Genomic DNA, 55358 nt, shown 5'->3' with positions numbered 1-55358 from the left:
CAGGCTGCTGACATCACCGGCGCGGGTAGCACCTTCGCAGCACCGATCTATACGAAATGGGCGGATGCCTATCAAAAGTCGGGCGGCGGCAAGGTCAACTACCAGGGCATTGGCTCGTCGGGCGGCATCAAGCAGATTCAAGCCAAGACGGTGGACTTCGCGGGCTCGGACGCTCCGCTGAAGGACGAGGATCTGGCCAAGGAAGGCCTGTTCCAGTTTCCGACGGTGGTCGGCGGCGTCGTGCCGGCGATCAACGTGCCGGGCGTGAAGCCGGGCGAGATCACCCTGTCGGGCCCGGTGCTCGGCGACATCTACCTCGGCAAGATCAAGAAGTGGAACGATCCGGCCATCGTCGCGCTGAACCCGAAGGTCAAGCTGCCTGATCTCGACATCGCCGTGGTCCGCCGCGCCGACGGCTCGGGCACCAGCTTCATCTGGACGAACTACCTCTCGAAGGTCAACCCCGAGTGGAAGAGCAAGGTCGGCGAAGGCACGACCGTGAGCTGGCCGACGGGCACGGGCGGCAAGGGCAACGACGGCGTGGCCGCCTTCGTGCAGCGTCTGCCGGGCGCGATCGGCTACGTCGAGTGGGCGTACGCCAAGCANAANCANATGGTCTACNCNGCNATGAAGAACGANNCGGGCGCNGTGGTTCAGCCGNNCACCGAAACGTTCAAGGCNGCGGCCGCNGGCGCGGACTGGAAGAAGTCGTTCTACCAGATCCTCACGAACGAGCCGGGCAAAGACGCATGGCCGGTGGTCGGCGCGACCTTCGTGCTGCTGCACACGGCACAGGACAAGCCGGACCAGGGCAAGGAAACGCTCAAGTTCTTCGACTGGGCGTTCAAGAATGGCACGCCGGCTGCTGACAGCCTCGATTACATCTCGCTGCCGCAGTCGGTCGTGAGCGAAATCAAGTCGCAGTGGAAGGAGAAGGTCAAGGACGCGAGCGGCAAGCCGATCGCTGAGTAAGCAAGGCGTCAGGCAAGCGTAAAAGAGGCCGCCGCGTGACGCGCGCGGCCTGTTCGCTTGTGGCTTGCCTGAATCCGCGCTGTCCATGAGGTGCCGCCCGCCTCCCGGCTGTCAGTGTTCACGGCCGGAAGCCGGGCGATCTGCAGTCCCACGGCTGCATCAACGTCGTGAGCCCCGCGCTTGCGGCAACTGGAACCCAGGTCACCATGTCCGACGTCCCGCTCGTGTCGAACCCGCCCGGCAACGCCGCGCAGCAAAAAGCGCCCAGCCCGGCAGGGGACATCATTTTTGGCGGCCTCGCACGCCTCGCCGCCATCGTCACGTTGTTGCTGCTCGGCGGCATCATCGTGTCACTGATCGTCGCCTCGTTGCCGACGATCCAGAAATTCGGTTTCGCATTCCTCTGGACTGCCGACTGGGATCCACCCAGCGAGCAGTTCGGCGCGCTCGTGCCCATCTACGGCACGATCGCCACCTCGATCATCGCGCTCGTCATCGCCGTGCCTGTGAGCTTCGGCATCGCGCTGTTCCTCACCGAGCTTTCGCCCGCGTGGCTGCGCCGCCCGCTCGGCATCGCCATCGAACTGCTCGCCGCGATCCCGTCGATCGTCTACGGTATGTGGGGTCTGCTCGTATTCGCGCCGATCTTCGCGCAGTGGTTCGAAAAGCCGCTCGGTTCGCTGCTGGGCGGCATGCCGATCGTCGGCGCGCTGTTCCAGGGCGCGCCCATCGGCATCGGCATTCTGTGCGCTGGCGTGATTCTCGCGATCATGATCATTCCGTACATCGCCTCGGTCATGCGCGACGTGTTCGAAGTCACGCCCGTGCTGCTCAAGGAGTCGGCCTACGGTATTGGCTGCACGACCTGGGAAGTGATGTGGAAGATCGTGCTGCCGTTCACCAAGACCGGCGTGATCGGCGGCGTGATGCTGGGGCTCGGCCGCGCGCTCGGCGAGACGATGGCCGTCACGTTCGTGATCGGTAATACGAACCTGCTCGACAACGTGTCGCTCTTTTCGCCGGGTAACAGCATCACCTCGGCCCTCGCCAACGAGTTCGCGGAAGCGAGCCCGGGCCTGCACACCGCCGCGCTGATGGAACTCGGCCTGATCCTGTTCGTGATCACGTTCATCGTGCTGTCGATCTCGAAGCTCATGTTGCTGCGCCTTGAAAAATCGGAGGGTGCGCGATGAGCGAACCGATGATGAAAATTCCAGGTGCGATTTACGGCACCGAACTGGATCGCATGCGCGACAGGCTGCAGCGCCGCCGCCGCGTGACCAACGCGATCGCGCTCACGCTCTCGCTCGCCGCCATGGCGTTCGGCCTTCTTTGGCTCGTGTGGATTCTCTACACGACGATTTCGCTCGGCATCGGCGGTCTTTCGCTGGATCTGTTCACGCAGTCGACGCCGCCGCCGAACACCGATGGCGGCGGTCTTGCCAACGCCATTGTCGGCAGCCTGCTGCTCGTCGTGATTGCAACGTTCGTCGGCACGCCGATCGGCATTCTCGCGGGTATTTATCTCGCGGAATATGGCCAGAAGGGCTGGCTCGCGAGCGTCACGCGCTTCATCAACGACATTCTGCTGTCGGCGCCTTCGATCGTCGTGGGCCTGTTCGTCTACGCGCTCGTCGTGGCGAAGATGGGCCACTTCAGCGGCTGGGCCGGCGCGATTGCGCTCGCACTGCTGCAGGTTCCGATCGTGATCCGCACGACCGAGAACATGCTCAAGCTCGTGCCGAACGCGCTGCGCGAAGCGGCCTTCGCACTCGGCACGCCGAAGTGGAAGATGGTGCTCTCCATCACGCTCAAGGCGTCGATCGCGGGCATCGTGACGGGCGTGCTGCTCGCAATCGCCCGTATCGCTGGCGAGACCGCGCCGCTGCTCTTCACCGCGCTGTCGAACCAGTTCTTCAGCGCCGACATGAATCAACCGATCGCGAACCTGCCGGTCACGATCTTCAAGTTTGCGATGAGCCCGTTTGCGCAGTGGCAGTCGCTTGCGTGGGCCGGCGTTTTCCTGATCACGCTGGGCGTGCTGGGTCTGAATATCCTCGCGCGCACGGTATTTTCGAAGAAATAAGGGCGGAGTTCCCGATGAACATGGCTGAGAGTCACCTCAACACCGCTGCGCACGGCAATGCGCCCTCCGCTGGGTTTGAACCTGCGGATCCCGCCCAGAACGCACGCCTGCCGGCGCTGGGCAAGCCGAAGATCGAAGTGAAGGACCTGAACTTCTTCTACAACAAGTATCACGCGCTGAAGAACATCAACCTGCAGATTCCCGAAGGCAAGGTGACGGCGTTCATCGGCCCGTCGGGCTGCGGCAAGTCCACGCTGCTGCGCACGTTCAACAAGATGTACGCGCTCTATCCGGAGCAGCGTGCCGAGGGCGAGATCCTCATGGACGGCGAAAACCTGCTCACCACGAAGCGCGACATCTCGCTCTTGCGTGCGCGTATCGGCATGGTGTTCCAGAAGCCGACCCCGTTCCCGATGTCGATTTACGACAACATCGCGTTCGGCGTGAAGATGTTCGAGAAGCTCTCGCGCCCGGAAATGGATGACCGCGTGGAATGGGCGCTCACCAAGGCCGCGCTCTGGAACGAAGTGAAGGACAAGCTCGGCCAGAGCGGCTACGGCCTCTCGGGCGGCCAGCAGCAGCGCCTGTGTATCGCGCGCGGCATTGCGATCCGCCCCGAAGTGCTGCTGCTCGACGAGCCATGCTCGGCGCTCGACCCGATTTCCACGGGCCGTATTGAAGAGCTGATCGCGGAACTCAAGAGCGATTACACGGTGGTGATCGTCACCCATAACATGCAGCAGGCCGCGCGTTGCTCGGACTACACTGCATATATGTACCTTGGTGAACTGATCGAGTTCGGCGACACCGAAAAGATCTTCATCAAGCCGGTCCGCAAGGAAACGGAAGACTACATCACCGGCCGCTTCGGCTAATCGGAGCAGGGAGCAAATCATGTCCGACAAACACTTGTCCAGCCAGTTCGACGCCGATTTGAACCTCATTTCGTCGAAGGTGCTCGAAATGGGCGGCCTCGTCGAATCGCAGATCATCACGGCAATGCAGGCGCTCAACGACTTCGACAGCGAGGCCGCCGCACGCGTGATCGCCGCCGAAGACCGCCTCAACACGATGGAAGTCGAGATCGACGAGGAGTGCAGCAATATCATCGCGCGCCGCCAGCCGGCCGCGCGTGACTTGCGCCTCGTGCTCGCCATTTCGAAGACCATCACGAATCTCGAGCGCGCCGGCGACGAAGCCGAGAAGATCGCCAAGCGCACCAAGCGCCTGATGGAAGACGGCGCTTCGCGCACCGTCAACATCGCCGAAATCAAGGTCTCGGGCGAAATGGCCGTGTCGATCCTGCGCCGCGCGCTCGACGCGTTCGCGCGCCTCGACACCGTGGCCGCCGCGCAGATCGTGCGCGACGACAAGGCGATCGACGAGGAATTCCGCGCGTTCGTGCGCAAGCTCGTGAGCTACATGATGGAAGATCCGCGCACGATTTCGGTGGGCCTCGATTATCTGTTCATCGCCAAGGCGATCGAGCGGATCGGCGACCACGCGAAGAACATCGCGGAATTCATCATCTACATCGTGAAGGGTACCGACGTGCGCCACAAGTCGCGCGACGCCCTCGAACGCGAAGCACTCAGCTAATTCAACAGGTAACAAGGTCAAGAGGTGCCGATGCCTAGCAGCATTCTCGTCATCGAAGACGAGCCCGCCATTTCCGAGCTGATTTCGGTGAACCTGCAGCACGCAGGCCACTGCCCGATCCGCGCCTACAACGCGGAGCAGGCGCAGAACCTGATCAGCGACGTGCTGCCCGATCTCATCCTGCTCGACTGGATGTTGCCGGGCAAGTCGGGTGTGAACTTCGCGCGCGACCTGCGCACCAACGAGCGCACGAAGCATATTCCGATCATCATGCTGACCGCGCGAGGCGACGAGCAGGACAAGGTGCTCGGCCTCGAAATCGGCGCTGACGACTACGTGACGAAGCCGTTCTCGCCCAAGGAGCTGATGGCGCGCATCAAGGCGGTGCTGCGCCGCCGCGCGCCGCAGCTCACGGAAGACGTGGTGGCGATCAACGGTCTGAAGCTCGATCCGGCCACGCACCGCGTGGCGGCCGCCGCCGAAGGCTCGGAAATCAAGCTCGATCTCGGCCCGACCGAGTTCCGCCTGCTGCACTTCTTCATGACGCATCCCGAGCGCGTGCACAGCCGCACGCAGCTACTCGACCAGGTGTGGGGCGATCACGTGTTCGTGGAAGAGCGCACGGTGGACGTGCATATCAAGCGTCTGCGCGCCGCGCTCAAGCCCGCTGGGTGCGATGCTATGATCGAAACGGTGCGCGGCAGCGGCTACCGTCTCGCCAAGAGCGCCTGAGCTGGATCCATGGCCGCGCCGCAGGGTGAATCACCGGGCGGCGCGGCCGTTTCACTGCCGCCGGTACTCGCGCGGTAGTCACTAGATGTCGCGTGCCCGCATCCGACCGTATTTATCTTCGATCGCAGGAACATGAACATCATCTGGGCGCGCTCCCTCGTATCGATCGTGTTGCTCGCGCTCATTTGCGCGGGTGTTGGCGCGATTTTCGGCGTCAAGATCGCGCTGAGCATCGCCGTGCTGGCGCTGCTCGCGCAAATGCTCTTCAGCACGTTTCACAAGCAGCGCCTCTGGCGCCTGCTCGACGCGCCGGTCTACGGCGAAGTGCCGAGCGCTCCCGGCATCTGGGGCGAAATCTACTACCGTCTGCACAAGCTCGCGAAGCGCTGGCACGCTCAGGTGCGCCAGGTGGAGCAGCAGCACTCGCGTTTCATCCAGGCGATCCAGGCTTCGCCCAACGGCGTCGCCATGCTCGACGACCACGACCAGATCGAGTGGTGCAACGCGATCTCGGAAGTCCACTTCGGCCTCGACGCCAAGCGCGACCTGCGCCAGCACATCACGCATCTCGTGCGTCAGCCCGACTTCGTGCGCTACCTCAATTCGCACGATTACAAGGACATGCTGATCATGCGCGGCATGGGCGCGAAGCGTCAGAACGTGATCTCGGTGCAGGTGTTTCCGTACGGCGAGAACCGCAAGCTCATCCTGTCGCAGGACATCACGGAACTCGAGCGCACCGACGCCATGCGGCGCGACTTCGTGGCCAACGTCTCGCACGAGCTGAAAACGCCGATCACGGTGCTCTCGGGCTTCCTCGAGACGATGCGCGAACTGCCGCTTGGCGAAGCCGAGCGCAACCGCTACCTGGAGCTGATGGAGCAACAGGCCTCGCGCATGCGCCACATCGTCACCGATTTGCTCGTGCTCGCCAAGCTCGAAGGCGAGGGGCGTCAGCCCGGCGACCATATGGTCGATATGCGCGCGGTGCTCGGGCACGTGCGCGAGGACGCCGAAAGCCTCTCGGGCGGGCATCACCGCATCACGGCCGATTTCGACGATGGATTGAGCGTCACCGGTTCCGAAACCGAGATCATGAGCGCGCTCGGCAATCTGGCGACCAACGCGGTGCGCTACACGCCGGACGGCGGCACGGTGCATCTGTCCTGGCGCGCGGAACACGGCAACGCGATATTTGCGGTCACCGACAGCGGCCTTGGCATTCCAGCCGCCGATATTCCGCGCCTGACCGAGCGCTTCTATCGCGTGGATCGCAGCCGCTCGCGCGACACGGGCGGCACGGGACTGGGCCTTGCGATCGTCAAGCACGTGCTGCAGCGTCACGACGCGGCGCTCGAAGTGAAGAGCGAGGAAGGGCGGGGCAGCACGTTCACGGTGCGCTTCCCGACCGCGCGCACGACGAGAAGGCAGCCGGCGCCGGTGTAACGAAACGCCCCCGCAATCGAAAAAGCCGCTTCATTCGAAGCGGCTTTTTTTTGCGTTCAGCGTGATCGATCCGTCAAGGCATCACGGACAGAACTTCGCCAGCAAGCTCAACTGTGCATTGCGCACGGCCTTGCCCGCCCGGCGGCGGCGATAGTGGCCGTCGCTTTGCATGAGCCACGCCGATTGATTGTCGCCGAGGAAGGTGGAAAGCCCTTCGGCGATCACGCGGCGCTTGAGCCTGCGGTCGTGAATCGGGAACGCCACTTCGACGCGGCGGAACAGGTTGCGATCCATCCAGTCCGCGCTCGACAGGTAGACGTCTTCCTTGCCGCCCGCATAGAAGTAATAGATGCGGTGGTGCTCGAGGAAGCGCCCGACGATCGAGCGCACCGTGATGTTCTCGGAGAGCCCGGGCACGCCCGGCTGCAGCGAGCACACGCCACGAATGATCAGGTCGATCTTCACGCCGGCCTGCGATGCTTCGTACAACTCGTCGATCACGGTCGGCTCGAGCAGCGCGTTCATCTTCGCGACGATGCGTGCCTTCTTGCCCGCGCGCGCGGCATCGGCTTCGTTGCGGATCGCCTCGATCATCTTCGGATGTAGCGTGAACGGCGACTGCCACAGATCGTGCAGCTGCAGCTCGCCGCCGATGCCCGTGAGCTGCTGGAAGACGTGGTGCACGTCCTCGCACATCTTCGGCTCCGAGGTCATGAGGCCGAAGTCGGTGTAGAGGCGCGCCGTGCGCGGATGGTAGTTGCCCGTGCCCAGGTGGACGTAGCGGCGCAGCACCATGCGCCCGTTCACGGGCACGCGGCGCACGATCAGCATCATCTTGGCGTGGCACTTGTGGCCCACCACGCCGTACACCACGTGCGCGCCCACGGCTTCGAGCTGGGCGGCCCAGTTGATGTTGGTCTCTTCGTCGAAGCGCGCGAGCAGCTCCACCACCACCGTCACTTCCTTGCCGTTGCGCGCGGCCTGCATGAGCGCGTCCATGAGCGGCGAGTCGGTGCCGGTGCGGTAGATCGTCTGCTTGATCGCGAGGACGTTCGGATCGTTGGCGGCCTGCAGCAGCAGTTCGAGCACGGGCTGGAAGCTCTCGTACGGATGATGCAGGAGCACGTCGCCCTGATCGATCACGTCGAACATGTTGCTGTTCGCGGCGATGCGCCGCGGAATGGCGGGCACGTGCGGCACGAACTTGAGGTCGGGGCGATCGACCATCTCGGGCAGCTGCATGAGCCGCACGAGATTCACGGGGCCATCGACGAAATAGCAGTCCTTTTCGTCGAGACCGCTTTCGTCGAGCAGGCGCTTCACGAGATGCGGGGGCGTTTCCGCCGACACTTCGAGCCGCACCGCATTGCCCAGGTGCCGCGCGGGCAGTTCGCCCTGCAGCGCCACGCGCAGGTTGGTGATTTCGTCTTCGTCGACGAAGAGTTCACTGTTGCGCGTGATGCGGAACTGGTTGCAGCTGCGCACGACGAGGCTCGGAAACAGCTCGCCCACGAAGCGCTGCAGGAGCGAGCCGAGCAGCACGAAGCCGTGCTGGAAGCCGGAAAGTTCCTGTGGCATGCGCACGAGGCGCGGCAGTGCGCGGGGCGCCTGCACGATGCCCATGACGGCCTGACGGCCAAAGGCGTCCTTGCCTTCGAGTTCGACCACGAAGTTCAGGCTCTTGTTGAGCACGCGCGGGAACGGGTGCGCGGGATCGAGCCCGATGGGCGTGAGAACGGGCAGCAGTTCGTCGAGGAAGTAGTTGCGCGCCCATGCGGTTTGCGCTTCGTTCCAGGCGTCGGTGCCGTGGAAGTAAATGCCTTCCTGTTCGAGCGCGGGTAGCACGGTGTCGTGCAGCATGCGGTACTGGCGATGCACGAGACGCTGCGCGCGCTCGACCACGAGGTCGTACACGTGCTGCAGCGACATGCCGTCGGGCGAGAGCACGCCCGGGTTGTCGCGCATCTGCTCCTGAAGCCCGGCCATACGGACTTCGAAGAATTCGTCGAGGTTGCTGCTGGTGATACAGATGAAGCGCAAGCGCTCCAGCAAAGGAACAGCGGGATCGGACGCCTGTGCGAGCACACGCTCATTGAATCCCAGAATGCCCAGTTCGCGATTGAGTAGGGGATAGCGGATGGACATCGGCAATGAAAACGGAATGTCAGGAATAGATTCGAACGGACGCTCGGAAATTCTCACAGTAATATGACTTTATTGTGACATTCGAAGTGTCATAAATTTTACGCCGCATTTTCACGAAATCGACAAGACGCGTTGCGAACATGCACCCTGGGTAAAAGTACCCATGGTCATGACCAATGCGAGGAGCGACATGGTGAAGTCGGCTACGCTTAAAATGACGCATTTGGACAGCGCGGCGGCGGAGCAACAAGCCCGCATGGCCGCGCGTTCGTCTCTGTATGCACGCATGGAGCCTGCCCCTTCGATGGTCACCAACCCCCAACTGCTTGCCGCCGTCGATCTCGGTTCGAACAGCTTTCGTCTGATCGTAGGCCGCGTCGAGGAAACCGACGCCGGCAGCCAGATCTACCCGGTGGACGCGCTGCGCGAACCGGTGCGCCTCGCGGCCGGCCTCTCGAGGGACAAACTGCTCGACCGCGCCTCGCAGGTGCGCGGCTGGGATGCGCTCAAGCGCTTCGGCGAGCGCCTGCGCGACTTCCATCCCGATCAGGTGCGCGCGGTGGCGACCAATACGTTGCGTGTCGCCAAGAACTCGCGCGAGTTCCTCACCGAAGCGGAAGCCGCGCTCGGCTTCCCGATCGAAGTGATCGCGGGGCGCGAAGAAGCGCGTCTCATCTATGCGGGCGCCGCGCACTCGGTACCGGCGAGCGCGGGCAAGCGCTTCGTGGTGGACATCGGCGGCGGCTCGACCGAGTTCATCATCGGTGCGCACTACACGCCGATCCGCATGGAAAGCCTCTATATCGGCTGCGTGAGCCATAGCCGGCAGTTCTTCCCCTCGGGCAACGTCGACGAGTACACCATGCGCCAGGCCGAACTCGCGGCCACGCGCGAAATCCAGATCATTTCCGCCGACTACCGCAAGACCGGCTGGGACCAGGCGATCGGCTCGTCGGGCACGGCGCGCGCGCTCGCGGAACTCGTCGAGGCGAACGGCTTCAACGATCCCGGCATCACGCACGGCATTTCGCGCGGCGGCCTCGAGCGCCTGAAGCGCGCGCTCATCAAGGCCGAGAACGTCAACCGGCTCAAGCTCGTCGCGCTCAAGCCCGACCGCATCCCAGTGCTGGCGGGCGGCCTCTCGATCATGATCGCGGTGTTCGAGGAGCTCGGCATCGACTATGTCGATACCACGGACGGCGCGCTGCGCCTGGGCGTGCTCTACGACCTGCTGGGCCGCTCGCAGCACGAGGACATGCGTACGGTCACGGTGGAGGGCTTCATGCGCCGCTACGGCGTGGATCGCGCGCAGGCGGGGCGCATTGGCGAGCTCGCCGTGAAGTTCTACGACCAGTTCGAGGAGCCCGACGAGGAGCGCCGCGAAGAGAACCGCATGTTCCTCACGTGGGCGGCGTCGCTGCACGAAATCGGGCTTTCCATCTCGCACAGTGCGTACCACAAGCATTCGGCCTACATCGCCAGCAACGCGGACATGCCCGGCTTCTCGCGCACCGACCAGGCGCGTCTCGCCGCGCTCGTGCTCGGCCACGTGGGCAAGCTCGGCAAGCTCTCGCAAACGCGCGATGTGGAATGGACGCTGCTGTTCTGTCTGCGCCTCGCCGCGCTGCTGACGCGCCGCCGCGCCGATGTCGGCCTGCCGCACATCACGGTCGAGGAGGAGGGGAACGGCTACGAAGTGCTGTTGCCCAATGCGTGGGTCCAGAACAATCCGCTCACCGATTACAACCTCGTTCAGGAGGCGGCGGAATGGGGCAAGATCGGCATTCCGTATCGCGTGGTCTATACGGAGGAGTGAGCGCCGCGTGCTGCGCGTCTCGCCGATAAAAAAGCCCGGCTCGTTTGTGAGCCGGGCTTTTTTTGTCCGCTGATTTTGCCCACCGATTTTTGCCGACTGAAGGGCGGGCGAGGCCTTAACGCGTGACGGCTTCGCCGAGGAAGTGGCGCGCGTAACGTTCGTTGATTTCCGAGAGCCGGAAGAGGGTGAGGAAGTCGGCGGTGTTGAAGTCGGGGTCCCAGGCGGGCGCACCGCAGATCTTCGCGCCAAGGCGCAGATAGCCCTTGATGAGCGGCGGCGGCACGGCGGGCGTCCCGGTGCGCAGTTCCTCGACGGGCAGCGGCGTGTGCGGGAACGCGCGGTATTCGGGCGCGGTCAGCGCGTCCGCGCCGATCGCGCAGTACAGGTTCGCTGCGTAGTGGCCACCGTCGGCCATGGCGACGCTCGCGCAGCCGAGCATCGTCTCGTAGCCGTTGTGCTGCATATAGCCGCCCAGACCGCCCCACAGCGACATGATGACCGAGCCGCTGCGGTAGTCGGGGTGCACGCACGAGCGGCCCACCTCGACCATTTTCGGGCGCAGATGTGCGAGGCGCGAGACGTCGAATTCGCTTTCGGCATAGAGGCGGCCGATGCGCGCCGCCTGGTGCGGCGGCAGCACGCGGTAGGTGCCGACGACCTTGAGCGTGTCGAGGTCGCGCACGAGCAGGTGGTCGCAGTAGGCGTCGAAGGCGTCGACGTCGAGGCCGGCGGGGCCCGTGAGGCGTGCGCCCATCTCTTCGGCGAAAACGCGGTAGCGCAGGCGCTGGGCTTCGCGCAGCTCCTCGTCGGTGCGAGCCCAGGCCACCTGCAGCCGATGCTGCGCGGTGACCGTTTCTTCGGCACGCGGCAAGCGTCGGTTCGACTCGAACAGCGTCGAGGCGAACGGCAGGGTGGGCGTCGGCATATCTCGCATGGGGCGTCCTGGTCGGAAGTAAGAGAACTTTTCCGGCAATGTAGTAATACGCGGTTACGTTTCCATGAAAACGCAATGACGATTCGATGACGTGGTGTAAGGCAGACGGACGCGCGGCCGAAAGGCCGGGGGCGGCGGGAGCGTTTGAAGCGCGCTTGAAGTGCGCTTGAATCGCGCTTGAATCGCGCTTGAATCGTTGTAGGGGCCGCATGCAGGCGGCCCGGTGAGGCAGGCGTAGGCGGGGGGAAGGCTAGACGAGATCGGGCGTGATGGCCGCGTGCAGGACGGCCTGGTCGCCGCCGTCGCGCTCGCGGCTCGCGAGCCAGAGCACGCCGGCCTTCTTCACGGCCCAGCTGCGCGAATCGGCGCCGCCCGAGAGCAGCCGCGCCGCGACTTCGCCGAGCGTGGGCTGATGGCCGACCACCACGACCGTGGACGCGAGGCCCTCGGGCCAGCCGACGGCGGTCAGCACCTCCTCGACGCTCGCATCGGGCGCGAGTTCGCGCACGACGCGATACTGGTCGGTCAGTGCCTCCGCGGTCTGGATGGTACGTGCGGCGGGGCTGGCGAGGATCACGGCGTCCTCGGGCAGGCGCGCGCGTAGCCAGCGTGCGACGTTCTGCGCCTGCTTGCGCCCGCGCGTGGTGAGCTGGCGGGAGAGGTCGCTGGCGGCGATGTCTTCGGCTTCGGCGTGGCGCCAGAGGATGAGGTGCATGGCGTCTCCTTTTTTTGGGGTATGGGTGCACGTGCTGTGTGTGCTGTCATGGTGCACGCCTCGCTGGTGTGCGGCAAGCACGTGCTGCGGATCTCTTTTTGTCGCTATCGTTCGCGCAGATTTGACGGCATGGCATCAGTGCCGATACAATCGATGATTCGTCGGAGCGTAGCGCAGCCTGGTAGCGCATCTGATTTGGGATCAGAGGGTCGTAGGTTCGAATCCTATCGCTCCGACCAGCAATACCGAGGGGTTACACGCCATTGGCCTGTAGCCCCTTTTTCTTTTTCTCCCATGTTGGCTCATACGCGCTCGCGTTTCGTCGTACGGCTTGCGTTCCATTTGACAAGCCGCCGAGCCTATAAAATACGGATCGGCCACCATTCCCGTGGCGATCGCACCCTGGCAGCCATGTTACGTTTATCCGAAGTCAAACTCCCCCTCGACCACGCCGAAAGCGAACTTGAAGCCGCGATTCGGGGACGCCTCGCGGATCTCGGCGTAGCGGCGGACGCGCTCGAGCGTTACACCGTATTCCGCCGTGCGCACGATGCACGCAAGCGCTCGGATATCAAGCTGACCTATATCGTCGACGTCGAAGTCAAGGACGAAGCGGCCGTGCTCAAGCGGATCGCCGGCCAGCCGCATTGCGGGGTGACGCCGGACATGACCTACCGCTTTGTTGCGAAGGCGCCCGAGCATTCGACGCGTCCGCGTCCGGTGGTGATCGGCATGGGACCGTGCGGCCTGTTCGCGGGACTGATCCTCGCGCAGATGGGCTTTCGTCCCATCATCCTCGAGCGCGGCAAGGCCGTGCGCGAGCGCACCAAGGACACCTTCGGGCTGTGGCGCAAGTCCGTGCTCAACCCCGAATCCAACGTGCAGTTCGGCGAAGGCGGGGCCGGGACGTTTTCCGACGGCAAGCTGTACAGCCAGATCAAGGATCCGCACCACTACGGCCGCAAAGTGCTCGAGGAGTTCGTCAAGGCGGGCGCGCCGGAAGACATCCTGTATCTGAGCCGGCCGCACATCGGCACGTTCCGTCTCGTCAGCATGGTGGAAAAAATGCGCGCCACCATCCACGAGCTGGGCGGTGAAGTGCGCTTCGAAACCCGCGTCGAAGACATCGAAATCGAACAGGGCAAGGTGCGCGCGCTCAAGCTTTCGAACGGCGAGACGCTGCCGTGCGACCACGTCGTGCTGGCCGTCGGCCATAGCGCCCGCGATACCTTCCAGATGCTGCACGAGCGCGGCGTGTTCATGGAAGCCAAGCCGTTTTCGCTGGGCTTTCGCATCGAGCATCCGCAGGGGCTGATCGATCGCAGCCGTTTCGGCAAGTTCGCGGGCCACAAGCAACTCGGCGCGGCCGACTACAAGGTGGTGCATCACGCCAACAATGGACGGGCGGTCTATAGCTTCTGCATGTGCCCGGGCGGCACGGTGGTCGCGGCGACTTCCGAACCCGGCCGCGTGGTCACCAATGGCATGAGCCAGTATTCGCGGGCCGAGCGCAACGCGAACGCGGGCATCGTCGTCGGCATCACGCCGGAGGACTATCCGGGCGGCCCGCTCGCGGGCATCGCCTTCCAGCGCAAGTGGGAAGAACGGGCGTTCGAACTCGGCGGCGGCAATTACCAGGCGCCGGGCCAGCTGGTCGGCGACTTTATCGCCGGCCGTCCGTCGACGTCGCTCGGCTCCGTGGTGCCGTCTTACAAGCCGGGTGTGCACCCGACCGATCTCAGCACCGCGCTGCCCGACTACGTGATTGAAGCCATCCGTGAAGCCCTGCCTCAGATCGACAAGAAGCTCGCAGGCTTCGCGATGCACGATGCGGTCCTCACCGGCGTGGAGACGCGCACCTCTTCGCCGCTGCGGATTCGGCGCAAAGACAATTACCAGAGCATGAACGTCGAAGGTCTGTATCCGGCCGGCGAGGGCGCCGGGTATGCCGGTGGTATCTACTCGGCGGCCATCGACGGCATCGAAGTGGCGCAAGCCGTGGCGCTCGATCTGACGTCAGCGCACGCGTCCTGATAGCAACAAGATCCGCGCCCTTTATCGCCGTCACCCGCATCGGGCTGGCGGTGAGTATCAAGCGGCGTTTGCCCCGGACGTAAGCACGACGTCCGGCGGCCGGTCCATCGCGCAAGAGTATGGATCAGCATTTTGCATTGGATCGCAAAATGACCCATCCCCAATTTCCGCCTCCTCCAATCTCTCAAAATACTGTATAAATATACAGGTGGAGGCGCGCCGCCTCCTTCCTGCCGATGCCCCATTTCTTGCCGGGCAGGGCGGAGCGTTCCCATCAATCAGGCCACGAACCATGGCAGCAGCCGCCCACATCACTGCGCAGACCACCGCGCAACTCGCCGCGCACTTGCCCCCCCGGCTGCAAAGCCGCGTGTGGCAAGGCGATCAGCTCGCGCGCGCCAGCGAGCGCACGGTGCCGAGCGGCCACGCCACGCTCGACGCCCAGCTCCCCGGCGCCGGCTGGCCCGCGGGCAGCCTGACCGAGCTGCTCGTCGAGCAGGGCGGCGTGGGCGAGATGCGGCTCGTCGCGCCGGCGTTGCGCGCGCTCACCGCGCAGGCGGGCCGGCACGTGCTGCTCGTCGCGCCGCCGTGGCGCCCCTACGCCTGCGCGCTCAAGGCATGGGGGGTCGCGCTCGAGCGCGTGATCTGGGTGCGCGCGGCCGAAGACGAATCCGCCTGGGTGGCCGAGCAGGCGCTCAAGCAGGAAGGCATGGGCGCCGTGCTGCTCTGGCAGACGAAGGCGCGCGCCGACGCCGTGCGCCGTCTGCAGGTCGCCGCCCAGGATTCGCAGGCGCTCGCGTTTCTCGTCCGGCCGCTCGCGGCGCGCAACCAGTCGTCGCCGGCGCCGCTGCGCATGACCTGCGCGCCGGTGCCGCCGCCCGACGACACGAACCTGAACCGCCGGCAATGGATGCAGCTCGCCGCGCTCTCCGTCGATATCTTCAAGCGCCGCGGGCCGCCGCCCGCCCAGCCACTTGTCATTACATTGCCGCTGCAGGACGCGGTGCTGCCCCAGCCGGACGCAGCCTCCGTCGTCATGCCGTGGCCCGGGGTCAATCATGCTGTGGATCGCCGTCACCTTGCCGTTGTTGCCGCTGGAGGCCGTCAGACCTCTGATGCCGCCGGCGCCATCAACGCCGCTCCTGCCTGAAAGCGTCGATGCCGATGTCGCCAGTGCGCCGCGCTGCTACGCGCTCGCCGACCACACGCGCATCCTGATCGCCGATCTCGACGCGCTGCGCTCAGGCGTCGAGCCCGGCAACACGCGCTCGCACGCGCTCGCGCTCGCGCCGGGGCTCGTGCTGCTCGAAGCCGATCCGGCGCGCGAGACCCGCGCGTTCGAGGCGCTCGCGCTCGCGTTGCTCGCCTATACGCCCAAGGTGTCGTTCGCGCCGTCGCACACGTTGTTGCTCGAGGTCGGCTCGGGCTTGCGTCTTTTCGGCGGCGTGCGTGCGCTGCTCGCCAGGGTCGCGGCGACAGTGGCCGGCTGCGGGCACGCCGCGCGCATGGCGTGTGCGCCCACGGCGTGGGGGGCGTGGACGCTCGCGCAGGCGCACGTCACGCGCTCGTCGCGCCGCTGGCACGTGCTCAAGGCAACGACGCTCGCGCGCGTGCTCGATTCGCTGCCGGTCACGCTTGCGCCGTTCGCCGCGCAGCACGACCACGCGCTCACGCAGATCGGCTGCGCGACGCTCGGTGACTTGCGGAGGTTGCCGCGCGACGGCATCGTGCGGCGTTTCGGCGACGGCGTGCTCGGCTGGCTCGCGCAGGCGCGCGGCGAGGCGCCCGATCCGCGCGTCTGGTTTGTCGCGCCGCCGTCCTTTCACGCGTCGCTCGAATTGCAGGCGCGCGTGGAGAGCGCCGAGGCGCTGCTCTTTGCCGCGCGCCGGCTCGTGATGCAGCTGGCCGGCTGGCTGGCCGCGCAGCACGCGGCGTTGAGCGGCTTCGAGCTGCGTCTGGAGCACGAGCTGGCTTCGCGTCACGCGCCGCGCACGTCTAGCCTCACGATCGCCTGGGCGTCGCCTTCGCGCGACGCCGAGCATCTGCTATGGCTGCTTCGCGAGCGCCTGAATCAGACCGAGCTTGCCGCGCCCGTGATCGGCCTTGCGCTCGTCGCCTCGCAGGTGAGCGAATACTCGGCGCCCACCGACACGCTCTTTCCGATGGCCGAGGCCGCCGAGGCGTCGCTCGGGCAGCTCTTCGAGCGCATCGGCGCGCGGCTTGGCGAGCAGAACGTGCTGCAGCTTTTCGTCGAGGACGATCATCGGCCCGAACTGGCGATGTCGGCGCGGCCTTACCGCGAGAGCGGCGCGAAGCGTACGCGCAAGCCGCGCAAGGCCGGCAAGCCGCAGCAGGAAGCCCGCGCGAGCGCACCCGTGCAAAGCGCCTTCGACCTGCCCGAGGTGCCGCTGCCGACCCAGCCGCGCCCGGCGTGGCTGCTCGAAAAGCCGCTCAAGCTCGCGACGCGCGGCGACCGGCCCGTTTATCGACGGCCGCTGAAGACGCTCACGCGGACCGAGCGCATCGAGTCCGGCTGGTGGGACGGCGAGGGCGTCGGGCGCGACTACTACGTCGCCGCCGACGACCAGGGCCGCATGTTCTGGCTGTATCGCGAGCGCATTGGCGGCCAGTGGTATCTGCAAGGGCTTTTCGGCTAGCGCTTATTCGTCGTTCTTTCGGATTTCAGGAATCATGTCGATCAGCGGGACGGGCGCGTCGTCGCCTCCACAGTTGCCGGCGCAGTGGGCCGCGCAGCTGCCTGACTACGCCGAGCTGCACTGCCTGACCAATTTCACCTTCCTGCACGGCGCGTCGCGCCCGGGCGAGATGGTCGAGCAGGCGATCCGCCACGGCTACCGCGCGCTCGCGATCACCGACGAATGCTCGTTCGCGGGCGTCGTGCGCGCCTGGAGCGCGCTCAACGAATACGACGAGGCGCGCAAAAAGGCGCATGACGAAGCCGTGCGCGAGGCCCGCGAACGCGGCGGCCATACCGCCGCCGCGGCCTTGGGCCCGTTCGAGCCGTCGCTGCACCTGCTCACCGGCAGCGAGCTGAATCTCGTCGACGAACATGGCGCACCGTTCTGCACGATCGTTGCGCTCGCCATGACCCGCGAAGGCTACGGCAATCTTTGCGAGCTGATCACGCTTGCGCGCTCGCGGGCGGCAAAGGGCAGCTATCGCGTGCATCCCGCCGATTTCACCGAGCCCGGGACAGGTTTCGAGCATCTGAAGCACTTGCGCGAGTGCGTGTTGCTGCTCGTGCCGCAGCGCACGGCCACGCTCGCGCAAACGCTGCGCGCCGCGCACTGGCTCGCGGGCTTCGCGGCCGAGCGCGCCTGGCTCGCGCTCGAACTCTGGCAAACCGGCGGCGACGACACGCAGATCGAAGTGCTGCGCCATGTCTCGCAGGAGAGCGGCCTGCCGCTCGTCGCGGCGGGCGGGGTGCTGATGCACGCGCGTTCGCGCAAGCCGTTGCAGGATACGCTGAGCGCGATCCGTATCGGCAAGCCGCTCGCTTCGTGCGGGCGCGCGCTGGAGGCGAATGCGGAGCGCCATCTGCGCTCGCGCGTGCGGCTTGGCGCGATTTATCCGCGCGAGGCGCTCGACGCGACGCTCGACGTTGCGCGCCGCTGCACGTTTTCGCTCGGCGAGCTGGCCTACGAATATCCCGAGGAACTGGTGCCGCCCGGCGAGACGCCGCAGTCGTGGCTGCGCAAGCTCGTGATGAAGGGCGCACTGGAGCGCTGGCCCGACGGCCTGAACGACAAGCGCCGGGATCAGATCGAACAGGAGCTCGAGCTCATCGACGAGCTGAAGTACGAGAAGTACTTCCTCACGGTGCACGACATCGTCCGCTTCGCGCGCGATCAGAAGATCCTGTGCCAGGGGCGGGGCTCGGCGGCGAACTCGGTGGTCTGCTACTGCCTGAAGATCACGGAGATCGACCCCGTGCGCATGAACATGCTCGTGGCGCGTTTTCTCTCTCGCGCGCGCAACGAGCCGCCCGACATCGATGTCGACTTCGAGCATCAGCGCCGCGAAGAGGTCATTCAGTACATCTATCGCAAGTACGGCACGCGCCGCGCCGCGCTGGCCGCGACGCTCATCACCTATCGCTCGCGCAGCGCGTTGCGCGATGTCGGCAAGGCGCTCGGCCTCGACAGTGCGCTCGTCGAAAAGCTCTCAGGCGCGCATCAGTGGTGGGACGGCCCCGATTCGATCGCGCGCCATCTGGAGGAAGCGGGCTTTTCGCCCGACTCGCACGTCACGCAGCAGCTCATCCGCCTCACGCGCGAGCTGCGCGGTTTTCCGCGCCATCTCTCGCAGCACGTGGGCGGTTTCGTGATCGCGCGCGACAAGCTCTCGCGCCTCGTGCCGATCGAAAACGCGGCGATGAAGGACCGCTACGTGATCGAGTGGGACAAGGACGATATCGACGCGCTGCGGCTGCTGAAAGTGGACGTGCTCGCGCTCGGCATGCTCTCGGCGATCCGCCGCTCGCTTGAATTCGTGGCGCTCAGGCGCGGGCTGCCCGAGATGCGCGTGCAGGACATTCCGGTCGAGGACCCGGCGGTGTATCGCATGTGCGCCAGGGCCGATACGGTCGGCGTGTTCCAGATCGAGTCGCGCGCGCAGCAGAGCATGTTGCCGCGTTTGCGGCCGCGCACGTACTACGACCTCGTGATCCAGGTGGCGATCGTGCGGCCGGGGCCGATCCAGGGCGACATGGTGCATCCGTACCTCAAGCGCCGGCACGGCGACGAGGCGGTGGAATATGCGAAGGAAGAATTGCGCCCGGTGCTCGAACGCACGCTCGGCGTGCCGATCTTCCAGGAGCAGGTGATGCATCTCGCGATGGTCGCCGCCGACTACACCGGCGAGGAAGCCGACAAGCTGCGCCGCGCGATGGCCGCATGGCGGCGCGATGGAGACCTGCGGCCGTATCAGGCCGATCTCACGAAGCGCATGCTCAAGAAGGGCTACTCGCTGGAATTCGCCGAGCGCATCTGCAAGCAGATCGAGGGTTTCGGCGACTACGGCTTTCCGGAAAGCCATGCGGCGAGTTTCGCGCTGCTCGTCTACACGAGCTCGTGGCTCAAGCGTTACGAGCCCGCCGCATTTCTGGCAGGACTGCTGAATAGTCAGCCGCTCGGTTTCTATTCGCCTTCCCAGCTCGTGCAGGATGCGAAGCGTCACGGCGTGCAGGTGCGCGCGCCCGATATCGCGTTGAGCGACTGGGCGTCGGTGCTGGAGCGGCGCGGCGCACCCGGCGAGCGGCTCGATGACGAGGCGGTTCGCGCGCGCAACGCCGAGGGGCTGCGTTATCGCGCGCTGCTGGGCGCGGCCGCGTTGACGCGCAGGGGCACGCTCAAGCGCGGCGGCCGGCGGCACAGGTTCATGGACGGCCTCAAGCGCGTCGTGCGCTCGCGCATTGCGCTTGCGCCGCGGCGCTATGGACGCGGCGGCCCGGCCGTGCGCCTCGGCTTCAGTCTCATCAAGGGCTTTTCCGAAGATGCCGCGCGGCGTGTGATTGAGGCGCGCGATCGTGCGCCGTTCACCGACGTCGACGATCTCGCGCGGCGCGCGACGCTCACGCGGCGCGAGCTGGAGGCGCTGGCGGCGTCGAACGCGCTCGCGAGCATCGCGGGCCATCGGCGCGAGGCGTGGTGGGCCGTGACCGCGCAGCACGCGGTGCCCGCGCTGTTGCGCGACGCGCCCGTGGCCGAGGCGCCGCTGGCGTTGCCGCGCGCTTCCGAAGGCGCGGAAATCGTCGCCGATTACGCGAGCCTGCGTCTCACGCTCAATCGCCATCCGCTCGAGCTGCTGCGCCACGGCCTGACCAGGCAGCGTTTTCGCACGGCGGAGCAACTGGCGCATTGCCGGCACGGCATGCTCGCGCGCGTGTGCGGGATCGTGACGGTGCGGCAGCGGCCGGGTACGGCGAACGGCACGATCTTCGTATCGCTCGAGGACGAGACCGGCAGCGTCAACGTGATCGTGCACGCGTCGCTCGTCGAGTCGCAGCGCAAGGAACTGCTAGGGTCTTCGCTGCTGGCGGTGGCGGGCGTGGTGCAGCGCGAGGGCGAGGTCGTGCACCTCGTGGCGCACCGGCTGGAGGACCACAGCCGGCTGCTCGGGCGCCTCGCAACCGAGAGCCGTAATTTTCACTGAATTTTCGCGGGAAAGCGGCCGGCTCGCCGCTATGCGTTGCGCGGCTCGCCGTCTCTCATGAAAGCGTCGAGCACGGCGCGAATCGCCACGTCGAACGGCGTGCGGCGGCCCATCCCCAGTGTTTCGAGGCGGCTCGAATCGAGATGACAGTCGCGCGGGCGCGGCGTGGCGTCGGTGGGCGTCGGCTGTGCGAGCAGACGCGCCTCTACGCCAAGGGCCTGGGCGATGCGTTGGGCGATGTCGTACTTCGTCATCGGCTCGTCGCCGGACCACTGCGCGACCCCGCGCACGGGCTTGCCGTCTGCGCAGCGCAGCAACAGTTCGCGGATCACGAACGCCACGTCGGGCGTGAAAGTGGGGTAGCGCGTGGCCCACGCGTCCATCGATGCCGCCTGCGCCCCGGGCTTTCCCGAAGCGACGATGGCCGGCACGAGACTCGTGACCGCGGATTCGTTCCAGCCGACGATCGGCCCGTATAGCAAGGGCAGGCGCAGCACGAGGGCGTTGTCGCTGGTTTCGAGCAAGGCCCGCTCGCCTTCGAGCTTGCTGTGGCCGTAGGCGTTGAGCGGATTCGGCGTGTCGTCGACGCGGTAGGGCGGCTGCGTGCCGTCGAACACGTAATCGGTGGAGATCGATAGCACCCACGCGCCGCGCTGCCGCGCCGCCGCGGCGACGCTGCGCACCGCATCGACGTTGAGCGCGCGCGCCGCCGCCGGATCGTGCTCGCACACGTCGGGGCGGCGCTCGGCGGCGGCCAGCACGATCGCGTCGGGCGCCTCGCGCTCGACGAAGGCGTTCACGGCCTGCGCGTCGCGCACGTCGAGCACAGTCTGCTGCGGGCCGCCGTGACGGAACGCGGTCGGCACGACTTGCCAGGTGGTCACGGCGGCGAGTTCGCGCACCACGGCGCGCCCGAGCAGGCCAGACGCGCCGATCACGGCAACCTTGAACATGGCTCGGCCCGTCAGACGCTGGCCGTGCCGACGACGGTGTAGCCGGCTTCGTCGATCGCCGACTTCAGGATTTCGGCGCTCTGGCTCGATTCGACCTTCACGCGGCCGGCAGCCAGATCGATCTCGACCCTGGCTTGCGCGTCGTGTTCGTGGATCGCGCGCGTGACGGCGCCTACGCAGTGCTGGCAGCTCATGCCTTCGACGTTGAACTGGATCATCGTGTGTTCCTTTTTTCAGAGATTGAGGCTTGTTACTACTCGATATGAGGCCGCCGGCGGATTATGCCAGCGGGGACCGCTTGTCGCGCTGGACCTTCCCATCATGGGAAGGTGTACGATCAAACCATCGACCAAACGATTGACCAGACAGCGGGAGAACGGCGTGAACATCGGCGAAGCGGCGCGTGAATCGGGCGTCACGGCAAAAATGATCCGGTACTACGAAAGCGTCGGGCTGCTGGCGCCCAAAGGGCGCACGGAGTCCGGCTACCGGGTCTATGGCACGGAGGAAGTGCATTCGCTGCGCTTCATCCGCCAGGCGCGCCGGCTTGGCTTTCTGGTGGAGGACATCCGGCGCCTGCTGGCGCTCTGGCACGACCGCTCCCGCGCGAGCGCCGAGGTCAAGTCGATCGCGCTCGAACATGTCGCCGAACTCGACCAGCGCATCGCCGAACTCTCTCAGATGCGCGACACGCTCGCCCACCTGGCTTCGCACTGCCAGGGCAATGACCGGCCCGACTGCCCGATCATCGAGCGGCTTGCCGACGTCGCCACGACAGACTGCCACGAGGCGGGCCACGTCCACTGAATGCAGGTGCAACCGCGGCGGGCAAATTGACGCAACCGCATTGGCTGCGTGCACCGTATTAGTGCAATTTGGCGTGATTGCGGCTAAGCGCCCGCGAAGTCGGTGGGAAATGTGTCGATAAAACATGATGTTGCCGATTCGTATTCCAACGTCATTCCAAATTGGAATGCACAGTATTCGGGCAATTCACTAGCAAAGTTCGGTGCAACCGTTATAATGCGGGTTATCCCTAATGAGGGTTATCCCTGATGCGAATTCACCGGGGATCGCCGAACCGAATCCTTGGAGCACACCATCATGTTTGCATTCCTTCTTGAAAAGCTGAGCAACTGGTTTGAAACTGCCGAACGTCGTCGTCGCGAAGCGTATCTCGCATCGTCCGCCGATATGGTGCAGCTCGAGCAGCGCATTCGTACGATCGAATCGAACGGCTACAACTCGCTGTAAGCCAGTTTCAACCGGGCTTCAGTCCGGTTGGAGCAGCACCATCTCAAGCCCCGCATTGGCGGGGCTTTGTCATTTCTGCACCGCCGATGGAACAGAGTCTGAGCCTTCCCACCGGGGTAAGGTAAAGTCTTTTTTGCGACGAGCCGTCATAGCAATGGTGTCGCTTTCTCTCCGGGGGCCGTTCATGGTGCAAGACCGCATTTCCCACCGCACGTCCGTGTTGCCTCGCCGCGCGTTGCGTCGTTTTTCTGTTACGCGTGCGGGCCTGATCGTCGTTGTCATGGCGTGCGCCAGCGCCGGCGCGCATGCCGGGCAGCCGCTCATTCTGGATACACAAAGAGGGATCAGCGACGGCCAACCGGGGCTGGTGCTGCAAAACGCGCCGCTCTCGCACGAGCCGATGGTTCAGGCGGTGCAACCGGCGGGTCTCGCGCCGGATTCGTCGCAGCCCTACGTCGTCGCGCCGTACGTGGAAGTGCAGCAGGGCGGCGGGCGGCCGACTCCGCCACCGCGCCCGCCGCGTCCCCCGCATCGTCCAACGCCGCCGCTTCCCCAGCCGCTACCTTCTGGGCAGTGACGCCGCACGCGCGGAGTTGAGTCAGCGGCTCAGTCGCCGCGCGACTCGATCTTGAATTGCGCGCCGGCGTCCTGCCCGAGCGTTTTCACGAGCCACGGCAGCGCTTCTTTCATCGCCGCTTCGAGCGTGTAGGGCGGGTTCAGGATGAACATGCCGCTGCCGTAAAGGCCGAAGCCGTCTTCGGGCGGGTTGCTTACCGAAAGCGTGAGGTGCAGCCAGTTCTTGTTCTGCAGGCGCTTGAGTTGCTCCGGGAAGCGCTGCGATTCGGGACGCGTGACCTGCGGATACCAGACCGCATAGGTGCCGTTCGCGAAGCGCTTGAGGCTTTCCTCGACGCACGTAAGCGTGCGCGAGTAGTCGCGCTTGTCCTCGAAAGACGGGTCGATCAGCACGAGCGCCCGGCGCGGCGGCGGGGGCAGGAGCGGCTTGATGCCGTCGAAGCCGTCGCCTGCGTAGATCATCACGCGGCGGCCCGCGTCGTGGAAGCGGTGGCGCAGCACGTCGATTTCCGTGCTGTGCAATTCGAACAGCCGCATGCGATCCTGCTCGCGCATGAGACGCCAGGCCAGATAGGGCGAGCCGGGGTAGAAGCGCAACTCACCGTCGGGGTTCAGCGCCGCCACTTCGTCGACGTAGTCGGCGAGCGCCGCAGGCAGGTCGTCGCGGCCCCACAGCTTGCCGATGCCGGTGTCGAACTCGGCGTTTTTCGTCGCGTAGCCTTCGCGCAATGCATAGGCGCCGGCGCCCGCGTGGGTGTCGATGTACCAGTACGCCTTGTCCTTCTTGCTGAGGTAATGCAGCAGTTGCACGACGACGGCGTGTTTCAGGACATCGGCATGATTGCCGGCGTGGAAGGCGTGACGGTAGCTCAGCATGATGGGCGGGACACGAGGTCCGGTGAGAACGGGGAAGACGGCAGCGGCGGCGCGATGACTGCGGCGCCTGCGAGGCCGCGTATTGTACGCCACCGCAATACGTGATCCGCAGTACGCCGCCCGGCCGGCTACGCCGACGCGCGAGCCCACCCCACGGTTTCGGCCGCGCCGCGCCTTCCGGGCATGCGCGCTACGTCAGTCGTAAGCGTCGCCGACGATCGCCTCGATCTGCGCCTTGATGTCCGGCGTGATCTTTTCCGCCACGTCGCGCGCTTTCATGTTTTCGCCGATCTGCTCGATGCGCGAGGCCCCGGTGATGACGGTGCTCACGCGCGGATTCTTCAGGATCCACGCGAGGGCGAGTTGCCCCACCGAACAGTCGAGTTGTTTCGCGAATTCGGCGAGCTTGCCGACGATCTCGTTCTTGTCGGGGTCGGTGACGTTCTTGCGCAGCCAGTCGTAGCCCTGCAGTTCCGCGCGGCTGCCCGACGGCACGCCGCCGCGGTACTTGCCGGTGAGCAGACCCGAGGCGAGCGGGCTCCACGTGGTGAGGCCGAGGCCGATGTCCTCGTAGAGCCGACGGTATTCGTCTTCCACGCGCGTGCGGTGGAACAGGTTGTATTGCGGCTGCTCCATGGCCGGCTTGTGCAGGTGATGGCGCTCGGCGATTTCCCACGCGGCGCGGATTTCGTCGGCGCTCCACTCCGAGGTGCCCCAGTAGAGCGCCTTGCCGCGCGTGATCATGTCGCTCATCGCCCAGACGGTTTCCTCGACCGGCGTGTTCGGGTCGGGGCGGTGGCAGAACACGAGATCGACGTAATCGAGCTGCAGCCGCTTGAGCGAGCCGTCGATGGCGTCCATGAGGTATTTGCGGTTGAGCGTGTGGTACTGGTTGGGCGCTTCGTTCAAGCCCCAGTAGAACTTGGTCGAGACCACATAGCTCACGCGCGGCCACGCGAGCTCCTTGAGCGCCTGGCCCATGAGCTCTTCCGACTTGCCGCCGGCGTAGGCCTCGGCGTTGTCGAAGAAGTTGATGCCCGCGTCGCGCGCCGCCGCGAGCGATTCGCGCGCGAGCCTGGCGTCGACCTGGTTGCCGTAGGTGACCCACGAGCCGATGGACAGTTCGCTTACCTGCAGGCCTGAGCGGCCCAGTCGCCGATAGTTCATTAACGCCTCCTTGTGAGCCGATTAAGCTAGCACGACTTGGCCGTTGCTGCTGAACGGCTTGTGCCGCGCGCGCCGTGCCTTGCAGTGCGGCGAAAATCTCTTTTGCCTGTCGTGCTCGATGCTTCGACGAGGCGCCTTCATGCACAATAGCCTGGTTGGCCGCGACGCAACATCCGGCCGGATGGCATAAGCCATTCGTCAGGTTTGACGGCGCGCGCTCCGAGGTTTCATCCTGTCCCGTTCACTCACCTGGAGGTGCCCGATGTCGTCTCTCTCCCTGAACACGAAACTCGATGGCAAGGTTGCCGTCGTTACCGGCGCGGCCAGCGGCATTGGCAAGCAGATCGCCCTCACGCTCGCGCAGGCGGGCGCCGCTGTCGCCATCGCCGACCTGAACCAGAGCGGCGCGGACGCCGTGGCCGAAGAGATCAAGGGCGCAGGCGGCAAGGCCATCGGCGTCGCCATGGACGTCACCAATGAAGATGCGGTGAATCAGGGCATCGACCGCGTTGGGGCCGAACTCGGCCCGGTGGATATCCTGATCTCGAACGCCGGCATCCAGATCGTGAACCCGATCGAGAACTACGCGTTCTCCGACTGGAAGAAGATGCAGGCCATCCACGTGGACGGCGCGTTCCTCACCACCAAAGCGGTGCTCAAGCACATGTACAAGGACGACCGCGGCGGCGTCGTGATCTACATGGGTTCGGTGCACTCGCACGAAGCGTCGCCGCTCAAGTCGGCCTATGTCGCGGCCAAGCACGCGCTGCTCGGTCTCGCGCGCGTGCTCGCCAAGGAAGGCGGCAAGCACAACGTGCGCTCGCACGTGGTGTGTCCGGGCTTCGTGCGCACGCCGCTCGTGGAAAAGCAGATTCCCGAGCAGGCGAAGGAACTCGGCATCTCCGAGGAAGAAGTGGTCAAGCACGTGATGCTCGGCGGCACGGTGGACGGCATTTTCACGACCGTCGAGGACGTCGCGCAAACCGTGCTGTTCCTCTCGGCGTTCCCGAGCGCAGCGTTTACGGGCCAGTCCTTCGTGGTGAGCCACGGCTGGTTCATGCAATAACGCAGGCATTGGGGCGAGGAGGCGCGGCAATGGCGCAACGCAAGAAGGGGCAGGTCCAGTCGAGCGCAGTCGACGACGAGGTCGGCGCGCATACCGGCGCGCGTGTCGGCGACGCACCGCAGCCGCATATTTCGCACTGCGGCGCGGAAGCCAAAGAGTGGGAAACCGTCGCGCTCACGCTGCAGGGGGGCGGTGCGCTCGGCGCGTATCAGGCGGGCGTGTATGAAGGGCTCGTCGAGGCCGGCGTCGCGCCCAACTGGATCGCGGGTATCTCGATCGGCGCGCTCAATACGGCCATCATCGCGGGCAATGCGCCCGAACATCGCGTGGCGCGGCTGCGCGAGTTCTGGGAGACGATCTGCCAGCCGGCCTTCAGTTTCCCGTTGCCGCCGTTCGTCGAGCATGCGCTTTTCAATTCGAATGCCGCCGTGCGCAAGACCTTCACGACCATGCAGGCGGCAGGCGCGATCGTAGAAGGGCAGAAGGGCTTCTTCGTGCCGCGCTTTCCGCCGCCGCTGCCCCATGGATCGGGTTCGCCCGAAACGGCCAGCTACTACGACACGAAGCCGCTCAAGGCCACGCTGGAACGCTTGTGCGACTTCGAGCGCATCAATTCGGGCGAAACGCGCGTGTCGGTGGGCGCGGTCAACGTGGGCAGCGGCAACTTCGTCTATTTCGACAACAAGACCACAACCTTACGTCCCGAGCATTTCATCGCCTCGGGCGCGCTGCCGCCGGGCTTCGCGGCGGTGGAGATCGACGGCGAGTACTACTGGGACGGCGGCCTGATGTCGAACACGCCGCTCTATGAGGTGATCCAGACCACGCCGCGGCGCGACACGCTCGCGTTTCAGGTCGATCTCTGGAGCGCGCGCGGGCCGGTGCCGGACAACCTCATCGACGTGCAGGGGCGCGTGAAGGACATTCAGTATTCGAGCCGCACGCGCCTTGTGACCGATATCCTGCAGCGCTCGCAGCGTTACCGGCATGTGCTGCGCGAGGTCCTCGATCGCGTCGCGCCCGAGCATCGCAATGACCCGTGGGTCGCGCTGGCGGACGAGCTTTCGTGCTCGAAGAAGTACAACGTGATCCACCTCATCTACCGGCAGAAGGAATACGAGGGCCACTTCAAGGACTACCAGTTCGGCCTCTCGACCATGCACGAGCATTGGACTAGCGGCTTGCAGGACATCCGCGCCTCGCTCGCGCAGCCGGGCTGGCTCGACAAGCCGGACAACGACTCGGGCTTCGTTACGCACGATATCCATCGCGATTCGCGAGGCCACGGCGGCTGACGCTTCTCCGGCAAGTTTTCCGCTGCGTTCGCCAAAGAAAAAGGCGTCCGTTCGAAAGAACGGACGCCTTTTTTTATCGCGCCAGCAAGCCGCTTGGCAGCGGCCTGTCTTGCTGGCGAACGATCTTACTTCAGCACTTGGGCGACTGCGCTCGCCACGACGTCGAGGTTGCGCATGTTCAGCGCGGCTACGCAGATGCGGCCCGTGCTGACGGCATAGATGCCGAACTCATCGCGCAGGCGGTCGACTTGTGCAGCGGTCAGGCCCGAGTACGAGAACATGCCGCGCTGCACGTTGATGAAGTTGAAGTCGCGGTCCACGCCGGCGGCAGTGAGGCGCTCGACGAGGCCCGTGCGCATCGCGCGGATGCGGTTGCGCATTTCGCCGAGTTCCGCTTCCCACATGGCGCGCAGGTCGGCCGAGCCGAGCACGGCTGCGACCACCGAGCCGCCGTGCGTCGGCGGGTTCGAGTAGTTCGTGCGAATCACGCGCTTGAGTTGCGAGAGCACGCGCGACGACTCTTCCTTGCTGCTCGTGAGGATCGACAGCGCGCCCACGCGTTCGCCGTACAGCGAGAACGACTTCGAGAACGACGACGAAACGAACACGTTGAGTTCCGAAGCGGCGAAGAGGCGCACGACTTCGCCGTCTTCCGCGATGCCGTCGCCGAAGCCTTGATAGGCGATGTCGAGGAACGGCACCAGGCCTCGCGCCTTCACGACCTCGATGACCTGCTTCCACTGGTCGATCGTGAGGTCCACGCCGGTCGGGTTGTGGCAGCACGCGTGCAGCACGACGACGGTGCCGGCGGCGTAGCCGTTCAGCGCGCTCAGCATGCCTTCGAAGTTCACGCCGTTGGTCTGCGCGTCGTAGTACGGGTACGCGATGACTTCAAAACCCGCGCTTTCGAACAGGGCGCGGTGGTTTTCCCAGCTCGGGTCGCTGATCGCGACCTTGGCGCTCGGGTTCACGCGCTTGAGGAAGTCGGCGCCGATCTTGAGCGCGCCCGTGCCGCCCAGCGCCTGCGCCGTGACGACGCGGCCCGCGACGATCAGCGGCGAGTCGTCGCCGAGCAGCAGCTTTTGCACCGCGGCGTCATAGGCGCCGAGACCTTCGATCGGCAGGTAGCCACGCGGCAGACCGGCTTCCACGCGGGCCTTTTCTGCTTCGCGCACGGCGCGCAGCAGCGGAATCTTGCCTTCCTCGTTGGTGTACACGCCCACGCCGAGGTTCACCTTGGTCGCGCGCGCATCGGCGTTATAGGCTTCGTTCAGACCCAGGATCGGGTCGCGGGGGGCGAGTTCGACAGCGGAAAAGAGGGACATGATCGTTCGGCAAAAGTGAAGGAAGATCGGTTGGGCCACATGCTGCATCGGCCACGGAACTCGCTATTGTAACGAATCCTCAAGCGGGATTTCCGCGGATTTGCCATTCTCCGCGCCGTTTTCAGGGCTATTTCCGGCACGATTGGGCGATTTCTGGCGTGTCGTTGCGCAGCGTTCACCGCCCGTCGACCGTCGCCGCTGCGGGCGGCCCTTGCAGCACCGCCCGCCGCACCCCATCTGGCATCCAGACCCACCCAGACCCACCCAGGCTCGCCCCTCGGCAAGATCCGGCGAGACGCTAGAATAGTTGTTTGCTCCGCGCACAGGATGCCCCCCATGTCCGACCACACCGTCGCCGACGCGCCCGCGCTCGACGAGTCGAAATTCGTCCAGTACGAAGGCTCGCCGTTCCAGCTCTACCAGCCGTACCTGCCGGCAGGCGACCAGCCTACGGCCATCGAAACGCTCGTGGAAGGCGTGGAAGACGGCCTCTCGTTCCAGACGCTGCTCGGCGTGACGGGCTCGGGCAAGACCTATACGATGGCGAACACCATCGCGCGCCTCGGCCGCCCGACCATCGTGTTCGCGCCGAACAAGACGCTCGCCGCGCAGCTCTACGCCGAATTCCGCGAGTTTTTTCCGCGCAACGCTGTCGAGTACTTCGTCTCGTACTACGACTACTACCAGCCGGAAGCCTATGTGCCGCAGCGCGATCTTTTCATCGAGAAGGATTCGTCGATCAACGAGCACATCGAGCAGATGCGGCTTTCGGCCACCAAGAGCCTGATGGAGCGGCGCGACGTGGTGATCGTCGCGACGGTTTCGGCGATCTACGGTATCGGCAATCCGTCCGAATACCACCAGATGATTCTCACGCTGCGCCACGGCGACAAGCTCGGCCAGCGCGACGTCATCGCGCGCCTGATCGCCATGCAATACACGCGCAACGAGCAGGACTTCCAGCGCGGCACCTTCCGCGTGCGCGGCGACACCATCGACATTTTCCCGGCCGAACACGCCGAAATGGCTGTCCGCGTGGAACTGTTCGACGACGAAGTGGAAACGCTGCAGCTCTTCGATCCGCTCACGGGCCGCGTGCGCCAGAAGATTCCGCGCTTTACGGTGTATCCGTCGTCGCACTACGTCACGCCGCGCGAGACCGTGCTGCGCGCCGTCGAAACCATCAAGTCGGAATTGCGCGACCGCCTCGAGTTCTTCCATACGGAAGGCAAGCTCGTGGAGGCGCAGCGCCTCGAGCAGCGCACGCGCTTCGATCTGGAAATGCTTCAGGAGCTGGGCTTCTGCAAGGGCATCGAGAACTACTCGCGGCACTTTTCGGGCGCGCTGCCCGGCGAGCCGCCGCCCACGCTCGTCGATTACCTGCCGACCGACGCCATGATGTTCCTCGACGAATCGCACGTGCTGATCGGCCAGTTCAACGGCATGTACAACGGCGACCGCGCGCGCAAGGAAAATCTCGTCGATTACGGCTTCCGGCTGCCTTCGGCGCTCGATAACCGGCCGCTCAAGTTCAACGAGTTCGAGCGCAAGATGCGCCAGGTGGTGTTCGTCTCGGCCACGCCGGCCGACTACGAGAAGAAGGTGACGGGCCAGATCGCCGAGCAGGTCGTGCGGCCCACGGGCCTCGTCGACCCGGTGATCGAAGTGCGGCCCGCATCGACGCAGGTCGACGACGTGCTCGGCGAGATCAACGAGCGCGTGGCCGTGGGCGAGCGCGTGCTCGTCACCACGCTCACCAAGCGCATGGCCGAGCAGCTCACCGAGTTCCTCGCCGACCACGGTGTGAAGGTGCGCTATCTGCACAGCGACATCGATACGGTCGAGCGCGTGGAGATCATCCGCGACCTGCGTCTGGGCACGTTCGACGTGCTGGTGGGCATCAACCTGCTGCGCGAGGGCCTCGACATTCCCGAGGTCTCGCTCGTGGCGATTCTCGACGCCGACAAGGAAGGCTTCCTGCGCGCCGAACGCTCGCTCATCCAGACGATCGGCCGCGCTGCGCGCAACGTGAACGGCAAGGCGATCCTCTACGGCGACCGCATCACCGACTCGATGCGCCGCGCCATCGACGAAACCGAGCGCCGCCGCGCCAAGCAGATGATGTTCAACGAAGAGCACGGCATCGTGCCGCGCGGCGTCGTGAAGCGCATCAAGGACATCATCGACGGGGTCTACAACGTCGATGAAGCCCGCGCCGAACTGCGCGAGGAGCAGGAGCGCGCGAAGTTCGAGGATATGTCCGAGAAGCAGATCGCCAAGGAAATCAAGAAGCTCGAAAAGCAGATGATGGACTACGCGAAGAACCTCGAATTCGAGAAGGCCGCGCAGACGCGCGACCAGCTCGCCGTGCTGCGCCGGCGCGTGTTCGGGGCGAACGTGAGCGACCATCCGATCTGACAGGCTTCGAGCCGGCTGTGAGTCCGGGCTGGCAGGGCGGCATGCACGTCGCTCTGCGCCTGCCTCGATCCCGGAATTCCTTCGATTGGCTTTCGGACATTTGCGGCCCCGGAACCTTGCTGTACGGCGCCCTAAGCCTGTGTTAACAAAGCGCTGCTAAAACCCTGTTCCACTGAGGCTTTTCGTGGCGCTGAATTTGTCCCTCCTCTGCATCAGTGTTAAACTCCGCCATTATTGAGAATTGTTCGCATTAACTTTTTCATGTGCATGCGGCAGGCTCAGTGGGTTGTAACCCTCATATAAAAACCAGGAGTTTCGATGCGGATTCACTCTCTCTTGCGCGGCACTGCCGTCATCGCGGCCGCCACGGCGGCATTTGCGGCCAATGCGGCTGAATACCCGATCGGCAAGCAAGCCATCCAGGGCGGCATGGAAATCGGCGCAGTCTATCTGCAGCCGATCACGATGGAGCCGGAAGGCATGATGCGCAAGGCATCGGATTCCGATGTTCACCTCGAATCGGACATCCACGCGGTCAAGAACAACCCGACCGGCTTCGCCGAAGGCGACTGGATGCCGTATCTGCAGGTTCACTACGAACTCACGAAGCCGGGTTCGAGCTATGTGCAAAAGGGCGACCTGATGCCGATGGTCGCGAACGACGGCCCGCACTATGGCGACAACGTGAAGCTGGCCGGTCCCGGCAAGTACCACCTCAAGCTGATCGTGGATGCGCCGATGCAGACGGGGCACATGGCGTTCGGCCGTCACGTCGACAAGGAAACGGGCGTGGGTCCGTGGTTCAAGCCGATCACGCTGGAATACGATTTCCCGTTCGCGGGCATCGGCAAGAAGGGCGGCTACTAAGCCGTCGCGAGGCAGCTCGGGCGGCGGCGCGCATCTTGTGCAGCGCCGCCGCATGAATGGCAGCAAGGAGCAGGTAAAACCAATGACTGGAATGCGGAAGTTTGCGGCGCTCGCGCTCAGCGCGTCTTTTGCGGTGTCGCTGGCGGGCGTGGCCATGACGGCGCACGCCGAAGATCTGCCCACGTTCAAGCTCGAAATGACCGACGGCAAGCTCAACCCCGCGCGCATCGAAGTGCCGGCGGGCAAGCGCATCAAGATCGAGGTGCGCAATACGGGCAAGGGCGCGGCGGAGTTCGAGAGCGTTCAGCTGCGCAAGGAGAAGGTGCTGGCGCCGGGCGCGGACTCGTTCGTCGTGATCGCCCCGCTCGATCCGGGCGAGTACAAGTTTTTCGACGATTTCCATCAGCAGGCGCAGGGCGTGATCGTCGCCAAGTGAGCATTGAGAAGTAAGGCCGCTGGCGCGTAGCGCCGGTAGCAGGAGGTGTTGAATGGGTCAGGTGATGTTCATCGTATGGCGGGAGAGCGTCGAGGCGCTGCTCGTCGTCGGGATTCTTTATGCGTGGCTGAAAAACGGCGACGCGGATGCGCGGCGCGGCGTGCCGTACCTGTGGGGCGGCGTGGCGCTCGGCATTCTTGCCGCCATCGGCCTCGGCGCGGCGCTGGTCGGCTTTACCGAAGTCCTGTCGGGCGACGCGCAGGACTACTTTCAGACCGGCATGGTGCTGGTGGCGTGCGTGCTGATCGTGCAGATGGTGCTGTGGATGAAGCAGCACGGCCGCACGCTCAAGCGCGAGATGGAAGAGTCGCTGGAACAGAGCACGCGCGACGCGAACTGGTGGGGCGTGACGATTCTCGTCGCGCTTGCCATCGCGCGTGAGGGCAGCGAGACGGTGATCTTTCTCTACGGCCTCGGCTTCGGCCAGTCGGGCCATGTGGACGCGAGTCAGTACTTCGCGGTGCTGATCGGCCTCGCGCTTGCGTTTCTCACGTTCTATCTCCTGCAGCTGGGCGGCAAGATCTTTTCGTGGCGGCACTTCTTCCGCGTCACCGAGATCATGCTGCTGTTCCTCGGCGCGGGCCTGTTCCAGACCGGCGTGGACAAGCTGATCGACAAGGAAATCCTGCCGACCATCGTCGACCAGGTGTGGAACTCCTCGGCGCTCCTCGACGACTCGAGCACCTTCGGCTCGCTCGTCGCGACGCTCACGGGCTACCGCGCGCATCCGGCGCTCATGAACCTGATCGCCTATGCCGTCTACTGGCTCGTGGTGTGGTTCCTCGTGCGGCGCGCCACCGGCCGCGCGGGCGCAGTCGCGAAGAGGAAGGCAGCATGAGTTGTGCATCCGCTCGCCCGACGCAGGCAAACGGGCGCCCTGGCAAGCTCGCCCAGGCGGGCCAGTGGATGCAACGTCACGGCGCGGCGATCCGCGCCGTGCAGTGGGTCGTGGTCGCTGTCTACGCGTTCCTGATTCTCGTGCCGGCGGCGATGCCGCTGCCCGGCGACACGGCGCACCTGTGGAACAACCTCACGCTCGCGGCGCAGTTCGTGTTCTGGGGCATCTGGTGGCCGTTCGTGCTGCTCTCGATGGTGATGCTCGGCCGCGTGTGGTGCGGCGTGCTCTGCCCCGAAGGCGCGCTCACCGAGTTCGCCAGCAAGTTCGGCCGGGGTCGCGCCATCCCGCACTGGATGCGCTGGGGCGGCTGGCCGTTCGTTGCCTTCGGTCTCACCACGATCTACGGACAGATGGTGAGCGTCTACCAGTACCCCAAGGCGGTGCTGCTGGTGCTGGGCGGATCGACGCTCGGCGCGATGGTGATCGGCTTTCTGTACGGGCGCGAAAAGCGTGTCTGGTGCAAGTATCTCTGCCCCGTGAACGGGGTTTTTGCGCTTTTGGCGCGTCTCGCGCCGTTTCGCTACAAGGTCGACGAAGACGCCTGGCGCAACTCCTACACACACGGCGAGCACGGCGGGCATCGCGTGATTCCCGTGAACTGCGCGCCGCTCGTGCCGCTGCGCAACATGAAGGGCGCGGCGCAGTGCCACATGTGCGGTCGCTGCAGCGGCCACCGCGACGCCATCGCGCTCGCGTGGCGCTCGCCGGCGGAAGAAGTGGTCGAACTCGGCGACAGCCAGGCCAGCGCGTGGGACACGGCGCTGATTCTCTACGGCCTGCTGGGCGTGGCGATCGGCGCTTTCCACTGGACCGGCTCGCCGTGGTTCATCGGCATCAAGCAGTGGCTCGCGGGCTGGCTCATCGACCGCGACATCACCTGGCCGCTCGACACCAACGCGCCGTGGTTCCTGCTCACGCATTACCCGGCGCAGAACGACGTGTTCTCGTGGCTCGACGGCGCGATGATCGTCGGTTATATCGTCGCGACGGGGCTCGTCTATGGCACGGTGCTGCTCGCGATCCTCGCGGGCTCGACTGCCGTGCTCGGGCGTTTCGAGATGCGGCGTGTGCATCACTTCGCGCAGTCGCTGATCCCGCTGGCGGGGGCGGGCGTGTTCCTCGGCCTGTCGGCCACGACGCTCTCGCTGCTGCGTGCGGAGCACGTGCCGCTCGACTGGGCCGCCGAGGTGCGCATTGCGATTCTGGTCATCACGAATCTCTGGAGCGCCTGGCTCGCGTGGCGCGTAACGGGGCGCTACAGCGCGCGGTTCTGGCAGCGCGCGCTCGCGCTCGCGGGCTTCGCGCTCGCGCTCGCCGTGGTGGACAGCGCGTGGTGGCTCATGTTCTGGGGCTGGGTGCGCTGAGCATGCTGCGGCGTTTCTTCATCTGCCGCTGATATAGGCGACATACGAGGGATCAGTGCGTCGCGGCACAAGTCTGGGTGTTACTCTCAAAACCGGGTTGGCGATTTCGCCAAACCCGGTTTTTGACTTTTCGGAGAGACGCATGCGAACGCGAGCAGTACTGACCGATGAAGACGTGACCCGGGTAGCCGACGCAGCCGTCGCGCACGCCCGCTCGAATGAATGGAACGTGACGATCGCCATCGTCGATGACGGCGGCCATCTGCTGTATTTGCGCCGCCTCGACGGCGCCGCGCCCGTCAGCGCGGAGATCGCCGTGGCCAAGGCCCGCACTGCGTCGCTGGGCCGCCGCGAGAGCAAGATGTACGAGGACGTGATCAAGCAGGGCCGCACGGCGTTCCTGAGTGCGCCGCTCACCGGCATGCTGGAAGGCGGCGTACCCGTGAGCGTGAACGGCGACGTGATTGGCGCGGTCGGGGTCTCGGGCGTGAAGTCCGATCAGGATGCCGCGATTGCGCGTGCGGGCATAGCGGCGCTCGGAGTGGAGTAAGCCCATCCATCGTCGCGCCTGGCGACGCCAGAAAAAACAAAAGCCGCGGACGGATGCCGCGGCGCTTGTCTCGGGCGGCTCACGCTTCGCGCGCCGCCCCGTGCTTTGCATGGGACCAGAGTAAGCGCTAAAGCGCCAACTCCGGATCGAGCTTTGCATGGGACCGGAGTAAGCGCTAAAGCGCCAACTCCGGATCGACAGAGGTATGAGAACAAAAAAATGGCGTGGCTTGCTTCGACGGCCGGCTTGAAGCTTGAAGGATGTCTGCACGAAGGGGTCTAGATCTCGCGTGCAAGCCGTCGTTGCTGGCTAATGCCCCAACGCCTCTCGGTGGAGGCGGTCCCCACAATACCCGGTTGAAAACTGCTTGAAACCTATTTCGTCAGGATCAGCTTGCCGAGCCGGGTGGCCCGCAGCTGATACGTTTCGCCGTTGTGCATGATGCTCACATGGCTGCGGCCTTGCAGCAGCGCCGTGCTATCCAGTTTCCTCTCGTCGCTTGCCGCGGCGACCGCCGGCTCGGCGCTCCTGCGCGGCTTGGGCTCTGCGACGGCAGGCTTCGGCCGCGCGCTGGTCAATGCCGAGCCGCCGTTGCGGCGCAAGCTTAGCGTGGAGGTGCGGTTCAGTTCGGTCATGAACGTGACGTCTTTGTCTCGATTCGATGGATCAATTCTAAATGATAATCGTTCGTATTTTCAACTATGAGATATTCATCGAAATCGAATGCCGATAGCCTGAGTCGAAGCGCGCGGTAGCGTGAATCGGCGCTTGCCGTCCCGCGCAGGGCGGGAGGGCAAGCGCCGGGGGCTTCAGTGCAGCGCGTTCGGCGCGCTGCCGTCGCCCTGCACGAACTGGCGGATGAGACGCACGGTGTCGATGTCCGACTCGCGATAGGCCGACTTCACGATCTCGGAAGTCTGCCGGTCGTCCTCGGTATCGGCGGTCGGCAGCGTCGTGCGGTACTCGAAGCGCAGAAAGAGCTGCAGCGGATCGGGCTGCTCGATCGTCATCGTGAGCGAGCCACCCACGTACTCGGCGGTCGCCATGATGTCGTAGCGCACGCTCTCATTGGGCGTGAGCGTGACGCGATCGCGTACCGTGGCGTGGCCATAGTGCAACTCGCGCTCCAGCGTGCTCTCGGTGCGCGAGAGGATCGTGCAGCTGTCGAGCCCGATCACGAAGAGCTGCGGCTGCTCGGCGCGCAGCACGAGCCCTTCCCAGAGCTGTTCGCGCGTCATGGCCTCGACGAGCGGGTTCAGCGGATCGTTGATCTGGATGAGGTGTTCAAAATTCAAGGCGGCGCCTTCCTGTGTCTGTGTCCGCGCGCCGCCGCTCAAGCGACGACGAGACCCGTGCGGATCGTGATCGTGTTCGTGAGGACCTTGTGGACCGGGCAGGCGTTGGCGATCTGCAGCAGGCGCTCGCGCTGCTCTTCGGTGAGCGCGCCTTCGAGCACGATCTGGCGGTCGATCTTCGTGCCTTCACTGCCTGTTTCCATCGCGAGCTTCACGCGTACGCCTTCGAGCGGCCACTCCTTGCGCTGTGCATACATCTTCAGCGTGATGGAGGTGCAGGCGCCAAGGCTCGAAAGCAAGAGCGAGAAGGGCGACGGTCCGCGGTCGCCGCCGCCGAGCGAGGCGGGTTCGTCGGCGATCCAGGTGTGGGTGCCGTCGTCGAACTGGACCTGGTAGTTCGTCGAGCCAATGTGTGCGGTGACTGCGGGTTCGGCCATGCGCTCCTCGCGGGCGGGACGGTTAAAGAGGGACGGGCGCGCAACCTGTGGTGCGCGCCCCGCAGACCTTATTGTGACGGAAAGCGGGCGGGCCCGTAGCGATGCTTCGGAAACCCGCGTCGCCGTGCAACCCGGTTTCAGTGCGCGATGCGCCCCATGCGCCCGGCCTGATAGTCGAGCACGGCCTGGCGGATCTCCTGCTCCGTGTTCATCACGAACGGGCCGTAGCGCACGACCGGCTCGTTCAGCGGCACGCCGCCGATCAACAGGACGCTGAGCGGCGCGCTCGCGTCGGCCGGGGCGGCGAGCGTGACGGTGTCGCCGTCGCTCGCGAAGGTCACCATCTGCTGGGCATCGATCGCTCGCGCGTCGGGCCCGTACAGACCCGTGCCCGAGAGGCCGTACGCAAACACGCGATAGTTGCTCGGCACCGGTTGCTCCACGCGCGCGCCGGGCGCGAGCGTGAAGTGCTGGTAAAGGATGGGCGTGCGCGTTTCGATTGCGGCCTTCGCGCCCAGCGCTTCGCCGGCAATGACCTTCACCGAGACCTTGCCGTCCTTCGAGCGGCCCACCGGAATCTGCTCCGTGGGCAGTTCCTGGTAGCGCGGCGCCATCATCTTGTCGCGCGCGGGCAGATTCACCCACAACTGCAGGCCATGCATGCGGCCGCCCGTGCGCGTGAATTCGGGGTCGGGCATCTCGCTGTGGATCACGCCCGCGCCGGCCGTCATCCACTGCACGTCGCCGGGGCGCAGCGTGCCCGAATGGCCCGCCGAGTCCTTGTGGCCGAAGCGGCCTTCGACCATATAGGTGACGGTTTCGAAGCCGCGGTGCGGATGATCGGGCGCGCCCTTGGCCTCGCCGGGCGCGTAATCGACGGGGCCCATCTCATCGAGCAGCAGGAACGGATCGAAGTCCATCAGCTGGCGGGTCGGAAACGGCCGATGGACGATGAATCCGCCACCCTCGGTGGTGCGAACCGCGGGATACACGCGTTCGATCGTACGGGACGTGGTCATGGATATCACCTCGAATTGTGGGAATTGCGTTATATGCGAAACAAACCGCTATTATAGGTAGCCAATTTGGCCTGTTTTACGGCCTCATCGCAATGGATTGTCCCATCGCTGGAACGACGACATGAAGATCGATTCGCATAACCTCAACGACCTGATGTACTTTTCGCAGGTGATCGAGCATGGCGGCTTTTCCGCTGCCGAACGCGTGCTCGGCATCTCGAAGTCGCGTCTGTCGCGGCGGGTGAGCGAACTCGAGGCCTCGCTCGGCGTGCGCCTGCTGCAGCGTTCCACGCGCAAGCTCGCGCTCACCGAAGCGGGCGAACTCTTCTACCAGCATTGCCGCTCGATGCTCGCCGAGGCGCAGGCTGCGGTGAACGTCGTTCAGTCGCTGCGCTCGTCGCCGCGCGGCACGGTGCGCGTGAGCGTGCCCGTCACGCTTTCGCAAACCATCTTTTCGCAGATCATTCCGGAATTCATGCATCGCTACCCCGAGGTGCGGGTGGTGATGCGCGTGACGAACCGCGTGATCGACCTGTTCGAAGATTCGGTGGATATCGCGCTGCGCGTGCGCTCGGAGCCGCCGCAGAACGCCAATATCGTGGTGCGTCCGCTGTGGCGCACCGAGCAGATGCTGGTGGGCGCGCCGAGCCTGCTCGCGCAGAACGCGCCGCCGCTCACGCCCGACGACCTCACGCGCTTCGAAACGCTCGATACGCCCACGGGCGACGGCCGCCACGTGTTTCAGCTCATCGCACCCGATGGCACGCGACATTCGCACGAACACGAGCCGCGCCTCATCACCGCGGACCTCACGACGATCCGTGAAGCGGCGCTGGAAGGCCTCGGCATCGCGGCATTGCCGGAGATGATGTACGGTGCCGCGCTGCGCTCGGGCAAGCTTTCACCGGTGATGCCGGGCTGGACGCTGCCGGTGCCGCAGCTCTATGCGGTATTCCTCTCGCGCCAGGGCATGGTTCCGGCCGTGCGTGCCTTCGTCGATTACCTCGTGGAAGTGCTCGATGCCGATAAGGGCTTGCAGCAGGAATGTCCGCTGAGAAGCGAGATCGCCGCGCTTGCAGCGCCTGCAGAAGGGCAGCGTGCACCCAGCAGAGAGGTTGGGCTGTCGCGCACAAAGAGCGCGAGCAGGATCGAAACGGCATGAAGCTTTGCGAACGTGCACGCGCGTGCGCTTGTATGAAACATTGAGTTTTCACGCAGTGCATTTGTGCACAACGTTTAGCGCCATTTGTTTTTAGGCATTCAAGCGTGAGCGGCCATCGCTACATTCAATGGCCTAACTCTTGTAGGCGCGAAGCGAGAGGAATATATTGGAGTTCTTCTCGCCAAGCACCGGTCTTGAGCGGGAATTGATGGCCGCTATCATAGTGGGCCTTCAGGGCCGAAAGCGCAGTCCGTGTTGCCCACGGCAGTCGCATGTGCCGGCGTGAACCGATCGATTGTCGGGGAGTCGTCGCCACCGCCCGAATGCGCCGCGTGCGCACGAAAAAAGGCCTTCATCTGACGATGAAGGCCTTTTACTTTGTACCGCTGAATTAAGCGCGCTGCGCGTAGTGACGCGATCAGTGATGCGCAGGGTCGGTGACGAAGCCGAGCTTCGTGAGGCCGCCGCTTTGCGCGGCGGACATCACCTGGGCAACGCGTTCGTACTGCACCTTGCGGTCCGCGTTCAGATGCAGTTCCGGTTGCGGCGTCGTTTGCGCCGCCGCTGCGATCTTCTGGTTCAGCGCCGCGTCGTCGACCTGCGTGCCGTCCCACAGCACGGTGCCGTCCGCTTCGATCGAGATGTTGATCTGCGCGGGCTTCGCGTCTTCCTTCTGGCTGCTCGCATGCGGCAGGTCGATCTTCACGGCGTGACGGATCACGGGAATCGTCACCATGAAAACGATCAGGAGAACCAACATGACGTCGACGAGCGGCGTCATGTTGATTTCGTTCATCAGGCCATCGTCGTCGTCGCTGGCAAAGGGGCTCATCGCCATGATGCTTGCCTCCGCTCTTTAGTGGCTGCGCGCAGCGACACGCAGGTTGCTCGTGTTGCCTTCCTTCGCGCCGCCACGTGCGGTCGAGGTGAGGCGCGCGCCCGTCACGAAGAAGGCATGCAGGCCGTGCGCGAAGCGGTTGAGCTTCGTGACGATCGCCTTGTTGGCGCGGGTGAGGGCGTTATAGCCGAGCACGGCGGGAATCGCGACGAACAGGCCGAAGGCGGTCATGATGAGCGCTTCGCCCACCGGGCCGGCCACGGCGTCGATCGAGGTTTGACCCGTCGCGCCGATCGTAAGCAGTGCGTGATAGATGCCCCACACCGTGCCGAACAGGCCGACGAACGGTGCCGTGCTGCCGATCGAGGCGAGAATGGCGAGGCCGCTTTGCATCTTCGCGACCGAGTCGTCCATCGTGTCCTTCAGGCAGCGCGTGACCCAGTCCGACACGTCCATGCGGTCGTGCAGATGCGGCTGCGTCTGATGATGGTGATCGGCGGCTTCCTGGCCCGACAGCGCAAGCGCGAGGAACGGGTTGTCTTCGCGCGAGCCGCTGCCGAGCTTCTTCACGCCGTCGGCGAGATCGTCCGAATGCCAGAACTGCTGCTCGGCGTTCTTCGTGAGGCGTTTGAGGCGCGCGACATTCCAGCCCTTCACGACGATCACGCACCACGACAGCACCGACATGATCAACAACGCGAGCGCGATGCCGCGCGTCACGAAATCCCCTTGCGCCCAGACGTGGGCGATACCGTAGTTCTGCATTCCTGATCCTCTTTATTCAATTCATGAAAGCGTGTGGCTTCAGCCGGTCAATTATTCAGGCTGAACTCGAATGGTTGCGTGTAGGCCGCGCGGACGGCTTCGCCGTTTTCCAGGTACGGCTTGCACGAGCTTTGGCGCATCGCGTCGAGCGCGGCGTCGTCGAGGCGGGCGGAGCCGCTCGACTTCTTCAGCTCGATGTTCTCGATCTTGCCCGTGAGACCCACGACGAAGTGCACGAATGCCGTGCCGGTTTCGCCGCGCCGGCGCGAGAGCGTCGGGTAGTCGGGCTGCACGATGCGGCAGTCGAGGTGCGATACGTTCTTCGGTGCCGACAGCGCCATGGTCGGCTTGGCGTCGGTGGCCGCCGCGGCTTGCGGTGCGGGCGCGGGCGGCGTGGGAGCCGGCGGCGTGGGCGCGGTGGGCGCGGCCGACTCGATCGCGTGCTGCGAGGGCGCTTCGGCCACAGGTAGCGGCGTTGGCTTCGGCTTGGGCTGAACCTTCGGCTTGTCGCGCGTCACGTGCGGGACTGGCTTGGGCGGCGGTGGTGTGGGCGTGGACTGTATCGCAGCGGGGGCGGCGACCGGCTCGGGCTTGAGCAGTTCGGCCGTCATCGTCTGCGACTGGAGCGCAACGGGCGTCACGGGTTCGCGCTTCATCAGCACGACGGCGATGAGCGCGGCATGCAGCGCGACCACGATCGCGCTCGCAGTGACGACACGGCGATTGACGCGAACGGAGGGAGACGGCAGCGTGCCAGCGGTGGTTTGGAAAGCCTGCATGTTTAGCGTGGCTGCCATGCGGACGGCGGCGCGCAGGCGAACCGGCGCGTCGTGTCGGGCAGCTTTATTTGCGAAAGATCAACAGCGAGATGCACAACGTCGTTACGAATCCGAGCAGCAATTCCATCACGACCTCCTTTGAGGGTCACGAGCGGTAGCTGGCTGGTCGGGAGACGGGCTTGCTGTCGGCGGCGATTTGAGGTCCGCGGCGCGTGGCGCCTGAGGCGCCTTTGGCTAAACGGGCGGACGGGGCGGGCGCGCATCGGTGGCCGGATGCGCGCCATGGCTTCAGGCAGCCTTGCGCTCGTAAAACGTGAGCGGAACCGCATGGGGGACCACGGCGGGGTGCGCCGGTTGCGTGACCCCGCAGCGGCTCGCACAGACACCGCTTTGCGCCATCACGTCACGAACGGATTCTTCGCACTTGCCGCAGCAGGTCGCGACGCCGAGCTCGAATTGCAGCTCGTCGAAAGAATCCATGCCTTCCTGAATGGAGGCGCGGATCGTCCGGTCGGAGACGGATTTGCAAACGCAGACAATCATGATGGACCGCAATAGAGAGAGTTAATGCGAATTATTATCATTATGTTTGCTGGGTTTGGCAAGCGGCCAGATGGATTTTTTGTAACATAACCGGATGCTTAGCAGGGGTTTTGCTTTGCGTCAGGAAAAGGCTAGCCAGGGTGGGGCGCTCGTCAAGGCATTTGACGGGCCGGCTAGCGGCTATCCGTTGTGTGACTGCTCGCAGGATTGCGCGTTGCCGCCGGAGCCCGCCAGCGGGCTTCTGACAGGAGTCAGACCGAACGAGGCAGGTGAGTCAGATGTGCGGAAACGGGGTTGAAACGCGAACGCCAGGGCGAGACGCGAATCGCCAACCTCGCGTCGCGCGCGGTGTGTGGCGCCGGCGCGTCAGGCCGCGTTCGCTTCCAGCTCCCGCGTGCGGCGCGACGGGATGACCACGCGCTCGACATCGGCGTCGAGACCCAGCAGCGCGGCCGCCAGTTCGCGCAAGTGCGCGCCGTCGCTCGTCGAGCAGAAGCGAATCTTGTCGCCGCCTGCGCCGGCCGGCTCGCCGCTCGCGCGCAGGCCGTGCTGGTCGAGCACGCGTTCGAGCTGCCGTGCGATGGCGACGCTCGTGTCGACGAGCATCATGCGTTCGCCGACGATCGAGCGGATCGCCGCGTCGAGAAACGGGTAGTGCGTGCAGCCGAGCACGAGCGTGTCCGCGCCCGCGTCGAGCATGGGCTCGACGTACGCGCGCAGCAGCGCGAGCAATTCGGCCGAACCGATGTCGCAGCGCTCCACGGCCTCCACGAGGCCATGGCCCGGCTGGCACAGCACGCGCAGGTCGGCCGCGTGGCGCTCCACGAGCGCCTGAAAGCGCGCGCTGCGCAGCGTGACCTGGGTGGCGAGGACGCCCGCCACGCGCGATTTCGAAACCAGCGCCGCCGGTTTGATCCCCGGCTCGACCCCGATGAGCGGAATGGAGAGCCGCTCGCGCACGAGCGCGATCGACTGCGCCGTGGCTGTGTTGCAGGCCACCACCAGCGCCTTCGCGCCCTGCGCCACGAGCCATTCGCCGATCGCGAGCGTGCGGTCGGCGATGAAGTCGTCGTCGCGCTGGCCGTAGGGGGCGTAGCGCGAGTCGGCGGCATACACGAGCCGCTCGGCGGGCAGCAGCGCGCGCACGGCGCGCAGCACCGACAGGCCGCCGAGACCGGAGTCGAAGATGCCGATGGGCGCAGCGCTGGAAGAGGCCGGAAGGTTCACGGGGATGGGCGCAAAAGGGTTGGGGCGCACCCGCAAGGCGGACGGATGCGCGCGGGCGCGAGGCGCGCGATCAGGATTCTACCGAACCCATGGCCGACTGCTGGTAATTCTGAATGCCGACCTTGCCGATGAGGTCGATCTGCGTTTCGAGCCAGTCGATGTGTTCTTCGGTGTCTTCGAGAATCGTCACGAAAATCTCGCGCGAAACGAAGTCGCGTACCGATTCGCAATAAACAATGGCTTCCTTGCAGGTGGACTGGGAAATTTGTTCGAGCTTCAAATCGCACTCGAGAATTTCCTTGGTTTCCTCGCCAATCAGCAGCTTATGCAGGTCCTGGAGGTTCGGCAGACCGTCGAGCATGAAAATACGCTCGATGAGCATATCGGCATGCTTCATTTCTCCGATCGATTCGTCATATTCATGCTTGCCGAGTTTCTCGAGGCCCCAGTGCTTGTACATGCGGGCATGCAGGAAATACTGATTGATAGCCGTGAGCTCGTTCTTGAGCTGCGCGTTCAGATATTCGATGACCTTCTTGTCGCCTTGCATAGTCTTTCCTTTCTTTGTGGGGCGGTGACTGGTTTCCAACAATAAACGCTCAATTCACAAAAGCCAAGGCCGAATCTACATTGAATTGCGGTAAATATCGGCGATTTACTCAGTGCTGAGAATTAATCTCAGTACGCCTGGCGTGACGCAAAAAAAACCGGGGCGCGCGGCCCCGGTTTTTAAACTGGCATCAGGCAGGCATCAAACCGTGGCGACCGGAATCTTGCCGATCTTCGCCTGCCATTCGGCGGGGCCGGTCTTGTGAACCGAGGTGCCCGACGAATCGACTGCGACCGTCACCGGCATGTCCTGCACGTCGAACTCGTAGATGGCTTCCATGCCGAGGTCTTCGAACGCGAGGACCTTCGAGCCGCGGATCGCCTTCGACACGAGGTAAGCCGCGCCGCCCACCGCCATCAGGTAAGCCGCCTTGTGCTTCTTGATCGCCTCGATGGCGACCGGGCCGCGCTCGGCCTTGCCGACCATCGAGATGAGGCCCGTTTGCGAGAGCATCAGCTCCGTGAACTTGTCCATGCGCGTGGCCGTGGTGGGACCCGCCGGGCCAACCACTTCGTCGCGTACCGGATCGACCGGGCCGACGTAGTAGATCACGCGGTTCTTGAAGTCCACCGGCAGCTTCTCGCCCTTCGCGAGCATGTCGGCGATGCGCTTGTGCGCGGCGTCGCGGCCCGTGAGCATCTTGCCCGAGAGCAGCAGCGTCTGGCCCGGCTTCCACGAAGCGACTTCTTCCGGCGTGAGCATGTTGAGGTCGACGCGCTTGCTCGTTTCCGTGTTCGGTTCCCAGTTGACCTTCGGCCATGCGTCGAGCGAAGGCGCTTCGAGCTTGGCCGGGCCCGAGCCGTCGAGCACGAAGTGCGCGTGGCGCGTGGCGGCGCAGTTCGGGATCATCGCGACGGGCTTCGAAGCCGCGTGCGTGGCCGTGGCCATGATCTTGACGTCGAGCACGGTGGCGAGACCGCCCAGACCCTGCGCGCCGATGCCGAGCGCGTTGACCTTCTCGTGCAGTTCGACGCGCAGTTCTTCGACCCAGTCCTTCGGACCGCGCTTGATGATCTCCTGGATGTCGATCGACTCCATGAGCGATTCCTTCGCCATCAGCATCGCCTTTTCAGCGGTGCCGCCGATGCCGATGCCGAGCATGCCCGGCGGGCACCAGCCCGCGCCCATCGTCGGCACGGTCTTGAGCACCCAGTCGACGATCGAGTCGGACGGGTTGAGCATCACGAACTTCGACTTGTTCTCCGAGCCGCCGCCCTTGGCCGCAACCTGCACGTCGACCTTGTCGCCCGGCACGATCTCGTAGTGGATCACGGCCGGCGTGTTGTCCTTCGTGTTCTTGCGGCCGCCTTCGGGCGGGCTCACGATCGAGGCGCGCAGCACGTTGTCCGGGTTCAGGTAACCGCGGCGCACGCCCTCGTTGATCATGTCGGTCACGCCCATCGTGGCGCCGTCCCAACGCACGTCCATGCCGACCTTCACGAAGATCGTGACGATGCCGGTGTCCTGGCAGATGGGGCGCTTGCCCTCGGCGCACATGCGGCTGTTCGTGAGGATCTGCGCGATCGCGTCCTTCGCGGCCGGGCTCTCTTCGAGTTCGTAGGCGCGGCCGAGCGCCTCGATGTAGTCCTGCGGATGGTAGTAGCTGATGTATTGCAGCGAATCCGCAATGCTCTGGATGAGGTCTTCCTGTTTGATGACGGTCATGGCTAGCTTCTGTGGGGACGGGTGTTTTGAATAATGTGTGTCGTGTGCGCGGTTCAGTCGGACTCGGCGTGCTCGGGAACCGCGCGACGCGCAGCGGCGGGCCCGCCCGGCGCCGGATGGCGGGCGGCGAGCTCCTGATAGTGTTCGGGGTGCGTATGCGTGGTGATGCGGTCGATCCACGCCATCACGAGCGCGGAAGCGAGGAACGCCACATGGATGATCACCTGCCACATCACCGTATGCGCCGAAGCGGCGTCGGGATTGATGAAGGTCTTGAGCAGGTGGATCGACGAAATGCTGATGAGCGCCATGGCGAGTTTCACCTTGAGCACGCCGGCGTTCACGTGGTCGAGCCATTCGGGCTCGTCGGGATGGCCTTCGAGATTCAGGCGCGAGACGAAGGTCTCGTAGCCGCCCACGATCACCATGATGAGCAGATTCGAGATCATCACCACGTCGATCAGGCCGAGCACGGCCAGCATGATGCTGGTTTCGTCGAGCGTGGTGGCGTGGCTCACGAGGTGCCAGACCTCCTTGAGGAACAGCACGCAGTACACGGCTTGCGCGACGATCAGGCCCAGATAGAGCGGCACCTGCAGCCAGCGGCTCATGAAGATGATGCTGGGCAGCGGGCGCATGCGGCGACGGGCTTTACCCGGTGCGGCGGCGGAAGGCGGCTGGGGGCGTGCGGCGGACATGGGCAATCACGGTGACGAAATGGGGCGGGGCTGCCTAAGTGGGGCTGCCTGAGCGCAGTCGTCTGGTTAGGGCCAGAAGGCGCGCGCGAGGGGTCGGGCGGGCGCTATTGTACAGCGTCGCACAAAGGGCTCGCCGGGATTCCGGCAGCGCTGCCCGCGCCCAGAAACTTTCAACCCTATTACGGAATGGTCATGAGGCCACCGGCGGTACGCGCCTTATCTTGAGGCTCGCGAGCCCGATGCCGGCCACCACGCAGGCGAGCGCAATGCCGTGCGCGGGCGTGGGGCGCTCGCCGAGAAACGCGATGCCGTACACGGCCGCGGCCACCGGCAGCACGGCCGTGAACACGCCGGCGATGCTGCCCGGCACGTGGCGGATGCCCATCATCCAGAGACAGAACGAGAACACGCTCGCCGAAAGCCCGTACCAGAGCGCGAGCCACCAGATGCCCGCAGGGACGCTCGCGAAATCGAACGACAGTGCGCCGGGCAGCCCGACGGGCAGCATCAGCAGAAGCCCGAACAGGTGTGTGTATGCGCAGATGTCGAGCGGCGCCAGCGTTTGGGTGAGACGGCGCGAAAGGATCACATAGAGCGATTCGCAGCACACCGCGCCGAGCACCATCAGGTTGCCGATCAACGAGCTGGCGCCGCTGTCGCCACTGCCGCCCACGTGGGCGAGATTGATGACCGCGATGCCCGCAATGGCAAGCACGATGGAAGCGAGCGCGCGCGCGTCGGGGCGCTCGCGCAGGAAGAGCCAGGAGAAAAGGGCGACCACGGCGGGGATCGTGCTCGTGATGACGCCGGCCGCGACCGCGCTCGTGCGATGCACGCCGCCGAGCATCAGCAGCGTAAACCCGAATGTCCCAAACAGCGCCTGGAGGAACAGATTGATCCATTCGCCGCGCTTCACCTGTTGCATTTTGGAGCGACGCAGGAGCGGGCCGAGCACCGCGAGGGCGATCACGAAGCGCAGCAGCGCGAAGAGTGGAACGGGAATGAAGGCGACGATGGACTTGCCGATGCCGACGTTGCTGCCCACGAGCAGCATCGAGGCAATGAGAAACAGGGAATAGCGATTCAAGCTGGAATCCGGGTGCGCAGTTCAGTTAGCATTCTAAATGTCTGCTTACTTGTGTGCCATGGCGCGCCGCTTGCATTGTCTGCGTGTGCGCGCGTAAGTGGACGGTAAGTTGCTACGCTTAATCTTGCCGGCATGGGTGGATTGCGAAGATCGCGCACGATCGTGCCTGGATTGCGCGCCCATGCATGCCGGGATGCCACAATGGTGGCTCCCGGCGCAAGCCAATAGCGCCGTGCCCGCGAGCGGGCGGCGGCGCACGGAGACGGCGCGCATGGGCATTGAAGATGCTCATGCGTGTCCACGAGTTTGACGTTTCATCTTCACCAAGGGGTTGTCGATGTCTGCGATTGAATCGGTTCTTCAGGAACGCCGCGTCTTTGCGCCTTCCGAGCAAACGGTGGCTGGCGCCACGGTGTCCGGCATGGACGCATACAAGGCGCTCGTCGCCGAAGCCGAACGCGATTACGAAGGCTTCTGGGCGCGCCTCGCGCGCGAAACCCTGAGCTGGCAAAAGCCCTTCACGAAGGTGCTCGACGAATCGAAGGCGCCGTTCTACACGTGGTTCGAAGACGGCGAACTCAATGCCTCGTACAACAGCCTCGACCGCCACGTCGAAGCGGGCAATGGCGAGCGCGTGGCGATCGTCTTCGAAGCCGACGACGGCACCGTCACGAACGTCACCTACACGGACCTGCTCGCGCGCGTCTCGCGCTTCGCCAATGCGCTGAAGAAACGCGGCGTGAAGAAGGGCGACCGCGTGGTCATCTACATGCCGATGTCGGTCGAAGGCGTGGTCGCCATGCAGGCTTGCGCGCGCATTGGCGCGACGCACTCGGTCGTGTTCGGCGGTTTTTCGTCGAAGTCGCTCAACGAACGCATGGTCGACGTGGGCGCGGTCGCGCTCATCACCGCCGACGAACAGATGCGCGGCGGCAAGGCGCTGCCGCTGAAGAACATTGCCGACGAAGCGCTCGCCATGGGCGGCTGCGAAGCGGTGCACAGCGTGATCGTCTACAAGCGCACGGGCGGCAAGGTCGCATGGCACGAAGGCCGCGACCAGTGGATGCACGAACTTTCGGCGGCCGAGAGCGATACGTGCGCGCCGGTGCCGGTGGGCGCGGAACACCCGCTCTTCATCCTTTACACGTCGGGCTCGACGGGCAAACCGAAGGGCGTGCAGCACAGCACGGGCGGCTACCTGCTGTGGGCCGCGCAAACGATGAAGTGGACCTTCGATCACAAGCCCTCGGACGTGTTCTGGTGCACGGCCGACATCGGCTGGATTACGGGCCACAGCTATATCGCCTATGGCCCGCTCACGATCGGCGCGACCCAGGTCGTGTTCGAAGGCGTGCCCACGTACCCGAACGCCGGCCGCTTCTGGGACATGATCGCCAAACACAAGGTCACGGTGTTCTACACCGCGCCCACGGCGATCCGCTCGCTCATCAAGATGTCCGAAGCCGACGCGAAGGTGCACCCGAAGAGCTATGACCTTTCTTCGCTGCGCATTCTCGGCACGGTCGGCGAGCCGATCAATCCCGAAGCGTGGATGTGGTACTACGAAAACGTGGGCGGCAAGCGCTGCCCGATCGTCGATACCTGGTGGCAGACCGAAACCGGCGGCCACATGATCACGCCGCTGCCGGGCGCGACGCCGCTCGTGCCGGGTTCGTGCACGCTGCCGCTGCCGGGCATCATGGCCGCGATCGTCGACGAAACCGGCCAGGACGTGCCGAACGGGCAGGGTGGCATTCTCGTCGTGAAGCGTCCGTGGCCCGCGATGATCCGCAATGTGTGGGGCAACCCGGATCGCTACAAGTCGGGCTACTTCCCCGAAGAACTGGGCGGCAAGCTGTATCTGGCCGGCGACGGCAGCGTGCGCGACAAGGACACGGGCTACTTCACGATCATGGGCCGTATCGACGACGTGCTGAACGTCTCGGGCCACCGCCTCGGCACGATGGAGATCGAGTCGGCGCTGGTGGCGAACCCGCTCGTGGCCGAAGCCGCCGTGGTGGGCCGCCCCGACGACACCACCGGCGAAGCCGTGGTGGCGTTCGTGGTGCTCAAGGCCACGCGTCCGCAGGGCGACGAGGCCGTGAAGCTCGCCAACGATCTGCGCGCCTGGGTGGGCAAGGAGATCGGGCCGATCGCCAAGCCCCGCGACATCCGCTTCGGCGAGAACCTGCCGAAGACGCGCTCGGGCAAGATCATGCGCCGTCTGCTGCGCTCGCTGGCCAAGGGCGAGGCGATCACGCAGGACGTTTCCACGCTGGAAAACCCGGCGATTCTGGACCAGCTCGGCGAATCGCTCTAAACGCCGAGGTTGGCGCGGCGCCTTGGCTGGCGCCGCGCACCGCATCGATCCCCGCATTGCCCCGGATTGCCGGCCATACGCGTTTTTGCTACACAGGCGCATGGCCGCGCCACACACTACCCCGCAGAACAATCTCAATCCATTGTCTGAGCCACCCCCGGTGAGCGAGGCGATGGCGCGCGCGCATCGGCGCTACTGGCGTTTCAATCTCGCGCTGATCGCCGTGCTGATGACGATCGGCTTCCTCGTCTCGTTCGTCGCGCCGCTCTTTGCGCGGCCGCTCGCCGACCTGCGCTTCGCGGGCTTCAGCCTGCCGTTCTACCTCGGCGCACAGGGCGCGATCCTGCTCTACGTGCTGCTCGTCACGATCTATATCGTGCTGATGCAGCGCGCCGACCGTGTGCTGCAAGCCGCGCTCGAAGCCGACGTCGCCATTCGCGAAGCCAGCAAGGCACAGCAACGATGAGGCTTGCGCACCGGCTGATACGCTCCTACGCGTTGTACACGCTCGGCTTTCTCGCCTTCGTCTACGTGATGTGGCGGATCGAGCTTTCCACCGGCCCCGGCATGTGGATCGGCTATGTGTTCCTGTTCGTGCCGATCGCGGTCTATGCGGTGATCGGGCTGCTTTCGCGCACCTCGGACCTCGTCGAATACTATGTGGCAGGGCGGCGCGTGCCCTCGTTCTTCAACGGCATGGCGACGGCCGCCGACTGGCTTTCCGCCGCGTCGTTCATCGGCCTTGCAGGTTCGCTCTACGCGAGCGGCTACGACGGCCTCGCTTACCTGATGGGCTGGACGGGCGGCTACTGCCTCGTCGCCTTCCTGCTCGCGCCGTATGTGCGCAAGCTCGCGCGCTACACCATTCCCGACTTCCTCGGCACGCGCTTCTCGAGCAACCTCGTGCGTGCGCTCGCCGTGCTCGCGACCATCCTCTGCTCGTTCGTCTATCTCGTCGCGCAGATCCAGGGTGTGGGGCTGATCGCCACGCGCTTCATCGGCGTGGATTTCGCCATTGGCATTTTCTGCGGGCTGGCGGGCATCCTCGTGTGTTCGTTCCTCGGCGGCATGCGCGCCGTGACGTGGACGCAGGTCGCGCAATACATCATTCTCATCGCGGCCATCCTGATTCCGGTCTCGCTGATCGCGCACCGCGACGGCCTGAGCTGGCTGCCGCAAATCGAATACGGCAACGTGATGCAGCGCGTGGAAGCGCTCGAGCACGACGTGCGCGGCGCGAGTGCCGAAGCCACCGTGCGCGACGCCTACCGCGAGCGCGCGGCGCAATGGCAGACGCGCCTCGACACGCTGCCGCAGTCGTATGTCGCGGAGAAGACGCACCTCGTCGAATCGCTCGCGGACCTGCGCCGCCACAACGGCCCGCTGCGCGATATCGATTCACTGGAGCGTGAATTGAACGCCTTCCCGCGCGACGTGGACGCCGCGCGCATGGTGTGGACGCGCCAGCGCGACGACCTGCTCGAGCGCGCCTCACCGCCCGTGCCGATGAACGAACCGTTTCCCGCCGACGACGAAGCCGAGCGGCGCATTCATCAACGCAACTTCCTTTCGCTGCTCCTGTGCCTTTCGCTTGGCACGGCGAGCCTGCCGCACATCCTCACGCGCTACAACACGACGACCTCGGTGGCCTCAGCGCGGCGCTCGGTGGGCTGGACGCTCTTTTTCGTCGCGCTCTTCTATCTGACCGTGCCGGTTCTCGCGGTGCTGATCAAGTTCGAGATCCTCACGCATCTGGTGGGGCAACGCTTCGACGATCTGCCGCATTGGGTCATGCAGTGGCGGCGCGTCGAGCCGTACCTCATCAGCATTGCGGATGTGAACGGCGACGGCGTGGTGCGCTGGAGTGACATCCAGATGCAGCCCGACATGGTCGTGCTCGCCGCCCCGGAAATCGCGGGGCTGCCATACGTGATGTCGGGGCTCATCGCCTCGGGTGCGCTCGCGGCTGCGCTCTCGACTGCGGACGGTCTACTGCTCACGATCTCGAACGTGCTCTCGCACGACGTGTACTACCACATGGTCGATCCGAGCGCGTCGAGCCAGCGGCGCGTGACGATGTCGAAGATCCTGCTGCTCGGCGTGGCGCTGTTCGCCTCTTACGTGGCGTCGCTCAACGCGGGCAATATTCTGTTTCTGGTGGGGGCGGCGTTTTCGCTGGCGGCGTCGAGTCTTTTTCCCGTGCTCGTGCTCGGCGTGTTCTGGAAGCGCACGACGCGATTTGGCGCCGTGGCGGGCATGATTGCGGGGCTGACCGTGTGCGTCTACTACATCGTCTCGACGTACCCGTTCTTCACGCAGCTCACGGGTTTTGCGGGCCCGCGATGGTTCGGCATCGAGCCCATCAGCTCGGGCGTGTTCGGTGTGCCCGCAGGCTTTCTCGTGGCGATCGGCGTGAGTCTGCTCGATCGCAAGCCGGACGCGTATACGCTCGCGCTGGTGGACTATATCCGCCACCCGTGAGGGCAGGGACCTGATTGCGGGTGTGCGGTCGAGCACCTAAAAAACGGGCGGGCGAGGCGATACTGAAGTCCTCTCGTTCCCGCGCCGGTCCTCGAAGCAGTACGCGGGAATTCGACGTCGGGCCACGGCCCGACGTCCTTTTCTGCTGACCGATCTGGTCGATTCGGCGTTCCTTTTAGCGTCGAGTGCTTAACGACTAGCAGCGCTGCGGTTCTCTTTTCGCCCATCAAGTCATCCGTTTTTTGTCCGATAACTAGCGGGAGCGTGCGATGCAGCGCATCCGGCGCATCCGATAGGTCGCCTTGGCGGCTACGGTACAATTTCGCGCGCCGCCGGTCTGGGACTCGCGGTGAATCGAGCCAGAAAAAGGGCGTTTTCTCGGGGAAGTCATTGAAGCGCATTGCACTCAGCCTCATCGTTTTCGGCGCCTTTGCGGCGCCCGCCGCTTTTGCCAAATGCTGGGGCAACGACGCCTTCCAGAACTGCGTCGACGAATCGGGCAATTCGTACACGGTGCAGCGCTTCGGCAACACGTCTACGGTCAACGGGCATCAGCAGAAGCTGCCGGGCGAGGCCTGGGAGCAGACCGGTGCATCCATCGGCGACACGACGTTTATCACGGGGCAGGCCGCCGACGGTTCGACGTGGACCGAGACGATCACGAACTACGGCAATGGCACGCGAACGATCTCGGGGATGGACGGGAAAGGGCTCGTGTACAACAAGTATTGCACTGTGAGTGGGTGTAATTGAGCGTTGGGGTATGCACTCGTTGGCGTTCGCGCGCATGATCGCGAGCGAGATTGAGGCAGTCTATCGCTACCCGATGATGCAAACGTAGGCGGTGCATGTAAGCTCCGGTAGCCCCTGTCCGTAGCCCCTGTCCGTAGCCGCAGTCGTTACGCTGTCTCGACGTCGCGATCCCCAACCTTGATGGCATCTGCATAATACTTTTCCCCATCGCAGTACAGCCCGCGCGGGTCATAAAGGGCACAAGGCCACGAAGTAAAGTGCGCGACCGAATCATGAACGTGCTCGGCCAGAAGTCCGTCCACCGCTGTTGACAAGGCCTCGCGGTTATCCCATGCCTCAAGGATCAGGTCTTCATACGCCGTCCGCTTGCGCGGCTCCGGTGGCGGCCAGTTGCGATTGTTTGCCGCGCGCACGACAGGATTGCGCAAATACGCCACGCGCTGCACCAGCCTGCGCTGCTCCCCCAACAGCTGCCGGGCCTGTTCCTCAGGGTGCTGCGGAACGTCATAAGTCCACTGAGTAGGATGGCACTCGGAATGGTCGGCGTCAGTAGCGGGGGGCACGCTTTCACACGCGGCACTGACTTTTCCGTACAGCCGTCCGAGTACGCGCGTATCAAGGGGCTGGCGCTCTACGGTTGCGCGCCAATGGAAATTTAGGCGGCGGTGGGCGTGGATCAGTGATTCCAGGTCGTCTCCTTCTGCAATAGGCAACGCGTCCATGTACCCCTGATAAAGGCTCACCACTGCATCGTCATCGGCGAGCACGTACTCATTACGCAGCTTGGGATCGAGATTCTTTGGCAGTTGCATCGGCACTCCCGCGCGCAGTGCCTCGGCCAGCATGTGGCGCAAAGGGATGCGCGCGAGCCGGTTGCTGCGCCCCTGTACGTCTGGCTCATATCCGCCGCCTACGTCAGAATGGACACCCGGATACACGACTTCCTCGCAATTGGTTGGATACGCGCGGCCCACGCGTGCAGAGTCCAACGGGAACGCTTCGCGTACCTCGTGTGCCGAAACGAAATGCACGCAGCGCTCGACTTCGGGCGGAATCGCCAGGTCAGTGGCCCAGCCGAGATGCAGTGTCGGGCCGCCAACCGACGCCACCGTGTCGAACAGACCCATGAACTTGATGCGCACCGGTGTGCGTTCCCCGAAGGGGGCCTGCCAGACTAGGCCGTTTTCCGTGCGCTGGCATTTCGTCCGGATCAACCGGCGTACAAAGGCCCGTGCTTGCGTCGCGCCGCGCGAGAACCCGAAAATAGAGACGCTGATGGACTGCATGTTCTTCCACGCCTCTGGCCCCCACTCCCGCTCAAGAATGCGCGAGAATTCGGCCAGTGCGTACTGAATACGCATCTCTCCGCCCTTGCCCAAGCCTAGACCCGCCGCACCGCCTCTGTCATCGACAAGCATGTCGGTATAGCCCATGATTTTAGGTACCTTGAATGGCGTCCCTACGCCCGGAATGTACGTTGGCGTGGCTCCTTTTCCTTTTTGATCGCTGGTTGCGGATCGATAGAGCTTGGCAACATTCGAAAGGCGTTGCAGTGGCTCATCAATATCAAAGTTGTTTCCTGTGCCATCGAAGAAAAATGAAAGCTTCGGATAGAGGCGGCACTTGGCGTCGCGCAGCGAAAGCGGGCCATCCTTGTTGGCGGATGACAGCAATTCGTCTAGGTTTGTCGTCCCCCCGACCCTTGCGGCATCAAAAAGCCCATCGTCCGAAATGGACGCGCCAGCTTGGCGTACTGTCATGGTGTGACGTTCCTTTTGATTACTTGTGCGCACAACCGGACGCAGAGGGCGAAAAAGCGAGGTCTACCGTGTTGAGGTCACGCAGGATCACGCAGACGTAGGCATCGTCCTTCATGGGATCACTGTCGTTGTGCGGACCGCCGGGGGGGAAGCGCGTAACG

General features: G+C 64.8%; 50 protein-coding genes and 1 tRNA gene. 29 read left to right on the top strand and 22 right to left on the bottom strand.

The genetic code is table 11. The annotated features are described in order from the left end of the window. From pstS to phoR, 7 genes are all read left to right on the top strand, one after another. Positions 1-972 (top strand): phosphate ABC transporter substrate-binding protein PstS (gene pstS / locus A3CW_RS0139475; RefSeq protein ID WP_028208457.1); only part of this gene is annotated, 972 nt, incomplete at its 5' end. A 206-nt stretch (positions 973-1178) separates the two neighbouring features. Further along, positions 1179-2165 carry a phosphate ABC transporter permease PstC gene (gene pstC, locus A3CW_RS0139470; RefSeq protein WP_028208456.1) on the top strand — a complete coding sequence of 329 codons (987 nt, stop codon included), beginning with the start codon at positions 1179-1181 and terminating at the stop codon, positions 2163-2165. Then, a complete protein-coding gene (pstA, locus tag A3CW_RS0139465; RefSeq protein ID WP_028208455.1) occupies positions 2162-3058 on the top strand; it encodes a phosphate ABC transporter permease PstA in 897 nt (298 codons plus the stop codon). The genes pstC and pstA overlap by 4 nt, the downstream gene beginning before the upstream one ends. A 20-nt stretch (positions 3059-3078) precedes the next feature. Continuing rightward, the gene (gene pstB / locus A3CW_RS0139460; protein ID WP_375542105.1) at positions 3079-3933 is read left to right on the top strand and encodes a phosphate ABC transporter ATP-binding protein PstB; all 855 of its coding nucleotides are present in this window, start codon (positions 3079-3081) and stop codon (positions 3931-3933) included. 19 nt (positions 3934-3952) lie between these two features. After that, positions 3953-4657 carry a phosphate signaling complex protein PhoU gene (gene phoU / locus A3CW_RS0139455; protein WP_028208453.1) on the top strand — a complete coding sequence of 235 codons (705 nt, stop codon included), beginning with the start codon at positions 3953-3955 and terminating at the stop codon, positions 4655-4657. Positions 4658-4687: 30 nt separating this feature from the next. After that, positions 4688-5389 carry a phosphate regulon transcriptional regulator PhoB gene (phoB, locus tag A3CW_RS0139450; RefSeq protein WP_028208452.1) on the top strand — a complete coding sequence of 234 codons (702 nt, stop codon included), beginning with the start codon at positions 4688-4690 and terminating at the stop codon, positions 5387-5389. A gap of 132 nt (positions 5390-5521) precedes the next feature. After that, positions 5522-6835, top strand: coding sequence for a phosphate regulon sensor histidine kinase PhoR (phoR, locus tag A3CW_RS0139445; protein WP_028208451.1), 1314 nt, complete (start codon positions 5522-5524; stop codon positions 6833-6835). A gap of 81 nt (positions 6836-6916) precedes the next feature. On the opposite strand, the gene ppk1 is transcribed toward phoR, so the two are convergent. Beyond that, the gene (ppk1, locus tag A3CW_RS0139440) at positions 6917-8980 is read right to left on the bottom strand and encodes a polyphosphate kinase 1 (RefSeq protein WP_028208450.1); all 2064 of its coding nucleotides are present in this window, start codon (positions 8978-8980) and stop codon (positions 6917-6919) included. Between the two features lie 214 nt (positions 8981-9194). On the opposite strand from ppk1, the gene ppx reads away from it, so the two are divergent. After that, complete coding sequence (ppx, locus tag A3CW_RS0139435; RefSeq protein WP_407669811.1) at positions 9195-10796, top strand: exopolyphosphatase; 1602 nt, start codon at positions 9195-9197, stop codon at positions 10794-10796. A 115-nt stretch (positions 10797-10911) separates the two neighbouring features. On the opposite strand, the gene A3CW_RS0139430 is transcribed toward ppx, so the two are convergent. Both A3CW_RS0139430 and sixA read right to left on the bottom strand, forming a co-directional pair. Continuing rightward, positions 10912-11730, bottom strand: a complete 819-nt coding sequence (locus tag A3CW_RS0139430; RefSeq protein WP_028208448.1) for a GNAT family N-acetyltransferase — start codon at positions 11728-11730, stop codon at positions 10912-10914. Positions 11731-11980: 250 nt separating this feature from the next. Beyond that, positions 11981-12445 carry a phosphohistidine phosphatase SixA gene (gene sixA / locus A3CW_RS0139425; protein ID WP_028208447.1) on the bottom strand — a complete coding sequence of 155 codons (465 nt, stop codon included), beginning with the start codon at positions 12443-12445 and terminating at the stop codon, positions 11981-11983. 162 nt (positions 12446-12607) lie between these two features. On the opposite strand from sixA, the gene A3CW_RS0139420 reads away from it, so the two are divergent. The 5 genes from A3CW_RS0139420 (at position 12608) to A3CW_RS0139400 (ending at position 20653) form a co-directional block, all read left to right on the top strand. Beyond that, positions 12608-12684, top strand: a tRNA-Pro gene (locus tag A3CW_RS0139420). 172 nt (positions 12685-12856) lie between these two features. Beyond that, positions 12857-14479: an NAD(P)/FAD-dependent oxidoreductase gene (locus A3CW_RS0139415; protein ID WP_028208446.1), complete on the top strand. Its 1623-nt coding sequence runs from the start codon at positions 12857-12859 to the stop codon at positions 14477-14479. A 292-nt stretch (positions 14480-14771) separates the two neighbouring features. Then, the gene (gene imuA, locus A3CW_RS0139410; RefSeq protein ID WP_028208445.1) at positions 14772-15629 is read left to right on the top strand and encodes a translesion DNA synthesis-associated protein ImuA; all 858 of its coding nucleotides are present in this window, start codon (positions 14772-14774) and stop codon (positions 15627-15629) included. Then, positions 15538-17136 (top strand): Y-family DNA polymerase, encoded by a 1599-nt coding sequence (locus tag A3CW_RS0139405; protein WP_035515294.1) that lies wholly within the window; start codon positions 15538-15540, stop codon positions 17134-17136. The genes imuA and A3CW_RS0139405 overlap by 92 nt, the downstream gene beginning before the upstream one ends. Before the next feature lie 34 nt (positions 17137-17170). After that, complete coding sequence (locus tag A3CW_RS0139400; RefSeq protein ID WP_028208443.1) at positions 17171-20653, top strand: error-prone DNA polymerase; 3483 nt, start codon at positions 17171-17173, stop codon at positions 20651-20653. A gap of 29 nt (positions 20654-20682) precedes the next feature. Here A3CW_RS0139400 and A3CW_RS0139395 read toward each other — a convergent pair whose 3' ends face one another. Beyond that, positions 20683-21606, bottom strand: coding sequence for a dTDP-4-dehydrorhamnose reductase family protein (locus A3CW_RS0139395; protein ID WP_028208442.1), 924 nt, complete (start codon positions 21604-21606; stop codon positions 20683-20685). An 11-nt stretch (positions 21607-21617) separates the two neighbouring features. Further along, positions 21618-21824, bottom strand: coding sequence for a heavy-metal-associated domain-containing protein (locus A3CW_RS0139390; protein WP_028208441.1), 207 nt, complete (start codon positions 21822-21824; stop codon positions 21618-21620). 163 nt (positions 21825-21987) lie between these two features. Between A3CW_RS0139390 and cueR the strand changes: the two genes are divergently transcribed. The 3 genes from cueR to A3CW_RS0139375 all read left to right on the top strand — a co-directional run bounded on the left by cueR (position 21988) and on the right by A3CW_RS0139375 (position 23437). Further along, a complete protein-coding gene (gene cueR, locus A3CW_RS0139385) occupies positions 21988-22413 on the top strand; it encodes a Cu(I)-responsive transcriptional regulator (RefSeq protein WP_028208440.1) in 426 nt (141 codons plus the stop codon). 297 nt (positions 22414-22710) lie between these two features. Beyond that, positions 22711-22860 carry a DUF3563 family protein gene (locus A3CW_RS51635; RefSeq protein WP_081772024.1) on the top strand — a complete coding sequence of 50 codons (150 nt, stop codon included), beginning with the start codon at positions 22711-22713 and terminating at the stop codon, positions 22858-22860. A gap of 184 nt (positions 22861-23044) precedes the next feature. Continuing rightward, positions 23045-23437, top strand: coding sequence for a hypothetical protein (locus A3CW_RS0139375; RefSeq protein WP_081772025.1), 393 nt, complete (start codon positions 23045-23047; stop codon positions 23435-23437). Positions 23438-23466: 29 nt separating this feature from the next. Here the strand turns inward: A3CW_RS0139375 and A3CW_RS0139370 are convergent, their stop codons facing one another. Continuing rightward, entirely contained in the window at positions 23467-24312 is an 846-nt protein-coding gene (locus tag A3CW_RS0139370) for a 23S rRNA (adenine(2030)-N(6))-methyltransferase RlmJ (RefSeq protein WP_028208438.1), read from the bottom strand. A gap of 195 nt (positions 24313-24507) precedes the next feature. Further along, positions 24508-25479: a potassium channel beta subunit family protein gene (locus tag A3CW_RS0139365; protein WP_028208437.1), complete on the bottom strand. Its 972-nt coding sequence runs from the start codon at positions 25477-25479 to the stop codon at positions 24508-24510. 262 nt (positions 25480-25741) lie between these two features. On the opposite strand from A3CW_RS0139365, the gene A3CW_RS0139360 reads away from it, so the two are divergent. Both A3CW_RS0139360 and A3CW_RS0139355 read left to right on the top strand, forming a co-directional pair. Beyond that, positions 25742-26545, top strand: a complete 804-nt coding sequence (locus A3CW_RS0139360) for a 3-hydroxybutyrate dehydrogenase (RefSeq protein ID WP_035515291.1) — start codon at positions 25742-25744, stop codon at positions 26543-26545. Between the two features lie 29 nt (positions 26546-26574). After that, positions 26575-27840, top strand: coding sequence for a DUF3734 domain-containing protein (locus tag A3CW_RS0139355; protein ID WP_028208435.1), 1266 nt, complete (start codon positions 26575-26577; stop codon positions 27838-27840). A 125-nt stretch (positions 27841-27965) separates the two neighbouring features. Here A3CW_RS0139355 and A3CW_RS0139350 read toward each other — a convergent pair whose 3' ends face one another. After that, positions 27966-29165 carry an amino acid aminotransferase gene (locus A3CW_RS0139350; protein WP_028208434.1) on the bottom strand — a complete coding sequence of 400 codons (1200 nt, stop codon included), beginning with the start codon at positions 29163-29165 and terminating at the stop codon, positions 27966-27968. Between the two features lie 336 nt (positions 29166-29501). Here A3CW_RS0139350 and uvrB point away from each other — a divergent pair, with 336 nt between their 5' ends. The 6 genes from uvrB to A3CW_RS0139320 all read left to right on the top strand — a co-directional run bounded on the left by uvrB (position 29502) and on the right by A3CW_RS0139320 (position 35758). Beyond that, positions 29502-31583 carry an excinuclease ABC subunit UvrB gene (gene uvrB / locus A3CW_RS0139345; protein ID WP_028208433.1) on the top strand — a complete coding sequence of 694 codons (2082 nt, stop codon included), beginning with the start codon at positions 29502-29504 and terminating at the stop codon, positions 31581-31583. 318 nt (positions 31584-31901) lie between these two features. Continuing rightward, positions 31902-32450: an iron transporter gene (locus A3CW_RS0139340; protein ID WP_028208432.1), complete on the top strand. Its 549-nt coding sequence runs from the start codon at positions 31902-31904 to the stop codon at positions 32448-32450. Positions 32451-32532: 82 nt separating this feature from the next. After that, positions 32533-32886, top strand: a complete 354-nt coding sequence (locus tag A3CW_RS0139335) for a cupredoxin domain-containing protein (protein ID WP_028208431.1) — start codon at positions 32533-32535, stop codon at positions 32884-32886. 52 nt (positions 32887-32938) lie between these two features. Continuing rightward, on the top strand, positions 32939-33784 hold the full coding sequence (locus A3CW_RS0139330) for an FTR1 family iron permease (RefSeq protein ID WP_028208430.1): 846 nt from the start codon (positions 32939-32941) through the stop codon (positions 33782-33784). Continuing rightward, entirely contained in the window at positions 33781-35208 is a 1428-nt protein-coding gene (locus A3CW_RS0139325; RefSeq protein ID WP_028208429.1) for a 4Fe-4S binding protein, read from the top strand. Before A3CW_RS0139330 ends, A3CW_RS0139325 begins: the two co-directional genes overlap by 4 nt. 142 nt (positions 35209-35350) lie before the next feature. Further along, positions 35351-35758, top strand: coding sequence for a GlcG/HbpS family heme-binding protein (locus tag A3CW_RS0139320; RefSeq protein ID WP_028208428.1), 408 nt, complete (start codon positions 35351-35353; stop codon positions 35756-35758). A gap of 374 nt (positions 35759-36132) precedes the next feature. Here A3CW_RS0139320 and hemP read toward each other — a convergent pair whose 3' ends face one another. The 4 genes from hemP to A3CW_RS0139300 form a co-directional block, all read right to left on the bottom strand. Beyond that, a complete protein-coding gene (hemP, locus tag A3CW_RS0139315; protein ID WP_028208427.1) occupies positions 36133-36393 on the bottom strand; it encodes a hemin uptake protein HemP in 261 nt (86 codons plus the stop codon). A gap of 174 nt (positions 36394-36567) precedes the next feature. Then, positions 36568-37053 (bottom strand): SRPBCC family protein, encoded by a 486-nt coding sequence (locus A3CW_RS0139310; RefSeq protein ID WP_028208426.1) that lies wholly within the window; start codon positions 37051-37053, stop codon positions 36568-36570. Between the two features lie 38 nt (positions 37054-37091). Beyond that, on the bottom strand, positions 37092-37490 hold the full coding sequence (locus A3CW_RS0139305) for an OsmC family protein (RefSeq protein WP_028208425.1): 399 nt from the start codon (positions 37488-37490) through the stop codon (positions 37092-37094). 137 nt (positions 37491-37627) lie between these two features. Then, complete coding sequence (locus A3CW_RS0139300) at positions 37628-38509, bottom strand: pirin family protein (RefSeq protein WP_028208424.1); 882 nt, start codon at positions 38507-38509, stop codon at positions 37628-37630. A 121-nt stretch (positions 38510-38630) separates the two neighbouring features. On the opposite strand from A3CW_RS0139300, the gene A3CW_RS49115 reads away from it, so the two are divergent. Further along, positions 38631-39671 carry a LysR family transcriptional regulator gene (locus A3CW_RS49115; RefSeq protein ID WP_081772023.1) on the top strand — a complete coding sequence of 347 codons (1041 nt, stop codon included), beginning with the start codon at positions 38631-38633 and terminating at the stop codon, positions 39669-39671. 418 nt (positions 39672-40089) lie between these two features. On the opposite strand, the gene A3CW_RS0139290 is transcribed toward A3CW_RS49115, so the two are convergent. The 9 genes from A3CW_RS0139290 to A3CW_RS0139250 all read right to left on the bottom strand — a co-directional run bounded on the left by A3CW_RS0139290 (position 40090) and on the right by A3CW_RS0139250 (position 47883). Further along, positions 40090-40509 (bottom strand): ExbD/TolR family protein, encoded by a 420-nt coding sequence (locus A3CW_RS0139290; RefSeq protein WP_028208423.1) that lies wholly within the window; start codon positions 40507-40509, stop codon positions 40090-40092. 18 nt (positions 40510-40527) lie between these two features. After that, the gene (locus tag A3CW_RS0139285; RefSeq protein ID WP_028208422.1) at positions 40528-41274 is read right to left on the bottom strand and encodes a MotA/TolQ/ExbB proton channel family protein; all 747 of its coding nucleotides are present in this window, start codon (positions 41272-41274) and stop codon (positions 40528-40530) included. A 47-nt stretch (positions 41275-41321) separates the two neighbouring features. Next, positions 41322-42053 (bottom strand): energy transducer TonB, encoded by a 732-nt coding sequence (locus tag A3CW_RS0139280; protein WP_028208421.1) that lies wholly within the window; start codon positions 42051-42053, stop codon positions 41322-41324. Between the two features lie 288 nt (positions 42054-42341). Then, positions 42342-42596: a (2Fe-2S)-binding protein gene (locus tag A3CW_RS0139275; RefSeq protein ID WP_028208420.1), complete on the bottom strand. Its 255-nt coding sequence runs from the start codon at positions 42594-42596 to the stop codon at positions 42342-42344. Positions 42597-42962: 366 nt separating this feature from the next. After that, positions 42963-43823 carry a glutamate racemase gene (murI, locus tag A3CW_RS0139270; RefSeq protein ID WP_245623856.1) on the bottom strand — a complete coding sequence of 287 codons (861 nt, stop codon included), beginning with the start codon at positions 43821-43823 and terminating at the stop codon, positions 42963-42965. Positions 43824-43893: 70 nt separating this feature from the next. After that, positions 43894-44373: a bacterioferritin gene (gene bfr / locus A3CW_RS0139265; RefSeq protein ID WP_028208418.1), complete on the bottom strand. Its 480-nt coding sequence runs from the start codon at positions 44371-44373 to the stop codon at positions 43894-43896. A gap of 201 nt (positions 44374-44574) precedes the next feature. Further along, positions 44575-46098, bottom strand: coding sequence for a fumarate hydratase (locus A3CW_RS0139260; RefSeq protein ID WP_028208417.1), 1524 nt, complete (start codon positions 46096-46098; stop codon positions 44575-44577). Between the two features lie 53 nt (positions 46099-46151). After that, positions 46152-46796: a TIGR00645 family protein gene (locus A3CW_RS0139255; RefSeq protein WP_028208416.1), complete on the bottom strand. Its 645-nt coding sequence runs from the start codon at positions 46794-46796 to the stop codon at positions 46152-46154. Positions 46797-46986: 190 nt separating this feature from the next. Continuing rightward, on the bottom strand, positions 46987-47883 hold the full coding sequence (locus A3CW_RS0139250) for a DMT family transporter (RefSeq protein ID WP_028208415.1): 897 nt from the start codon (positions 47881-47883) through the stop codon (positions 46987-46989). Between the two features lie 337 nt (positions 47884-48220). Here A3CW_RS0139250 and acs point away from each other — a divergent pair, with 337 nt between their 5' ends. From acs to A3CW_RS0139230, 4 genes are all read left to right on the top strand, one after another. Next, on the top strand, positions 48221-50203 hold the full coding sequence (acs, locus tag A3CW_RS0139245; RefSeq protein WP_028208414.1) for an acetate--CoA ligase: 1983 nt from the start codon (positions 48221-48223) through the stop codon (positions 50201-50203). A 160-nt stretch (positions 50204-50363) separates the two neighbouring features. Continuing rightward, positions 50364-50669, top strand: coding sequence for a DUF4212 domain-containing protein (locus tag A3CW_RS49110; RefSeq protein WP_407669809.1), 306 nt, complete (start codon positions 50364-50366; stop codon positions 50667-50669). Further along, the gene (locus tag A3CW_RS0139235; RefSeq protein WP_028208412.1) at positions 50666-52684 is read left to right on the top strand and encodes a sodium:solute symporter family protein; all 2019 of its coding nucleotides are present in this window, start codon (positions 50666-50668) and stop codon (positions 52682-52684) included. The genes A3CW_RS49110 and A3CW_RS0139235 overlap by 4 nt, the downstream gene beginning before the upstream one ends. 390 nt (positions 52685-53074) lie before the next feature. Continuing rightward, positions 53075-53437, top strand: a complete 363-nt coding sequence (locus A3CW_RS0139230) for a hypothetical protein (protein WP_028208411.1) — start codon at positions 53075-53077, stop codon at positions 53435-53437. Positions 53438-53583: 146 nt separating this feature from the next. Here A3CW_RS0139230 and A3CW_RS0139225 read toward each other — a convergent pair whose 3' ends face one another. After that, entirely contained in the window at positions 53584-55197 is a 1614-nt protein-coding gene (locus tag A3CW_RS0139225) for a T6SS phospholipase effector Tle1-like catalytic domain-containing protein (RefSeq protein ID WP_028208410.1), read from the bottom strand. Positions 55198-55358 lie beyond the last annotated feature (161 nt).

The organism is Paraburkholderia nodosa DSM 21604 (assembly GCF_000519185.1).
Lineage (GTDB): Bacteria > Pseudomonadota > Gammaproteobacteria > Burkholderiales > Burkholderiaceae > Paraburkholderia > Paraburkholderia nodosa.
The sequence above is the reverse complement of the archived record's forward strand: the minus strand, read 5'-3'. Positions and strand labels throughout refer to the sequence as shown.

Bases quoted from the DNA above. Each gene is read 5' to 3' on its own strand.
- pstC (WP_028208456.1), top strand. From the start codon at position 1,179: ATGTCCGACGTCCCGCTCGTGTCGAACCCGCCCGGCAACGCCGCGCAG.
- pstA (WP_028208455.1), top strand. From the start codon at position 2,162: ATGAGCGAACCGATGATGAAAATTCCAGGTGCGATTTACGGCACCGAA.
- pstB (WP_375542105.1), top strand. From the start codon at position 3,079: ATGGCTGAGAGTCACCTCAACACCGCTGCGCACGGCAATGCGCCCTCC.
- phoU (WP_028208453.1), top strand. From the start codon at position 3,953: ATGTCCGACAAACACTTGTCCAGCCAGTTCGACGCCGATTTGAACCTC.
- phoB (WP_028208452.1), top strand. From the start codon at position 4,688: ATGCCTAGCAGCATTCTCGTCATCGAAGACGAGCCCGCCATTTCCGAG.
- phoR (WP_028208451.1), top strand. From the start codon at position 5,522: ATGAACATCATCTGGGCGCGCTCCCTCGTATCGATCGTGTTGCTCGCG.
- ppk1 (WP_028208450.1), bottom strand. From the start codon at position 8,980: ATGTCCATCCGCTATCCCCTACTCAATCGCGAACTGGGCATTCTGGGA.
- ppx (WP_407669811.1), top strand. From the start codon at position 9,195: ATGACGCATTTGGACAGCGCGGCGGCGGAGCAACAAGCCCGCATGGCC.
- A3CW_RS0139430 (WP_028208448.1), bottom strand. From the start codon at position 11,730: ATGCGAGATATGCCGACGCCCACCCTGCCGTTCGCCTCGACGCTGTTC.
- sixA (WP_028208447.1), bottom strand. From the start codon at position 12,445: ATGCACCTCATCCTCTGGCGCCACGCCGAAGCCGAAGACATCGCCGCC.
- A3CW_RS0139415 (WP_028208446.1), top strand. From the start codon at position 12,857: ATGTTACGTTTATCCGAAGTCAAACTCCCCCTCGACCACGCCGAAAGC.
- imuA (WP_028208445.1), top strand. From the start codon at position 14,772: ATGGCAGCAGCCGCCCACATCACTGCGCAGACCACCGCGCAACTCGCC.
- A3CW_RS0139405 (WP_035515294.1), top strand. From the start codon at position 15,538: ATGCTGTGGATCGCCGTCACCTTGCCGTTGTTGCCGCTGGAGGCCGTC.
- A3CW_RS0139400 (WP_028208443.1), top strand. From the start codon at position 17,171: ATGTCGATCAGCGGGACGGGCGCGTCGTCGCCTCCACAGTTGCCGGCG.
- A3CW_RS0139395 (WP_028208442.1), bottom strand. From the start codon at position 21,606: ATGTTCAAGGTTGCCGTGATCGGCGCGTCTGGCCTGCTCGGGCGCGCC.
- A3CW_RS0139390 (WP_028208441.1), bottom strand. From the start codon at position 21,824: ATGATCCAGTTCAACGTCGAAGGCATGAGCTGCCAGCACTGCGTAGGC.
- A3CW_RS51635 (WP_081772024.1), top strand. From the start codon at position 22,711: ATGTTTGCATTCCTTCTTGAAAAGCTGAGCAACTGGTTTGAAACTGCC.
- A3CW_RS0139375 (WP_081772025.1), top strand. From the start codon at position 23,045: ATGGTGCAAGACCGCATTTCCCACCGCACGTCCGTGTTGCCTCGCCGC.
- A3CW_RS0139370 (WP_028208438.1), bottom strand. From the start codon at position 24,312: ATGCTGAGCTACCGTCACGCCTTCCACGCCGGCAATCATGCCGATGTC.
- A3CW_RS0139365 (WP_028208437.1), bottom strand. From the start codon at position 25,479: ATGAACTATCGGCGACTGGGCCGCTCAGGCCTGCAGGTAAGCGAACTG.
- A3CW_RS0139360 (WP_035515291.1), top strand. From the start codon at position 25,742: ATGTCGTCTCTCTCCCTGAACACGAAACTCGATGGCAAGGTTGCCGTC.
- A3CW_RS0139355 (WP_028208435.1), top strand. From the start codon at position 26,575: ATGGCGCAACGCAAGAAGGGGCAGGTCCAGTCGAGCGCAGTCGACGAC.
- A3CW_RS0139350 (WP_028208434.1), bottom strand. From the start codon at position 29,165: ATGTCCCTCTTTTCCGCTGTCGAACTCGCCCCCCGCGACCCGATCCTG.
- uvrB (WP_028208433.1), top strand. From the start codon at position 29,502: ATGTCCGACCACACCGTCGCCGACGCGCCCGCGCTCGACGAGTCGAAA.
- A3CW_RS0139340 (WP_028208432.1), top strand. From the start codon at position 31,902: ATGCGGATTCACTCTCTCTTGCGCGGCACTGCCGTCATCGCGGCCGCC.
- A3CW_RS0139335 (WP_028208431.1), top strand. From the start codon at position 32,533: ATGACTGGAATGCGGAAGTTTGCGGCGCTCGCGCTCAGCGCGTCTTTT.
- A3CW_RS0139330 (WP_028208430.1), top strand. From the start codon at position 32,939: ATGGGTCAGGTGATGTTCATCGTATGGCGGGAGAGCGTCGAGGCGCTG.
- A3CW_RS0139325 (WP_028208429.1), top strand. From the start codon at position 33,781: ATGAGTTGTGCATCCGCTCGCCCGACGCAGGCAAACGGGCGCCCTGGC.
- A3CW_RS0139320 (WP_028208428.1), top strand. From the start codon at position 35,351: ATGCGAACGCGAGCAGTACTGACCGATGAAGACGTGACCCGGGTAGCC.
- hemP (WP_028208427.1), bottom strand. From the start codon at position 36,393: ATGACCGAACTGAACCGCACCTCCACGCTAAGCTTGCGCCGCAACGGC.
- A3CW_RS0139305 (WP_028208425.1), bottom strand. From the start codon at position 37,490: ATGGCCGAACCCGCAGTCACCGCACACATTGGCTCGACGAACTACCAG.
- A3CW_RS0139300 (WP_028208424.1), bottom strand. From the start codon at position 38,509: ATGACCACGTCCCGTACGATCGAACGCGTGTATCCCGCGGTTCGCACC.
- A3CW_RS49115 (WP_081772023.1), top strand. From the start codon at position 38,631: ATGAAGATCGATTCGCATAACCTCAACGACCTGATGTACTTTTCGCAG.
- A3CW_RS0139290 (WP_028208423.1), bottom strand. From the start codon at position 40,509: ATGGCGATGAGCCCCTTTGCCAGCGACGACGACGATGGCCTGATGAAC.
- A3CW_RS0139285 (WP_028208422.1), bottom strand. From the start codon at position 41,274: ATGCAGAACTACGGTATCGCCCACGTCTGGGCGCAAGGGGATTTCGTG.
- A3CW_RS0139280 (WP_028208421.1), bottom strand. From the start codon at position 42,053: ATGCAGGCTTTCCAAACCACCGCTGGCACGCTGCCGTCTCCCTCCGTT.
- A3CW_RS0139275 (WP_028208420.1), bottom strand. From the start codon at position 42,596: ATGATTGTCTGCGTTTGCAAATCCGTCTCCGACCGGACGATCCGCGCC.
- bfr (WP_028208418.1), bottom strand. From the start codon at position 44,373: ATGCAAGGCGACAAGAAGGTCATCGAATATCTGAACGCGCAGCTCAAG.
- A3CW_RS0139260 (WP_028208417.1), bottom strand. From the start codon at position 46,098: ATGACCGTCATCAAACAGGAAGACCTCATCCAGAGCATTGCGGATTCG.
- A3CW_RS0139255 (WP_028208416.1), bottom strand. From the start codon at position 46,796: ATGTCCGCCGCACGCCCCCAGCCGCCTTCCGCCGCCGCACCGGGTAAA.
- acs (WP_028208414.1), top strand. From the start codon at position 48,221: ATGTCTGCGATTGAATCGGTTCTTCAGGAACGCCGCGTCTTTGCGCCT.
- A3CW_RS0139235 (WP_028208412.1), top strand. From the start codon at position 50,666: ATGAGGCTTGCGCACCGGCTGATACGCTCCTACGCGTTGTACACGCTC.
- A3CW_RS0139225 (WP_028208410.1), bottom strand. From the start codon at position 55,197: ATGACAGTACGCCAAGCTGGCGCGTCCATTTCGGACGATGGGCTTTTT.